Source organism: Paraburkholderia sp. XV (assembly GCF_020177535.1).
GTDB classification, from domain to species: domain Bacteria; phylum Pseudomonadota; class Gammaproteobacteria; order Burkholderiales; family Burkholderiaceae; genus Paraburkholderia; species Paraburkholderia caribensis.
Window position 1 is genome coordinate 1 of record NZ_JAGUUD010000044.1, and the last position, 57,085, is coordinate 57,085.

The following is a 57,085-nucleotide window of genomic DNA, read 5'->3' on the forward strand; positions in this document are numbered from 1 at the left end:
CAAAGAAAAGTAGGTGCCGCCCCGCACAGGGGCGACGCGTGAAGCGAGCTAACGTCACGCGGATGCCAGCGCAAACCTTAAAACACCGAACAGCAACGCTTGAAGCGGGCAAAACAAAATCGCGGAACGCAGCGCAAACTCAAGCCAACCAAACCTGCCGCGGCCACGAAGCGATAACCCCAACCCACGGATGCCCGCGCAAACAAAACACCCACACCGAAACCCAAAAAACAAAAAGCCGCCCAAAGGCGGCCCTCCCGTGCGGACGCACGCAAAAAACCTTTACTGCACTTTAGCCTTGGACCGAAGGTCCTCCTCAAACGCCTGCAGTTTCTCCTGCTGCATCTGCTGCGCAATTTGAGCCTTCACCTGCTCGAACGGCGGCGGCGGCGTCTGCCGCACATCATCGACGCGAATGATATGCCAGCCAAACTGCGTATGCACCGGCGCATCCGTCATCTGTCCTTTCTGCAGCTTCTCCGCAGCAGCGGCAAACTCAGGCACATAAGCCTTAGGATCCGACCAGTCCAGGTCACCACCATTCTTGCCCGATCCCGGGTCCTTCGAGAACTGCTTCGCAAGATCTTCGAAGCTCGCGCCAGCCTTGATCTTCGCGATCAGATCCTTCGCCTGCTGCTCGTTGTCGACGAGGATGTGATGCAGGTGATACTCCTTGCCGCCAATCTGCTTGACCAGTTCGTCGTACTTCGCCTTCACTTCGGCATCCGTCGGCTGGTTCTGCTTCACGAAGTTTTCGATCAACGCACGCAACACCACCGTCTGCTGCGCAACCGCCACCTGCGCCTTGACGTCGGGCTTCGACGGAATGCCTTCGCGGATCGCTTCCTGCATCAGGATCTCCCGGTTCACCAGTTCTTCACGAACGGCCTGTTGCAGCTTCGGCGAATCCTGTTGACCCTGCTGCACGAGTTGCGCGACCAGCGCATCGGCGCGCGACTTCGGAATCGGCGTGCCGTTCACCACGGCGATGTTCTGTGCAAATGCAGGAGCGGCCGCACATGCAGCCAGCAAGACCCAGTAGCGGGTGTTTTTCAAGGTCATCGGAAGTTTCCTAACGGGACAGCAAATTGAATTCTTCTGGCGTATAAGCCGTGATGGCGAGAGCGTGAATGCCGCGCTGCATGGCATCGGCCAGCGCATCATACACCATGCGGTGCCGCGCCACGCGAGCCTTGCCGGCAAAGGCGGCAGCCACGATCGTCACCGCATAGTGACCGCCCGCCGACGCGCCCGCATGACCCGCATGCAGCGCACTGTCGTCGCGCACGGTGATCGAGTCGACAGGCGCGAGCGCCGATGTAATGCGCGCTTCGATCAGCGCGATGCGCTCGGCAGGACTGGCCTGCAGGAAAACGTCGTCGCTCATGTCACTCTTCCTTCATATACTTCGACAGCCACAAACTCTGCCCGACGATAAACACGACGAGGCACCCCGTCGCGCCGAACAGCTTGAAGTTGACCCACGCATCGGTCGAAAAATTGAACGCGACGAACAGATTCAGAATGCCGAGCAGCACGAAAAAGATCGCCCACACGTAGTTCAACTGGCCCCAGATGCGATGCGGCAACTGGATCTGCTTGCCCATCATCGCTTCGATCAGATTCTTGTTGAACGCCAGCGCGGACACCACCAGCGCCACCGAAAATGCCCAGTACAGCACGGTCGGCTTCCATTTGATGAAGGTGTCGTTGTGCAGCACGAGCGTCGCGCCGCCGAACACGGTGACGACGCCGAGGCTCACCCACAGCATCGGGTCGACCTTGCGGTGCCGGAACGCGACCCACGCAATCTGCACCAGCGTGGCGGCGATCGCGACAGCCGTCGCCGTGAAAATGCCCCACACCTTGTACGCGACGAAGAACAGGATGATCGGGAACAGATCGAACAGGAATTTCATTGTCGGGTTGGGAATCCGGAGAGTGTTGGGCGCATCGTGCGCGCCGTCTGCGATGGTTCGGATGAGATCGGCGCAATGGCGGCGAGAGCCAGTCGGAACCGTCCGAAAAGCGCTGGCCACGCCGACATGACGATCAGACCGCACGCGACGCTATCTGGGCTCGAATTGTAGCGCAGCCGGCTTGGTGCGGTCGTGGAAGCCCGTCGGCGCGGACACGCGCGCAGGGCCGCCGGCTCACGACGAACAGCTCACTTCCAGCGACGACGCCCAGTCGGGCGGCAGTCCCGCATAGGCTTCATGGTCGGGTTGCTCGTCGAACGGACGGCGCAGCACGGTGGCGAGGCGCTCGACCTCGGAGAAATCCTTTTCTTTCGCCTTGCGGATCGCGGCCTCGGCCAGGTGATTGCGCAGCACGTATTTCGGATTCACGCGGTTCATCGCTTCGGCGCGCGCGGCGTCGTCGCGGGTTTCGTGCGACAGCCGCGCGCGATAGCCGGTCGCCCAGGCGTCGAACGCGGCGCGATCGAGAAACAGGTCGCGCACGCTCGTATCGCCGCTCGCGTCGTGCTTCGACAGTTTCGACAGATTGCGGAACGTCAGCGTAAAGTCCGCGCGATTCGCGTGCATGATCTCGAACAGCTGGTTCGCGAGCGCGTCGTCGCCTTCGCGTTGCGTTTCGAGGCCCAGTTTGGCGCGCATGCGCGCTTCGAGCGCGGGCGCAAAGCGCGGCTTGAAGCCTTCGAGCACGCGCTGCGCATCCTGCACCGCGCGCTCGCTGCGCTGCGCATCGTCGTAACGTTCGCCGAACAGGGGCAGCAAACCTTGCGCGAGACAGAACAGGTTCCAGTACGCGATCTGCGGCTGCATCCGGTACGCGTAACGCCCTTGCGAGTCCGAGTGATTGCAGATGTGGTTCGCGTCGAAGCCATCCATGAAGCCGAATGGACCGTAGTCGATCGTCAGGCCGAGAATCGACATGTTGTCCGTGTTCATCACGCCGTGACAAAAACCGACCGCCTGCCATTGCGCGATCAGATCGGCCGTCGACAGCACGGCTTCGTTCAGCAAGGCGAGGTAGGGGTCATCGGCGCCGCGGCATGCCGGGTAAAAGCGGTCGATCACATGATCGGCCAGCGCGCGCAGCGCATCGACACGATCGTTCGCGTAGAAATGCTCGAAGTGCCCGAAGCGCACGAAGCTTGGCGACACGCGCGTGACGACGGCGGCCGTTTCCATTTCTTCGCGGCGCACGGGCTGATCGGAGCCCGTCACGCAGAGCGCGCGCGTGGTCGGAATGCCGAGGTGATGCATCGCCTCCGAGCACAGATATTCGCGGATCGACGAGCGCAGCACCGCGCGTCCGTCGCCCATGCGCGAATAAGGTGTGCGCCCGGCGCCTTTCAGCTGAAGCTCGAAGCGTTTGCCGCCGTGCTCGACTTCGCCGAGCGTCAGCGCGCGTCCGTCACCCAGTTGGCCCGCCCACACGCCGAACTGATGTCCTGAATAGACCGACGCATACGGCAACGAGGCCGCCGGCCAGTCACGCGTGGTATTGCCCGAAAAAAACTCGGCGAAACCCGGCGCGCTCGCCAGCGACGCATCGAAGCCGAGCATCGCCGCGACATCGGGCGCGAAGCCGACGACATGCGGCGCCGGCAACGGCGCCGCTGGCAGACGTGTCAGAAAGACGTTCCCGAGCGCGGCGAAGCTGCCTTCGCGCTGGTTGTCGATGGCGCCTGCGGCCGTCGACATGGAACCCGATAACCCTGCATTGCATGGGGAAAACGACATATTGAGCGCCTCTTTATTAACCGATATTGTAATTCCGCGCCTGCCGCGCTGCAGCGCGCGCATCCGAAGCGCATGGCAAAGCGTGATCGATGTCGAATAACAACGCGAGACAACACAACATCACACCTCTGGGAGACACCCGCGTATGACGACGCCGCTCTATGGACAGATGATGGACGTGCCGCTGACGGTTTCCTCGTTGCTGGCCCATGCGTCACGCCACTTCGGCACGACGGAGATCGTATCGAAGCGCATCGAAGGCGACGTGCATCGCTACACGTACCGCGATTGCGAGCGGCGCGCGAAGCAGCTCGCGCAGGCGCTGATGGCGCTCGGCGTCGAAGCGGGCGACCGGATCGGCACGCTCGCCTGGAACGGCTACCGGCATCTGGAAACCTACTACGGCACGACGGGCTTCGGTGCCGTGTGCCACACGATCAATCCGCGCCTCTTTCCCGATCAGATCGCCTATATCGTCAATCACGCCGACGACCGCTACGTGCTGTTCGACATCACGTTCGCCGCGCTCGTCGATGTGCTTGCGCCGCAGTGTCCAAACGTGCGCGGCTGGATCGCGATGACGGACGAAGCGCACATGCCGCGCATGTCGACGGCCGCGTCGAGCTATGAAGCGCTACTCGCGCAGCACGACGGCGCATTCGACTGGCCGGAACTCGACGAACGTTGCGCATCCAACCTTTGCTACACATCGGGGACGACGGGTAATCCGAAGGGCGCGCTGTACTCGCATCGCTCGACCGTGCTGCATGCGTTCGGCGCGTCGCTGCCCGATGCGATGGGCCTGTCCGCACGAGATTCCGTGCTGCCCGTCGTGCCGATGTTCCATGTGAACGCATGGGGCATTCCGCACGCCGCGCCGCTGACGGGTGCGAAGCTGGTGTTTCCGGGCAAGGATCTCGACGGCAAGTCGCTGTATGAGCTGATGGAGGCGGAGCGCGTCACGTATTCGGCGGGCGTGCCGACCGTGTGGCTCGGCTTGCTGAACCACTTGCGCGAAGCCGGCGTGAAGTTTTCGACGCTACAGCGTACGGTGATCGGCGGTTCCGCATGTCCGCCTGCGATGCTCAAGATGTTCCAGGAAGTCTATGGCGTCGAGGTGATTCACGCGTGGGGCATGACGGAGATGTCGCCGCTCGGCACGCTCGCGAAGCTCACATGGGAGCAGTCGCAGCGCTCGCCCGACGAGCAGCGCAAGCTGCGCGAAAAGCAGGGCCACGTGATGTACGGCGTCGACATGAAGATCGTCGGCGACGACGGGCGCGACCTGCCGTGGGACGGCGTCGCGTTCGGCGATCTGCACGTGCGGGGGCCGTGGGTGATTGACCGGTACTTCCGCAGCGATGCGTCGCCGCTCGTCGACGGCTGGTTTCCGACGGGCGACGTGGCGACGATCGACAAGGACAGCTTCCTGAACATCACCGACCGCAGCAAGGACGTGATCAAGTCGGGCGGCGAGTGGATCAGTTCGATCGACGTCGAGAACGTCGCGATTGCGCATCCCGCCGTCGCGGAAGCGGCGTGCATCGCGTGCTCGCATCCTAAGTGGACAGAGCGGCCGCTGCTGGTCGTCGTGAAACGTCCGGACGCCGACCTGACGCGCGACGACATGCTGGCGTTCTACGAAGGCAAAGTCGCGAAATGGTGGATTCCCGACGACGTCGTATTCGTCGACGAACTGCCGCATACGGCAACGGGCAAACTGCAAAAACTCAAGTTGCGCGAGCGCTTCCGCGACCACGTGCTGCCGTCGGCGCTCGACATCGAGAACTGCCCGTTCGACGAGAAAGAAGGGCACGCCCTACGGCACGTGAAAACCGATCTGTCGTAGACCTCGGGTTTACGCCATCGCCGCACGCATCATTTGAATTTGAACGATCGTGCTTTTTTGTGTATTCTGCCTGCTATCGCAAACGAACGGCGAAACAGCGGACAATGGTTCGGGTGTTCCCATCCGGACTGCGCCTGTCAGGCGCGTCCGCATCGCATGGAGGCAGGCAGATGGCAGTGGACTACACGACACACGACGGCGTCGCCGTCATCACGCTGAATAATCCCCCCGTCAACGGCCTCGGCCTGTCGACGCGCACGGGCATCATCGAAGGCGTCGAGCGCGCGCAGGCCGATCCCGCCATCAAGGCGATCGTGCTGACGGGCGCGGGCAAGGCCTTCTCGGGCGGCGCCGACATCACCGAATTCAACACGCCGAAAGCGCTCCAGGAACCGACGCTAATGACAGTCATCAAGGCTGTCGAAGGCAGCGCGAAGCCCGTCGTCGCGGCGATCCACAGCGTCGCGATGGGCGGCGGACTGGAACTCGCGCTCGGCGCGCACTATCGCGTGGCGGCGCCCGGCGCGCAGATCGCGCTGCCCGAAGTGAAGCTCGGCATCCTGCCCGGCGCGGGCGGCACGCAGCGTCTGCCGCGCGCGCTCGGACTGGAAGCCGCGCTCAACATGATCGTGTCGGGCACGCCCGTGATGTCCGAGAAGCTCGCGGGCACGCCGATTTTCGATGCGCTGATCGAAGGCGATCTGATGGAAGGCGCGCTGGCGTTCGCGCGCAAGGTCGGCGCGCAAAGCGGTCCGCATCCGAAGATTCGCGAGCGCAAGATCGAGCATCCGAACGCCGCGGGCTTCATCCAGTTAGCGCGCAACAGCGTCGCGGCCGTCGCGAAGCAGTATCCGGCGCCGCACAAGTGCATCGACGCCGTCGAAGCGGGCGTGCTCAAGGGCTTCGAGCAAGGCATGAAGGTGGAGCGCGAGTGCTTCCTCGCGCTCGTACAGACGCCCGAAAGCCGTGCGCTGCGCCATGCCTTCTTCGGCGAGCGCGCGGCGAGCAAGATTCCCGATGTGCCGTCCGACACGCCCGTACGCGACATCAAGAAGGTGGCGGTGATCGGCGCGGGCACGATGGGCGGCGGCATCGCGATGAACTTCATCAACGCGGGCTTGCCCGTCATGCTGCTCGAAACGAAGCAGGACGCGCTCGATCGTGGTCTGGCTACGATCCGCAAGAACTACGAGGCGACCGTCAAGAAAGGCAAGCTGACGTTAGACGCGCTCGAGCAGCGCATCGCGCTGATCACGCCGACGCTCTCGTACGACGACCTCAAGGACGCCGATCTCATCATCGAAGCCGTGTTTGAAGAACTCGGCGTGAAGGAGCAGGTATTCAAGCGCCTCGACGAAGTCGCGAAGCCGGGTGCGATCCTCGCGTCGAACACGTCGACGCTCGACCTGAACAGGATCGCCGCTTTCACGAAGCGCCCGCAAGATGTGGTCGGCATGCACTTCTTCAGTCCGGCCAACGTGATGAAGCTGCTCGAAGTGGTGCGCGGCAAGGACACGGCGAAAGACGTGCTCGCCACCGTGATGAAGCTCGCGAAAAAGATCAAGAAGACGGCCGTGGTGTCGGGCGTCTGCGATGGCTTCATCGGCAACCGGATGATCGAGCAGTACATCCGCCAGGCGCTCTTCATGCTCGAAGAAGGCGCGCTGCCCGCGCAGGTCGACAAGGCCATCGAAAAATTCGGCTTCGCGATGGGCCCGTTCCGCATGAGCGATCTCGCGGGTAACGATATCGGCTGGGCAATCCGCAAGCGGCGTTATCAGGAGCACCCGGACATGCATTACTCGAAGATCGCCGATCGCCTGTGCGAGACGGGGCGCTTCGGGCAAAAAACGGGCGGCGGCTGGTACGACTACAAGGCGGGCGACCGCAATGCGTATCCGTCGAAGCAGATCGACGAGATGATCGTCGCGTATTCGAAGGAACTCGGCGTCGAACGGCGCAAGCTCTCCGACGACGAGATCGTCGAGCGTCTGGTGTTCGCGCTCGTCAACGAGGGCGCGAAGATTCTCGACGAGGGCATCGCGTCGAAGCCGTCGGATATCGACATGGTCTATCTGACGGGCTACGGCTTTCCGCTCTGGCGCGGCGGCCCGATGCTGTATGCGGATACCCTCGGCCTCTACAACGTCGAGCGCGCGATCCGCCGTTATGCGGCCCAACCGAACGGCGACGCCTGGCAGATTGCTGCGGGCATCGTCGAGCGGGCGGCGCAGGGGCGCGGCTTCAATAGCTGAACGCGCACGCACCGCCGTCGCGAGACAACAGGAACAGTGATGAAAGATGCCCGTGACGTTCTGCTCGTCGTCGATGTGCAGAACGACTTCATGCCGGCCGGCGCGCTCGCCGTCGCGCGCGGCGACGAAATCGTGCCGCTCGTGAACCAGATCGCGCGGCGCTTCAGCCACGTTGTACTGACGCAGGACTGGCATCCGCCGTCGCATGTTTCGTTTGCCGCGAATCACGCAGGCCGCCAGCCGTTCGAGAGGATGACCCTGCCGTACGGCGAGCAGGTGCTGTGGCCGACGCACTGTGTGCAGAACACGCCAGGCGCCATGCTGCACGCGGCGCTCGATATTCCGCATGCGCGCGCCGTGATTCGCAAGGGGCATCACGCGGGTGTCGACAGCTATTCGGCGTTTCTCGAAGCCGATCGCACGACGCCGACGGGACTTGCCGGCTATCTGCGCGATACGGGCGTGACGCGCGTGTGGTGCTGCGGGCTCGCGACCGACTATTGCGTCGCGTGGTCGGCGCTCGACGCGCGCGCGGCGGGCTTCGAGGTCGTCGTCATCGAAGACGCGACCCGCGCAATCGATCTGAACGGTTCGCTCGACAAGGCTTGGCGCGAGATGCGCGCCGCCGGCGTCGAACGCGTGCAATCGGCGGACTTGCTTGTCTGAGCCGGCGCCACGCAAGGCGAACCACACACACTCTTTGAAAATTTGCAGGAGACATGCATGACTGACGCCGTAATCGTATCGACTGCCCGGACGGGTCTCGCCAAATCGTGGCGCGGCGCGTTCAACATGACGCACGGCGCGACGCTCGGCGGCCACGTGACGCAGGCTGCCGTCGAACGCGCGAAGATCGACCCGGCGCGCGTCGAGGACGTGATCATGGGCTGCGCGAATCCCGAAGGCGCGACGGGCTCGAATATCGCGCGACAGATCGCGCTGCGCGGCGGGCTGCCCGTGACCGTGCCGGGCATGACGGTGAACCGTTTCTGCTCGTCGGGCCTGCAGACGATTGCACTTGCCGCGCAACGCGTGATGGTCGGCGAGGGCGATGTGTTCGTCGCGGGCGGTGTCGAGTCGATCTCGTGTGTGCAGAACGAAATGAACATGCACATGCTGCGCGAAGGCTGGTTGACGGAACACAAGCCGGAAATCTACTGGCCGATGCTGCAAACGGCCGAGACCGTCGCGAAACGCTATTCGATTTCGAAGGAGCGTCAGGACGAATACGGCGTACAGTCGCAGCAGCGCGCGGCGGCGGCGCAGGAAGCGGGGCGCTTCAACGACGAAATCGTGCCGATGACGGTGCTCGCCGGAATCGCGGATAAAGCAAGCGGGCGCCTCTTCACGAAGGAAGTGACGATCGCGGCCGACGAAGGCATCCGCGCCGACACGACGCTCGAAGGCGTGTCGAAGATCCGCACGGCGCTGCCGGGCGGCGTGATCACGGCGGGCAACGCGAGCCAGTTTTCGGATGGCGCGTCGGCGTGCGTCGTGATGAACGCGAAGGTCGCGGAGCGCGAAGGCCTGCAGCCGCTCGGAATTTTTCGCGGCTTTGCGGTGGCGGGCTGCGAGCCCGACGAAATGGGCATCGGCCCGGTGTTCGCCGTGCCGAAGCTGTTGAAACAGGCAGGTCTCAAGGTCGACGATATCGATCTGTGGGAACTGAACGAGGCCTTCGCCGTGCAGGTGCTGTATTGCCGCGACAAGCTCGGGATTCCGAACGAACGCCTGAACGTCAACGGCGGGGCGATTGCGGTGGGTCATCCGTATGGCGTGTCGGGTGCGCGTCTGACGGGCCATGCGCTGATCGAAGGCAAACGGCGCGGCGCGAAATTCGTCGTGGTGACGATGTGCATCGGCGGCGGGCAGGGCGCGGCGGGCTTGTTCGAAGTCGTCTGAGCGCGCTTTCGCGTAGCGACTCTGCGCGGATATGTCAGCCCGCGTGCGAAAGCGCGCGGGCTTTCTGCTTTCTTTACTTGCTACATTCTGGCTTTGCCTTACCAGGCTTTGCCGTGCGTCACCGCTGCTTCGTTTTGTGCAAAGCTTCCGCGCGATGGACAGCACGTTTGCCGCTTTTTTCGCTTTCGACTTCGTAGTGCACGTCGTCCTTCGATGCGGCCACCGTATGACCATCCAGTTCCGAGTGCGTGGTGATCGCGCGGACGATCTTGCCCCTTGTCATGCCCTGTGGCGTGTTCCAGTCGACGCGATCGCCCGGTTTCAGATCATGCTTCATGCCGTTCTCCCGACAGGTTGAATGATGGCGAATACTGCATCCGTTGTTCCCGTTTCCGCCTCATTTCCGTGACAGCGCGTGAATGACGAATGCCTGTCAGGCACACAATTCGCTGCTTCGTCCACCCACACATCCGCCAGACGATAAGGAGAACAATCATGCGAATGCGGGTTGCTTGCGTTGCTGTGATGGGGGCAACGGCGTTGTCGATCGCATCGGGAGCGGCGTCGGCGCAATCGCAGGCCTACACCAATCAGCCTGTCTACCTGTACGCGGGACCGGCGCAGGATTACCCGGTCGTCGCGCAATTGCCTTCCGGACAACCCGTGGCCGTCTATGGCTGCGTGAGCGGCTACACGTGGTGCGACGTGGCGATCGCGCAGGCGCGCGGGTGGGTTTACGGCGGTTACCTGACCTATCCGTATCAGGGCAGCGATGTCCCCATCATGGACTACGGGACGGTGATCGGCCTGCCGCTGATTACCTTTTCGATCGGCTCTTACTGGGACCATTACTATCGCGGGCGCCCGTGGTACGGCGACCGTGGACGCTGGGCAAACCATCCGCCGCCGCCGCACCGTCCGCCACCGCCGCCGCCCGGTGGGAACCGGCCGCCGTCCGCGTCGCCCGCGCCGCCGCCTCCGCCCGGGCCATCCGCCGCCGGGCATGGACATCGGCCCGGCCCGCCGCAGCAGGGCGAGCGTCCGCCGCAAGGGCAGCCACCGCAACAAGGCGGCCGTCCGCCGGTCCAGGGCGGCAATCCTTCGGGACCGCCGCCTGCTCACGGCGGGGAGCATCCACCCGGGCCGCCGCCCGCGCAAGGCGGCGGACATCCGTCCGGGGGGCCTCCCGGCGGCGGAGGCAACGCCCGGCCGCCAGCGCCTTCGGGGCACGGCAACGAAGGCCCGAATCACTGATTGCGATGCCGTCCGCAGCCGTTCGCTGCACTACAGGCCGCTGAGGTTGCCCGTCGGCAGCGATAGCGTGCCCTGGTCGATGAAGCGCGTGCCGCCCGTGACGCCGCCAGCGAGCCGGCCCCGCAGCACATACGGAAGTTGCCCCGACTGCGCGCTGTCGGCGAAGGCGAATGCCTGGCGGACGACAGTGAAGGCGGGCACCGTCAAGGGCACGCCGATCACGGTTTCGCCGAAGCGCGGCACAGTGCCGCTCTGATCGCTGACGCCGCTCGCGAATGGCTTGCCGTTCAGATCGAGTTCGACGGAAACGCCGTTGAAGTCGACGGGCGCTTCGTTCGGATTCTGTACACGCAGCTTCAGAATGAAGCGCATCTCCATTCCCTGGCCCTCGAGCGGCTCGATCCCTGCGACGTTCACACGCAGCGGATTGCTGCCGAACATGCCCGCGCAGCCGCCAAGCGCCAGCAGCGCAGCGAACAACATCAGCACACGGGCGAAGCGCGCAGCGCGGTCGGCGATCATGGTCGTGCTCCTCTCGAAAGGGACGCGCGAATAGGCGCGCGTCGTATGCACTATAGCGGCGCAGGGCGCTGAAGCGGGCGCAATCGCGCGCCGGTGCGGCACGCTTTGCCCGCCGCCACGGCGATGAGACAATCGCGGCGCCCTCGGCGCGCAGCCGGTTCGCGCCGAACCAGGACGGTCCCCGCGCGTGCGTGCGCGCCGTTTCGTTGTACCGTTCGGCTCGTCCCGGGGCAAGACAGACGCACGACAAACCGTATGAAACCGAAAATCGAAACAATCGTTCTTGGCGCCGATCTCGCCGGCACGTTCATCTTCGCGATCGAGGGCGCGGTGGCAGCGATGCACAGCGGCCTCGACCTGCTCGGCGTGATGGTGATCGCGTTCGTCGCGGCGCTCGGCGGGGGCGTGACGCGCGACCTGCTGATCGGCGCAACGCCGCCCAACGCCATCCGCGACTGGCGCTATCCCGCGTTGACGTTCGCAGCGGGCCTGCTCACGTTCCTCTTCCACGCCAACGCGCAAGGCTTCCCCGAGTTCTGGCTGATGGTGCTCGATGCGGCGGGCCTGTCGCTGTTCGCTGTGGCGGGCGTCGAAAAGGCGATGCTGTACCGCATCCGCCCGTTCGTCGCGGCGCTGATGGGCACGGTGACGGGTGTTGGCGGCGGCGTCATCAAGGATGTGCTGCTCGCGCGCATTCCGTCCGTGCTCGTCACCGATATCTACGCGACGGCGGCATTCGTCGGCGCAATCGTGGTGCTGAGCGCGCGCCGCTTCGGCCTGTCGCCGGCGCTGGCGGGCGTGGCGGGCGGCGTCGCGTGCTTCGTGCTGCGCGTGGCCGCGGCGACGCATGGATGGCATCTGCCGCGCGCGCAGCCCTGAACGCGGCGCACAAGCGCACCCGCGAGCAACCCGCGCGGGACGCCAGGCTACTTCAATCCGCCGACGATCTTTTCCATCTCCGTTTCGCTGAACGCGCGCATCGTCGCCGTGCGCACGTTGCCTTGCGCGGCGAGCGCGAGGCCGAGACGGGTCGTGGTCTCGTCGTCGGGCGACTCGAACGAGATCACGAGGTCGTACGCGCCGAGCGTCCAGTTCACCGTGCCGACCGTCACGCCCATCGCCTTGCTGGCTTCGCGAAACGCGCGTGCCCGGTTGACGGTATCTTTCGCGGTGCGCACACCCTGATCGGTCCAGTTGACCAGCATGAGGTAAGTGGCCATGTTGTCCTCGTGAAGTGAATGCAGATGATCCGCGCACGATGCGGCGGCGCCCGGCGAGAAAGGCGAGCGTGCCCACGGCGCGGGCCGTTTTCCATGCGTGCATAAGGCGGCAAAGAGGAAGGAAGACAAGGCGGCCGGGGGGCGGCGAGCCCGCGCGCTGGAGAAGGAATGGCCGCAGGTTGAAGGCGCCCGGTTTCGCGTTGCGCGTGAGCGCTGCCTGCGCACGGCCGGGCTGATTGCCTGAAAAGTATAGGCGACACAACGCGCCGTGACGCGGCCGATCGCACGGGTAGTGTGTGCGTTTTTCCTATGCCATGCAGCTTGATTCATCGCCTCGCGCAGTGCAGGTATCATCTGGCGAAGCGTGTTTCATCCGTGTCCAGCATGGGTTCCGTGCGGGCCGCGGCGCCATGTCAACAGCAAAGGTGAACGTCTTGATTCGTCATATCGTGATGTGGAAGTTGCAAGCGGGGGAAGGCCGGACGCGCGAGCAAAACGCGTTGGTGCTGAAAGAAAAACTGGAAGCCTGTCGCGATGCCGTGCCGGGCATCGTGCACCTCGAAGTCGGTATCGCGACACCCGGCCTCGACTCGACGTATGACGTCGTGCTCGTCTCCGATTTCACCAACAAGGCGGCGCTGGACGGGTATCAGGTGCACCCCGTGCATCAGGACGTGAAGGCATTTCTCGCGCCGATCCGCGAGGCGCGTCAGGCCGTCGACTACGAACTCTGAACGCATATGACCGACTCTTCCAGCAACACGCTGGTGATCGAAAGCCCGTTTATCGATCACCTCGGCGTGCAACTCGTTTCGGCCGGCGACGGCGCCAGTGAAGTCGTGCTGCCGCTGCGTCCCGAGCATCTGAACACGTGGGCCGTGTCGCACGGCGGCATCACGATGACACTTTGCGACGTCGCGCTCGCCATGGCCGCGCGCAGCCTCGCGGCCGACGGCGTCGGCGTCGTCACGGTCGAAATGAAGGTGAACTTCATGCAGCCCGGCAGCGGCGAGTTGCGCGCGACGGGCCGCGTGCTGCATCGCTCCACCACGATGGCCTATTGCGAAGGCGAGATCCGCGACAGCGAAGGCCATTTCGTCGCGAAGGCGCTCGGCACGTTCAAGTACATGCGGCGACTCGCCGTTGGCCGCGAAGTGCGGCAGCAGCGGCTGCGCAGCGATCCGTCGGCGAAGCCGGGGCCGAGCGACGGCTGAACGCCGCGCCGCGCCTTCGCCCCGTACTTCATACCCGACATTCTCCGGAGACAAACTCATCATGAGCCAGCTCAATCGCCAGATTCTGCTCGTGTCGCGTCCGCAGGGCGCGGCATCCGCTGACAACTTCAAGCTCGTCGAAACGCCGCTCGCGCCGCTCGCCGATGGCGAGGTCCGCGTGCGCAATCACTATCTGTCGCTCGATCCATACATGCGCGGCCGCATGAGCGACGCGAAGTCCTACGCGGCGCCGCAGCCGCTGAACGAGGTGATGATCGGCGGCACGACGGGCGAAGTGGTCGAGTCGAAGAACGCGGCTTTCAAGCCCGGCGACAAGGTGGTCGGCATGTTCGGCTGGCAGGAATTCGGTACGTCGGACGGCAAGAACCTGCGCAAGATCGACGACACCCATGTGCCGCTCTCCGCGTATCTCGGCCCCGTCGGCATGCCGGGCGTGACGGCGTGGTACGGCCTGAACCGGATCATCGCGCCGAAGGCGGGCGAGACGGTGGTCGTCAGCGCGGCGAGCGGAGCGGTCGGCAGCGTCGTCGGACAACTGGCGAAGCAGGCGGGCGTGCGCGCCGTCGGCATCGCGGGTGGTCCAGACAAGTGCCGCTATGTGGTCGAGACGCTGGGGTTCGACGCATGCGTCGACTACAAGGCGGGCAATCTTTATCAGGACCTCAAGGCGGCGACGCCGGACGGCGTGGACGGTTGCTTCGAGAATGTCGGCGGCGAAGTGCTCGACGCGACGCTCGCGCGGATGAACGCGCATGGCCGCATTGCGTTGTGCGGCTTCATCGCGGGTTACGACGGTGCGCCTTTGCCGCTCAGGCATCCGGCTTTGCTTCTCACACAGCGTCTGCTGGTTCAGGGCTTCATCGTCAGCGAGCATCTGGACGAGTGGCCCGCCGCGCTGAAGGAACTCGGCACGCTCGTCGCCCAGAAGAAGCTGCAGTATCGCGAGACCGTCGCGCAAGGCCTGGAAAACGCACCCGAAGCGTTTCTCGGCATGCTCAAGGGGCGCAACTTCGGCAAGCAGCTCGTCAAGCTGATCTGAGACGGCGCAAACGGGAACGCGCCACGCGCATTTGCTCATCGAGGGAAACGGCATGTTCGAGTTCGACGGCAAAGTCGCCGTGATTACAGGCGCGGCGAGCGGCTTCGGCCGCGCGTTCGCGGAAAAGGGCGCGTCGCTCGGCATGAAGCTCGTGCTGGCGGATATCGACGCGAACGCGCTCGCACAAACTGTCGATGCGCTGCGCGCATCGGGCGCCCAAGCCATCGGCGTGCAAACTGATGTGTCCGACGGCGCACAGGTTCAGTCGCTCGCGGATGCCGCGCTCGCAGCCTTCGGCAAGGTGCATCTGCTGTTCAACAATGCCGGCGTCGGCTCCGGCGGCTTTCTGTGGGAAAGCTCGGCGAACGATTGGGCATGGGTGTTCGGCGTCAACGTGATGGGCGTCGCCCACGGCGTGCGTATCTTCACGCCCATCATGCTGAAGCAGAAGGAGCCGGCGCATATCGTCAATACGGCATCGGTTGCGGGGCTGTTGTCGCCGCCGTCGATGGGCATCTACAACGCGTCGAAGCACGCAGTCGTGTCGCTGACGGAGACGCTGTATCACGATCTGCAAAACGCGGGCGGCGAGGTCGGTTGCTCGCTGCTGTGTCCCGCGTTCGTGCCGACGGGCATCGCGGATGCCGAGCGTGCGCGTCCCGAGTCGCTGCGCAACAGCGCCGAGCCCACGCGCTCGCAGCTCGCCGCCGACAAGCAACTGCAGCGCGCGGTGCGATCCGGCAAGCTGGGCGCGGCGGACGTCGCGGCGCTGACGTTCGACGCGATCGCCGGGCGGCGCTTCTACATCCTCACGCATCCCGCCATTCTCGCGACGGTGCGGCTGCGGCACGAGGACATCGAGCAGCAGCGCAATCCGACTGATCCGCTGTCGCTCAAACCCGAGGTCAAGGAAGCGCGCTAGCGCGCCCGGTCGAGCGTTTCAACGCGTGTTCGTGGCATCATGGCGCGCTCATTCAACCGTGCGGCGCGTGCGCGCCGTCGTCCAACCATGCCGTTGAATCCGAAGATCGAGCAGGTGCTCGACATGATCGCGCGGGCAAAGCGCCCCGCTTATCACGATCTGACGCCGCAAGCGGCGCGCGCGTCGTACGAGAAGAGCGCGCCGATACTCGAAGTGCCCGCGGCGCCGATGTTTTCCGTCGACGACATCGACGTGCCGATGCGCGACGGCGCGTCCATTCGCGTGCGTCTCTATCATCCCGCCGAGCCGCAATGGGCCAATCCCGTGCCCGCGCTCGTCTACTATCACGGCGGCGGCTTCACGGTCGGCAGCGTAAACACGCACGACGCGCTCTGCCGGATGTTCGCGCGCGACGCGCAATGCGCGGTGATGTCGGTCGACTACCGGCTCGCGCCGGAGCACAAATTTCCCACCGCTGTCGACGACGCGTTCGACGCCCTCGAGTGGCTGCACGACAACGCTGCGCTCTACGGCATCGACGCGAGCCGGATGGCAGTCGGCGGCGACAGCGCGGGCGGCACGCTTGCCACCGTATGCGCCGTGCTCGCCCGCGACGCAGGCATTCCGCTCGTGCTGCAACTGCTGATCTATCCGGGGACGACGGGTCATCAACAGACCGACTCGCACGCACGCCTCGCGGATGGTTATCTGCTGTCCGGCGACACGATCCAATGGTTTTTCGAGCAATACCTGCGCGATGCCGACGACCGCCACGACTGGCGTTTCGCGCCGCTCGACGGCACGCGCGGCGCGCCTGCATTGCACGGCGTGGCGCCCGCATGGATCGCAACGGCCGAATACGATCCGTTGAGCGATGAAGGCGACGCCTATGCGCACAAGCTGCGCGAGTCGGGCAATGCCGTCGCGTTCACGTGTTACGCGGGCATGATTCACGAGTTCTTCAAGATGGGCGGCTACGTGCCCGACGTCGCCATCGCGCATGCGGACGCGGCGGCCGCATTGCGCGCCGCGTTCGACATCGACTGAAAATGAGCGGCTGTTTCGCCTTCAGGCGATATCGAACGTGAAACTGCGCTCGTAATCCCCGGGGCGCACGACGCGATGCGAGCCGTTGTCGTCGCTGCGTTCCAGCGCCGCGACGCTCAGCCGTCCGTTCTGCGCCAACACCTGCACGGCCGTCGTGCCGCGCGTGCCGTAATCGGGCGTATCGATAAAGGCCGCCGACAACGCGCGTTCGCGTTCGAGCGAAATGCCCGTCGCGGGCAATTCGTCGTCGCGGGCGACGTGCGGGTCGCGCATCAGACCGATCAGCGTCGCGAGCGGCGGACGGGCTTCGCCGGCGAGCGCCTGGGCAAGCTCGGCGCGCTTGCGCACGAGTTTCGGCCAGGGCGTGTCGAGCACCGCGTTCGAAATGCCATGTGTGCCCGGTGCGAGCAACATTGGCGCGGCGGGCGAGCGGTTGCAGTACCAGGCGAGTTCGCGCCGCGTCCAATCGCCGACGAGCAGATTGAAGCCGTTGTACATGTCGCCGTCCCGTGCGACGCGCAACAGATAGTCGAGCGGTGCGCCGCTTTCGATACCGTGATCGCCCGACAGCCAGTTGCTCACCAGCGTGCCGCGCGTCGGCGCATCGGCGCGCATTTCGCTGGGCGCGCGATAGTTGGTGAGCGCAGCAAAGCGTCCGTCGCGCGTCATGCCGAGCCACGTGCCGCCGCCGATCAGGTCTCGACCCGCCAGCAGATTCGGCGCGTCGGCCCACCAATGCATCGGTTCGGCCGTGCGCTTGAGGAATTCGTCGCGATTTGCCGCGAGCGTGAACAGCGGACCGTCAGACGCTTCGGGGCGCCAGTCGAACACGATCAGACACATCGGCAGAAGTCTTGGTAACGAGAAGGCGTGAATACGGCGGGAACACGCCGCGCCTAATATCCGGCAAGGAAGGCGCGGCGCCGTGCGGATGTTGCTGGGCGCGTCAGACTTCCGTCGGCAGCGCGTAAGGCAGGGGCAGGAAGGTCAGCGCGGGGCCATCCGCGGCACCCAGATGGACGCTGCCGTTTTCGAGCGCGGCCAGCTTGATTTCGACGAGTGCATCGACGCCGCCGTCCGGCGCGGCCGCCGTGTTGACGAGCATGCCGCACGGCTGGCCCGGATCGTCCGAATGAAACAGTTCCGCGCCCGGCACGACGCTTTCCGTTTCACCCGCTACATTCGCGAGCGACATGCGCCGCTTGATCGTGCCGCGATACTGGCTGCGCGCCACCACTTCCTGGCCGGGATAGCAGCCTTTACGGAAATTGACGCCGCCGAGCACGTCGAAGTTGATCATCTGCGGCACGAACTGTTCGGCCACGCGCTGCGTGATACGCGGCTCGCCCGCGCGGATGTCGAGCCAGTCCCACACGGCGGGGGACACGCGCCGCAGTTTGGCCTCCAGCGCAGGCAGGCGGGCTTCGACTTCGGCTTTCGGTCCAACCCACACGTACCGCAGGCGGCCCGCCGCATCGGGCACGCGCACCAGCGACCCGGCTGGCCCGTCCACCTTGACGTGCACGCCGTCGGGAATCGCGTCGAACACGCCCGAGAGCGCGCCTCGCACGTCACCGGCAAGGCCGATGGCGAGTGTAGTCTCCGAAGCGTCGCCCAGCTTCGCCTTGGCGCGCAGCACGAACATCGACAGACGCTTTTGCACGGCGGCCTGCACGTCCTTCGACACCAGCATGCGGATCGACTCGCCGCTGCACCATACCAGGAACGACGCCAGCAAGCGGCCTTTCGGCGAGCAGTAGCCGGCGAGGCGCGCCGTCGCGGCATCGAGATGCTGGGTGTCCGCCGTGAGCTGCGAGTGCAGGAAGGCAGCGGCGTCGTCGCCCGTCGCGTCGATCACGCCGAACTGCGGCAGCGGCATGAACGCGCCGCCCGACAGGACGGCGTCGAACTCGTCGCGCGCGGGGCGCGCAAACGCAGGAAGCGAAACGGCAACGTGAGCAGGAGCGGGGGCAGCAGTGCCGGGAGCAGAAGCAAGCGGTGCGTTCATGGATTCGGGGAACAGTCAATTCTGACTTTGGCGGAGGCAAGCAAGTATTATATTGGCTTCACCCGAACCACGTTTCCATGTCCCTCCTGAAGAAATGCCTCATCGCCTGCGTCGTGCTCGCGATGCTGCTCGCCGCCGCGACGTACGGCGCATACCACTGGGCCACCACGCCCGTCCCGCTCGCCGCCCCGCAACTCGATGTCACGATCAAACCGCACAGCAGCTTGCGCAGCGTCACGGCGCAACTCAACCGTGGCGGCGTCCCCGTCGAGCCCGAACTGTTCGTGATGATGACGCGCGTGCTCGGGCTGCAGTCGGCGCTCAAGTCGGGCAACTACGAATTCAAGCAGGGCATCACGCCGTACGACGTGCTGCAGAAGATCGCGCGCGGCGACGTCAACGAGTACGTGGCGACGATCATCGAAGGCTGGACCTTCCGGCACATGCGCGCCGAACTGGATGCGAATCCGGCGCTCAAACACGATACGGCGGGCATGTCCGACGCGGATCTCCTGAAGGCGATCGGCGCGCCCGAAACGCCCACGGGCACGGGCGAAGGGCTGTTCTTCCCGGATACCTACCTGTTCGACAAGGACACCAGCGACCTCGACGTCTACCGCCGCGCATACCGGCTGATGAAGCTGCGCATCGACGAAGCGTGGGCGGCGCGCGCGCCGGGCCTGCCGTACAAGACGCCGTACGATGCGCTGATCATGGCGTCGATCGTCGAGAAGGAAACGGGCAAGGCATCCGACCGCCCGATGGTCGCGGGGGTGTTCGCGAACCGTCTGCGCGTCGGCATGCCGCTGCAGACCGATCCGACCGTGATCTACGGAATGGGCGAGAGCTACACGGGCCATTTGCGCAAGAAGGACCTGCAGACGGACACTCCTTACAATACCTATACGCGGATGGGCCTGCCGCCTTCGCCCATCGCGCTGCCGGGCGTTGCGTCGCTGCAGGCCGCGCTCAATCCGGCGCAGACCAGCGCGCTGTATTTCGTGTCGCGCGGCGACGGCAGCAGCATCTTTTCTGACACGCTCGGCGATCACAACAAGGCCGTCGACAAATACATTCGAGGTCAATGATGGCTCGGGGAAAATTCATCACGTTCGAGGGCATCGACGGCGCGGGCAAGACCACGCATCTCAGCTGGTTCCGTGACCGGCTGGAGCAGAAGCTCGCGCCCGTCGGCCGTTCCGTTGTCATGACGCGCGAGCCGGGCGGCACGAAGCTCGGCGAGTCGCTGCGCGACATCCTGCTGCATCAGGCTATGGACCTCGAAACCGAGGCGCTGCTGATGTTCGCCGCGCGCCGCGAGCATCTCGCGCAGGTGATCGAGCCGGCGCTCGCGCGCGGCGACTGGGTGCTGTCCGACCGTTTCACCGACGCGACCTTTGCTTATCAGGGCGGTGGGCGCGGCCTGCCGCGCGACAAGCTCGAAGCGCTCGAGCGCTGGGTGCAGGGCGGCTTCCAGCCGGATATGACCTTGCTGTTCGACGTGCCGCCTGAAACAGCCAGCGAGCGCCGCAGCGCGGCGCGTGCGCCGGACCGGTTCGAGAGTGAATCGGACGCGTTTTTCACCCGCACCCGCACCGAGTATCTGCGCCGTGCCGAAGAAGCGCCTTACCGGTTCGATATCATCGACTCGACGCGCAGCATTGCTGAAATTCAGAAGCATCTTGAAGATTTGATCGTATCTCTTTGAATTTACGCCGATATGAGCTCATTGAATATCAGTGAGCAATGCTCGGCCGATACATCAAAAACACTCTTCAACCTATTGAACTAAAAGACAAAAGATGATTTATCCGTGGCAAACCGACGACTGGAACCGCCTGCAGCAACTGCGCGCCCACTGGCCGCATGCGCTGCTGCTTCACGGGCAGGCCGGCATCGGCAAGCTGCGCTTTGCCCAGCATCTGGCGCAGGGGCTGCTGTGCGAATCGGCGCTGCCCGATGGCCAGCCGTGCGGCACCTGTGCGGCGTGCACCTGGTTCAAACAGGGCAATCACCCGGACTACCGGATCGTGCTACCGGAGGCGCTCGCCGCGGAAGCGGGCTTCACCAGCGCCGCGGCCGATGAAAAGGCCGAGAAAGCGGGCGCCGACGCCGACGAAGGCGGCAAGAAGACACGCACGCCCAGCAAGGAAATCAAGATCGAACAGGTGCGGGCGCTGCTGGACTTCTGCGGCGTCGGCTCGCATCGCGGCGGCGTGCGCGTCGTCGTGCTGTACCCCGCCGAGGCGCTGAACGTCGCCGCCGCCAACGCGCTGTTGAAAACGCTGGAAGAGCCGCCCGCGGGCGTCGTGTTCCTGATGGTGTCGGCGCGCATCGACCGGCTGCTGCCGACCATCATCAGCCGTTGCCGCCAGTGGCCGATGACCACGCCATCGTCGCAGGCCGCCACTGCGTGGCTCGCGCAACAGGGTGTCGACGACGCGCCGGGCCTGCTGGCCGAAGCCGGCGGGGCGCCGCTCGCCGCGCTGGCGCTCGCCAGCGACGAAAACCGCCCGTTGCGCGACTGGACGCTCAAGCAACTGGCGGCCGGCCCCAATTGCGATGCGTTCGCGTGCGGCGAGACCTTGCAGAAGCTGCCCGTGCCGCTCGTGCTCGGCTGGCTGCAGCGCTGGATGTACGATCTGCTCGCCCAGTCCACGGTGGGCGCATCGGGCACGCCGCGTTATTTCCCGGCCGCATCGGCGGCGCTCTCGCGTTGCGCGGCGCAGGCCGACGCGAACGGTTTCGCGCGCTTCATGCGGACGGTCACGCGGCAACGCGCGGTCGAAAACCATCCGCTCAACGCGCGGCTCGTGTTCGAAGAACTGTTTCTCGGTTATCGCGACCTGTTCGTCCAGTAGCCAGATCCATTCGCAGCGCGTGAAGCACCACCGTTTTCAGCCCATTCCATCATCGACATCGACATGACTCTTCAATACCGCGATGCCACGCTCGACGATCTGCCCGCCATCGTCGCCATCTACAACTCGACCGTGCCGTCGCGGCAAGTCACGGCCGATCTCGAACCCGTCAGCATCGACAGCCGCCGGGCGTGGTTCGAGGCGCACGGTCCTGAGAAGCGTCCGCTGTGGGTCGTCGAAGATGCGGGACGGGTGATTGCATGGCTGAGTTTTTCCGACTTCTACGGACGGCCCGCCTATCAGCGTACGTCCGAAGTCAGCATTTATCTGGACGAAGCCGCGCGCGGCAAGGGGCTGGGCAAGAAACTGCTGGCAGCCGCGCTGGAAGCCGCGCCGAAACTGGGTATCGATACGGTGCTCGGCTTTGTATTCGGCCACAATGAGCCTAGCGTGCGACTGTTCCAGGCGTTCGGCTTTGCAGCATGGGGCACGCTGCCGCGCGTCGCCGTGCTGGATGGCGTCGAGCGCGATCTTGTCATCCTCGGCAAGCGTCTGGACGGCGCGCAATAGGCCTGTCGCGGTACGGCTCGCCTCAAACCTCACCGGATTTTTCGCAGGACTTCACCATGTTCGTCGACTCCCACTGCCATATCAACTTCGAAGGACTCGGCGACCGTCTGCCGCAAGTGCTGGACAACATGCGCTCGCATTCGGTCACGCACGCGCTGTGCGTGTCCGTCGACTTCGAAACGCTGCCGTCCGTGCTGGACATCGCGCGTTCGTACGACAACGTCTATGCGTCGGTAGGCGTGCACCCGGACCACGAGGATGCACGGGAGCCGACAGTCGCCGAGCTGGTCGAGCTGGCGCAGCATCCGAAGGTGGTCGCGATCGGCGAGACGGGGCTTGATTATTACCGCCTCGAAGGCCGCTCGATCGACGACATGGAGTGGCAACGCGAGCGCTTTCGCGTGCATATCCGCGCCGCGCACCAGACGGGCAAGCCGCTGATCGTGCATACGCGCGCGTCGTCGGCGGACACGCTGCGGATCATGGCCGAGGAACGCGCCAGCGTGCCGGGCGGCGTGATGCACTGCTTCACGGAGCCCTGGGCCGTCGCTGAACAGGCGCTGGCGCAGAATTTCTACATTTCGCTGTCGGGCATCGTCACCTTCAAGAGCGCGACGGACGTGCAGGACGTCGCGCGCCGGGTGCCGCTCGAGCGTCTGCTGATCGAAACCGACTCGCCGTACCTCGCGCCCGTGCCGTATCGCGGCAAGCCGAATGAACCTGCGTACGTCAGTTATGTCGGAAGGTTCATCGCGCAGCAGCGCGAGATGCCGGACGAAGCGCTCGCGGCAGCGACCAGCGAGAACTTTTTCCGTCTGTTCAAGATTCCAGCGCCGGCCGGCGTTTGAAGTGAAAAGTACGTAGTATCAAAAGGATAGGAAATTTTCCTAAAGCAACACATGAAAAAATATCTGACCGAGGGCCATCACGGCGCAGCTGCCATCCGCTCAGCCGGCCTGCGCCACACGGTGGCGAAACTGACGCTGGCAGCGGGTGTCGCGCTCGCGACGCTCGGCGCGCTGCCAGCGTACGCCGCACCCGCCGACACGATGATCAAGGCCGTCAAGTTCGACGACGTGAAGGAAGTGAAGAAGCAGCTGGCGAACGGCATGGACCCGAACATGACCGACAACCAGGGCATTCCGCTACTCGTGATCGCCGCGCGCGAAAAGTCGGACAAGGTGGTCGCCGCCCTCATCGACAATCCGAAGACCAACATCGAGATTCTCGACAAGGCAGGCGAAAACGCGATGATGATGGCCGCGCTGAACGGCGACATCGACATCGTGAAGCAGCTGATCGCCAAAGATGCCGAAGTCAACAAGAAGGGCTGGGCGCCGTTGCACTACGCGGCGGCAAACGGCAACGACGACATCGTCAAGCTGCTGCTCGATCATGACGCGTACATCGACGCCGGTTCGCCGAACGGGACCACGCCGTTGATGATGGCGTCGCGCGGCGGCCATGTGTCGACCGTGAAGCTGCTGCTCGACAGCGGCGCCGACCTCAACGTGAAAAACCAGCTCGGCCTGACCGCGCTCGATTTCGCCAAACAGTACAAGGAGCCCGATGTCGTCGAAGGGCTGACGGCGCGGCTTCAGCAGATGCAGAAACAGGCCCCGCAGGCGCCCCAGTAACGCTGCAAAACAGTGCAAAATAGCAGCTTGGGCGCGGGTCACCACGCGCCTGAATTGCAGCCGGGACGGGTGGCCAAAACCGCGCGGCGAAGACCGCCGGACACCGTCTGGTTCCGGGCTCACACCAGGAAGGAAAAAACATGCTGCGGGTTTTGATTTGCTTCGGCGCGCTCGCTGTGCCGTTGACGGCTGCCGCGTTTACGGGGGGCGATCTCAACAAGCTGTGCACGAAGACCGACGTGGCGTCGCGTAGCGCGTGTGCGGCCTATATCGAAGGCGCTGCCGACGGTGTGTTCAACACGATCGACGCGATCGGCGGGACGACAGGCCCGCGCGTCGGCCAGTATTTCTGCCTGCCGCCCGAAGCGCGCTCGCAACAACTGACGGACGCAGTGCGCAAGTACATCGCCGACAACCCGAACGTGGCGGGCTACAACGCCAGCACGGCCGTCTCGCTGGGGCTCGGCAAGGCATTCCCCTGCAAGTCGGGCAACTGAGCGGCGGCCGCTTTTCGTTTTCGTCGCCAGGTCTGGTTCGTCGCGATTCATCCCGACGCGCGCCGTGCTCGCTGCACCGCGCGCGTTTTCTGCTTTTTTCTCGGCAGTCGACGCGTTGTAGGCACCGTTCCAAACCGGTCTTTTGGCCTATGCCGTCCGGCTTCGCACAAATGTGCAACTGATCGGGCGCAACCGCGGTCTTACCAGCACTGAACAATGCGCGCCGGCCACGGCAGACCGGCCGCGCCAACCAGAGCGGAGGGACAGCAACATGGGCCGACTGATCGTCGTGTCGAATCGCGTGGCAACGCCAACGGAGACCAAAGGCTCCGCGGGGGGGCTCGCGGTCGGCGTTTTCGGCGCACTGAAGGACGCGGGCGGCGTGTGGTTCGGGTGGAGCGGAGACGTCGTCAGCGAAACAGTCGCCAACGCCGGGCCGACGCTCGACGTCGACGGCTCCGTGACCTTCGCGACCACCGGCCTCACGCGCAAGGACTACGACCAGTACTACCGCGGCTTTTCGAACGCGACGCTGTGGCCCGTGTTCCACTATCGCAACGACCTCGCGCGCTACGAGCGGGAGGAATACGCGGGCTATCGCCGCGTCAACGCGTGGCTGGCGCACAAGCTCATCAAACTGCTGGAACCGGACGACATCATCTGGGTGCATGACTATCACCTGATCCCGTTCGCCGAGGCGCTGCGATCCGAGGGCGTCAGGAACCGCATCGGTTTCTTCCTGCACATTCCGTTTCCGGCGCCGCAGATTCTGCTGAACATCCCGCCGCACGAAGAACTGGTGAAGTCGCTATGCTGCTATGACCTGCTCGGTTTTCAGACCGACAACGACGAGCTCGCTTTTCACGACTATCTGCGCCGGCACGCGCGCGGCACGGTGTCGAGCGATGGCCGCGCCGAAGCGTTTGGCCGGCAATTGCGTACGGGTGTCTATCGGATCGGCGTGTTTCCCGACGAGATCGCCGAACAGGCGAAGCGCTACGAAAGCCGTCAGCATGTACTCGACCTGAAGCAGAGCCTCGAAGGGCGCAAGCTGATCATGAGCGTCGACCGGCTCGATTATTCGAAAGGGCTGGTCGAGCGCTTCCGGGCCTTCGAAGCGTTGCTGGAGCGCTCGCCCGAGTGGCGCGGCAACGTCACGCTCGTGCAGATCGCGCCGCCCACGCGCTCCGATGTCACCACCTACCAGGACATCCGTCAGCAACTGGAGTACGAAGCAGGGCGCATCAACGGAAAGTACTCGGGTCTCGATTACACCCCGATCCGCTATCTGAACCAGCAGTACGACCGCTGGAAACTGATGTCGCTGTTCCGCGAATCGCAGGTCGGGTTCGTCACGCCTCTGCACGACGGGATGAACCTCGTCGCGAAGGAATATGTCGCGGCCCAGAATCCGGACGATCCCGGCGTGCTGGTGCTGTCCATGTTCGCGGGCGCGGCGGCCGAGCTTGAAGGCGCATTGATCGTGAATCCTCATGATTCGCTCGGCATGTGCGACGCATTGCAGCGCGCGCTCTCGATGCCGCTCGACGAGCGCAAGCGGCGCCATGATCTGGATATGCAGGCACTGCGCAAAAACGATCTGGGCGTGTGGCGCGATTCGTTCCTGCGCGATCTGCGCAGCGTCCCCACACCAGCGCCGTTGCCCGATAGCGGCCGCGAAGGGCGGGCGCAGACAAAGAAGGCGGGACGCGGCTGATGCGGCGCAGGCATCCATTCGAAATCCAGAATAATCCTGTCTTGCCGGCGCCAGGCGTCGGCTCCGCGGAGCATGGATGCTGACGACGCTCGCCATCGCCAACTATCGCTCGCTGCGCGATCTGATCGTGCCGCTTGCGCGCCTGAACGTGATTACAGGCGCGAACGGCAGCGGCAAATCGAGCGTGTATCGGGCGTTGCGGCTGCTGGCCGTGACGGCGCGCGGCGGTGTGATTCCGTCGCTGGCGCGCGAGGGCGGGCTGCAGTCCACGCTATGGGCGGGCCCCGAGCGCTTCTCCCGCGCGATGCTGGCGGGCGACACGCCCGTGCAGGGCACGCGCCGCACAGAGCCCGTCAATCTGCGGCTCGGTTTTGCAGGCGACGAATTCGGCTACGCAATCGATCTCGGTCTGCCCATTCCTGGAGAAACCCAGTTCGGGCTCGATCCCGTTATCAAGCGCGAATGCATCTGGAGCGGTCCCGTGTTGCGTCCGTCGGCGCTGCTGGTCGACCGGCATGGCGCGTCGATCCGCACACGTGACGACGACGGTGAATGGCAGACTATTCCGCATACCGTCGCCAGTTTCGACAGCATGATGACGGAGTTTTCTGACCCGCGTAGCGCGCCGGAGATGATCGCCGTGCGCGAGCAGATCCGTTCCTGGCGTTTCTACGATCATTTCAGGACGGATGTGGAGTCTCCCGTGCGCCTGCCGCAGATCGGCACGCACACGCCCGTGCTCGGCGACGACGGCGCCGATCTTGCCGCCGCGCTGCAGACGATCCGCGAAATCGGCGACGCGGCCGCGCTCGATGCCGCCATTCACGACGCCTTTCCCGGTTCGCGCGTCGTAATCACCAATATCGAGGGGCGCTTCGAGGTGACGATGCAGCAGCAGGGTTTGCTGCGCGCGCTGAAGGGCGCCGAATTGTCCGACGGTACGCTGCGCTACCTGTTGCTCGTCGCGGCGCTGCTCACGCCCAGGCCACCCGCGCTGCTCGTGCTGAACGAGCCGGAAACCAGCCTGCATCCCGATCTGCTGCCGGCGCTCGCGCGGCTGATCGCGCGGGCGTCGCTGCGTTCGCAGGTTATCGTCGTGTCGCATGCGGCGCGGCTCATCGCGGCGCTGGAACGCGAGGACGGCAGCGAATCCGTCGTGCTCGAAAAACAGTTGGGCGCGACCCGCATCGCCGATGCCGAGTCGCGCGATCTGCCTGCGTGGAAGTGGCCCGCCCGCTAGCGCGACGGGAGCGGCCGACAGGGCAAAGCGCTTCGCACAGCGCAGTAACTCGTGAGAAAGGGCAAGAAGGGATTGCCCGAAGCGAGTGTTTCCCGACTGTAACAGCGTAATGCAAATGAAATACCTGCGGCATTCCGGGCGGCACCGGGCAATAATCGTGGCATTGGACACGCGTGGCCCGACGGTAGGGCGCGCGTGTCTTTTTAGGGAAACCGGAAGCGTTGTTCGAACGTCTTTCGACGCCGCGTACGGATAAACCCGACATTGCGCCACAGCGCGCATGAAATCGCCAAACCGCGTTTGATCGGCTGCCTGCCTGCTGTCATACTCGTTCGCCACTGCTCGCTGCAGCCGCGTTCAAGCGGCCCCTGGAGACACAGATGAGAATTGCGCAGATCGCTCCCTTGACCGAATCCGTGCCGCCGAAGCTCTATGGCGGCACTGAGCGCGTCGTGTCGTACATCACCGAGGCGCTCGTCGACCTGGGCCATGACGTGACGCTCTTCGCCAGCGGGGATTCCGTTACGCGCGCGAAGCTCGAACCCGTATGGCCGCGCGCGCTGCGGCTCGATCCCGGCATTCGCGACCGCATCGCGCCGCACATGCTGCTGATGGAGCTGGTCCGCCGTCAGGCCGAAGACTTCGACGTGCTCCATTTCCACATGGACTACTACTCGTTTTCGGTGTTCAAGCGGCAGGACACGCCGTTCGTCACGACCTTGCACGGGCGCCTCGACTTGCCCGAGCAGCAGCCGGTGTTCGACACGTTCAACACCGCGCCCGTCATCTCGATCTCGAACTCACAGCGTCATCCGCTGCCGCAGGCGCGCTGGCTCAGCACGGTTTATCACGGCTTGCCGGAAACGCTCTACACGCCACAGCCCGTCGAGCAGAAGTACCTCGCGTTTCTCGGCCGCATTTCGCCCGAAAAGCGCGTCGATACGGCGATCCGCATCGCGGGCCGCTGTGGCATTCCGATCCGCATCGCCGCCAAGGTCGATGCCGCCGACGCCGAGTACTTCGAGCGCGAGATCAAGCCGTTGCTGGATCTGCCGTATGTCGAGTACATCGGCGAGATCGCCGATCATCAGAAGGCCGAGTTTCTGTCCGGCGCGCATGCGCTGCTGTTTCCGATCGACTGGCCGGAGCCGTTCGGCCTGGTGATGATCGAAGCGATGGCGTGCGGCACGCCCGTCATCGCCTTCAATCGCGGCTCGGTGCCCGAGGTGATCGACGACGGCGTGTCCGGCTTCATCGTCGAGGACGAGATCGGCGCGGTGGCTGCCGTCAACCGTCTGCACAAGCTGCCGCGCGCGGGCGTGCGCCAACGCTTCGAAGAGCGCTTCACATCGCACCGGATGGCGCAGCAATACGTGGACGCGTACCAGTCGGTGATCCGCGCGCAGAAGCGTTCGCGCTTCAAGGTGATCGACGGCACCTGAGGCGGGACGGCAGCGCCAGATAAAGAAAGGGCGACGCAATCCGAGAATTGCGTCGCCCTTGGTCATTCACGGCAGTCATTCACCGTGTTCGTCACATCCGTCGCCAATGGAGCAGGGCGGCGTTGCCGCGCGCTCCCATCGACGACGTGCCGGAACCGCCAGGCGGACTCCCGTCCGCGTCCCGTAGCGCTGCATCGACGCCGCCGTGCCGTCAGATCTTGAGCTTCGACACCTTCGTGCCTGCCAGCGACACATCGGCCATCAGGCCGGCGTTTGTCAGGATGAACACTTCGACGGGCGCGGTGGCCGTGGTCGTATCGACGGCGCCGTTCGCGCCCATCTTGACGAGCGCGACGGACGCATCGGCGCCGACCGACCAGCCGTCCGAACTGCGGAATTTGTCGAGCGAGTCCTGCGTCATGAACAGGAAGATGATCGCCTTCGACTGCGCGCCGGCTTGCAAGCCGAACGAGCCGGAGATCGTGCTGTAGTAGCCGACCGTGCTGCCGCCTACGCGCAGCGAGCCTTCGCCGTACTGGCCGCCGACCACGAAGCCGACCTGCAGCACGGACGGGAAAACAAGAATGCCGCGCGCCTTCGAAACCAGCTCGCGCGAGCCGTTGACCGTCGTGTAGAGGCGGGACATGGTGCCGTCGACACTGGCGTCGATCGACTGCCGTTTCGACATGTCCGTAGCGGCAGACTCCCCGCTGCTCTTGGTGGTGGTGCAGCCGGCCAGTGCAAGGGTTCCGAAAGCGAGCGCGGCGGTGCTCTTCAGCATGAAGTTTCGTCTTTGCATCGTTTTTCTCCATCGTGGTTCCGGGGTGCAGCCTCAGTTCACGCGGGTTGCCTGTTTAGTTATATCACACCAACCAGCAATGCAAGGGTTCTGGGGACACCGCGCAAACCCTTGTCTGACGGGCACTCTGCCGATAGTCGGCGATATGTTGGGTAATTCTGGCCGGTCGGTCGCGCGGGCGGGAAGCCTGTCCGGCTGCTGTCCGGCGCACCCGCGCGAAGACGGCAATGTGCGTCGCCAGTCCCGATTCGAGCTGCTGGCGCTTCGACCGGAAGCAGTCGTATTTACCGTTTCTGCGCTGCCGCGCCTCTCGCTGTAAGCGAACGGAAAGTGTTGCGGGAAAGCAGCAGCGGGCCATCGGACGGGCGCCGCCTGGCGCCTGCCGCCGGCAAACTTTCGGGCCACGCTGTACTGCGCGAGAAGGTAGCTGGAGCGCTAATGATTCGCTGGACTTTTATTGACGGGCGGCCGCCTCAGCGCGCGGCGCACCATGCCGATGATGAAGCCGATCGCGAAGATGGTCGCGGCGGGCACGACCCAATAGCCGACGAACGCATGCCACAGATAACCTGCCAGCGTGCTTTTGCGGACCGCGTACTCGTTGAGCGCATCTTGCTGGCGCGGCGCGTTCGCGCTCAGCACGTCGGCGGGGCAACCGGACGCGCGCGCCATGTCGGGCGTGCCGTGGCAGCGCGCGGCGGCGCCTGCGGCGCGTTGCGCGTCGGTCAGCTGCCAGGTCGTGAGCGCGTTGTTCAGGTCGACCCGGTTATAGGCCATTTCCTCCTGAATCTCGCGCACGGCGACGATCGCCACGGGCACCGCCCAAAAGACGATCACCACCAGCCAGCGACGCAACCAGCGATTCTTGTGTCTCCCAACCATCCTTGCCTCCGTGCGATGCGCTTGCGGCATCAACGACAAGCTGGCGGCCCGTGGGACTTTGTTTTGTGTGGGGCAGGGCCGTCTGTGCCGCCATCATAGAAGAAAACGGCCAGACAAGTGCAGGCGTGATGACGCGAATGCACCGCTTGTGTGCGCCATCTGGCAGGGGCGCATGCGCAACGCTTCAGGTTCGACGCGACTGCGCTGCCGCGCGCCCGCGAAGCCCAAAAGAAAAGCGGCGTCCGCAATGGACGCCGCCCGTCGATACCGCCTCTCGCATCCCGCGCCGCGCGAACCCACACACACGACGCGAGGTGAAGCGCAAACGAGGATCTCAGCCCTTGTTGCTCAGGCAGGTGCTCATGAACGCCTTGCGCTCGTCGCCTTTCTTGTCGGCCGCCTGCTTGTTGCACATCTTCATCTTGTCCTGCTGCGTCATCGGTCCCGACGCGGCCGCCGCCGGCTTCGCCGACAGGCAGGTCTGCATGAACGCCTTGCGTTCGTCTCCCTTCTTGTCGCCTGCCTGCTTGTTGCAGTCGGTCATCTTCGATTGCTGGCTGTTCGCGGCGAAAGCGGGCGACGCGAGCAGACCCGTCAGGGCGAGGGCAGCGAGAGCGGCTTGGATCTTCATGGGACACTCCATCACGGGTTGTGAATGTTGTTGGTTATCGTGCGACGGGCATCGAGCCAGGGCGGACAGCCGCGGGCCGATAGCTTTCGCTGTGATCGCCGTCACCATGGCGATGCATGGTGCTGTCAGAACGAGCGGACAGTGCAAACGGTTGACGCATGCCGGACTCAGACTGCACAGGTCTTTCCCTAAGATCGCTTACCCTGAACGCGTGAACCGTTATGCTCGAGTCATTGTCGTCATCGCCATTTAGGAGCTTTCGCTATGCACTATCTGCTGATCTACGATGTGTCGTCGGATTATCTTGAGCGTCGCGCGGAGTTTCGCGGCGCGCATCTGAAGCTCGCATGGGCAGCCGCCGAACGGGGCGAACTGCATCTCGCCGGCGCGCTCGCCGATCCCGTCGATATGGCCGTGCTGCTCTTCGAAGGCGATTCGCCTGCCGTCGCCGAATCGTTCGCGCAAGCCGATCCGTACGTGCTCAACGGTCTGGTCACGAAATGGCGCGTGCGGCCGTGGACCACGGTGGTCGGCGAGCGCGCAGCGACGCCTGTTCGCTGAGCCGTCGATCGACGCGCCCCATCAACGCCATCCCACGTCTTGTTCGTTTCATGCAGCGGCCACTATGCATCACAAATAAATAACGCCGCTGCACACGCGCACCTTATGCGTCGCACATCAATGCGAATGTAACTGCGTCAATTCTGTTGTGCGCAATCCACGCGCGCATTCGTTTGTCATGACGGCGGCGCGAGCATGGACACGCTGCATCGCGCTGTTCGCGCATCGTACAAAACGTTGCAACCGGCGGCATTTCTGTGACAGCCAGGAACTAAACGACGCAGCAAAAAGGACAAGATTGTTTCTATCCGTAACACTTGTCTCAGTCATATTCAGACAAACCCTAGGAATGGTATGCTTCGTGCACAAATTCTCCCATGCACGAGTGAGACCACGTTTTGTGCGTCGTCCCGGTGAATCAGCGCACTATCGATGTGCTTTTTTCCATCCCGGCGCACGAACGTATAAGCATATTGTGCAACCGCGGACCCGACACGAACCGCCAAAATGAAGTTCGTGCGAGCCCAACGCCGCAGCCAGGCCAGGCTGCGTGGAGAACTCCATGTTTTTCGATGAGCTAAGCAATGACGAATGGGCGCAAATATCCGCGCTTGTTTCCGACGAGCCAGCCGTCCGCCTGAACCGACGCGGACGGCCCCGCGCCGAACCCCGAATCGTGGCCAATGCCGTTCTGTGGATCCTGACGACGGGTGAGCCGTGGTCGAAGCTTCCTGGCCGCTATCCGTCAGGCCCTACGTGCCGGCGCCGCTTCGAGGAGTGGCAAGCCGACGGCACGCTGGCAGAGGTGATCCGTCTGTTGACGCTGAATGGACGCACGTTCGCGTACATTCCCGAGCCGACGCCGCCCGCTGCGCCGAAGCCCGCGCCTGTGGTCGAAGCGCAGAAGCCGCGCGACGAACTCGCGCGCGGCGTGTTCTGGAAAAGTCCGGAGACGTGGCAAGCGTCGTCTGCTGAGTCGGGCGTGCCGGGCGGCGCGCCGTCCGGCTGGCATGCGCTCGCGCCGATGGCCGACATCACGCGCCAGCTCGTGGGCTCGGCGGCCGTCGAAACGGGCTTCGTCGAGGCACCGCGCGCCAATGTCGTTAGCGCGGCGAGTGCGCTCGAAGCCGGCGTCGTCTTCGGCGACGCGCAGCGCATCGATGTGCAAGCACCGATGCAGGCGCACGCTGCCAATGCCGACTCGCCTGTCACGCCGGTGCAAGCCGGCGCGCACGGCGACGACGCGTCCACCGCGAGCGCTTCGGCGGATACCGCGGCGGACAGCCAGCACACGCCGCTGTGGATGAGCCTCACGGCGCCGCGCGGCCTGGAAGTCGCCGACCGCCAGGGCTACACGATTTACGTCGAGGCGGAGCAGGTGACCAACGATGCATTCCGCGCATGGGCCGAGATCATGAAGGACGGCAAACGCGTCGAGCGTTCCGGCCTGATCGGCCCGCGTTTCGCCGATGTCGACGCAGCGCATCGTTTTGCGCTCGACTGGGCGCGGCAATGGATCGACCGCGAATGCCGTACGCGCGAGGCAGCGCCGGGACTGCACGCGCATCCGTCGAACGTGGGTATGCACACGCCGAAGGCCGCGGTGCGGCCGGTCACGCGCGCCATGCCCGAGCTCACGCCGACGCCGGCACTCGCCGCGGGGAACGTTGCCGCTGCAACGGGCAATCCGCATTTGCCGCAGCATCTGAATCCGCGTCTGATGCCGTTGCGCCGCTATCCGTCCGATGTCGCCAAGGACAAAACGGGCGAACGCTACCCGTTGCCGTCGAATCTGCTTTCGCACGCAGGATGATGACGATGGCGTAGTCGCGCCATCGTTTTCTCAAGAACTGGAACCGGTCACCTGGGCAGACGCGCAGCGGTCAGGCGCGTCGTTGGCGTCTCGTCGTTCATTGCCGTGACTCGATGCGGTGCTTCACGCATCGCGCGCTTCACCCTGGCCGTTTCTATCTGAGGTACAGCAGCATGTAGCAGCAGAGAAGGGCGCATTCATGCTGCGTCCGTCTCTGCTGCGTTGGTTCGGGACGTGCGTTTAACGGCGGCCGTATGTGTCGTCGAAGCGCACGATGTCGTCTTCGCCGAGATACGATCCCGATTGCACCTCGATGATCTCGAGCGGCATCTTGCCCGGATTCTCGAGACGATGCGTGACGCCGAGCGGGATGTACGCCGATTCGTTCTCCGACACGATGAAGCGCTCTTCGCCACGCGTGACGAGCGCCGTGCCGCGCACGACGATCCAGTGTTCGGCGCGATGATGATGCATCTGCAGCGACAGTTGCGCGCCCGGCTTCACGACGATGCGCTTGACCTGGAAGCGCTCGCCCGTGTCGACGGAATCGTAGTGGCCCCACGGCCGATGCACCTTGCGATGGTTCACGGCTTGCGCGCCATGGGCTTCGCGGATGCGGGCCACCACCTTCTTCACGTCCTGCACGCGGCGCTTGTCGGCGACGAGAATCGCGTCGTCGGTTTCGACGACGACGAGATCCTGCGTTCCGACGCAGGCGATCAGGCGGCCTTCGGAATGCGCGAAGGTCGAGCCGGCGCCTTCGAACATCACGTTGCCGCGGCCGACGTTGTCGTCGCCGTCTTTCGGCAGGATGTCCCAGATCGCGTCCCACGAGCCGACATCGGACCAGCCGGCGTCGAGCGGCACGACGACGCCCGTGCACACCGACGTGTCGCCGCCGAGACGTTCCATCACGGCGTAGTCGATCGAATTGGACGGGCACGCCCCGAATGCGTCGCGCTGCACGCGGAAGAAATCGCCGTCGGTGGTGCCTTGCGCATGCGCAGCTTCGCAGGCTTCGTAAATGGCAGGCTGGAAGTGCCGCACGGCCTTGATCCACGTCGACGCGCGCAGAATGAAGATGCCGCTGTTCCACCAATACTCTTTCGAGTCGACATAGCGCTGCGCGAGTTCGACATGCGGCTTTTCGACGAAGCGGTCGAGCTGATGGGCGTCGATCACGCGCTCGCTCGCCGTTTCGACGGCGGGCAGTGAAGCACCGATACGAATGTAGCCGTAGCCCGTTTCGGCGCGCGACGGCACGATGCCCATCGTCACGATCTGGCCGTTCGACGCGTGCTGCACGCCCGCCGCGACGGCGGCGTGAAAGCCTTCCGTATCCGTCACGGCGTGGTCGGCGGGCATTACGACCATGATGCCGTCCTGATCCTGCGCGAGCACCGAAAGCGCCGCGATGGTCAATGCCGGTGCCGTGTCGCGCGCGCAGGGCTCGAGAATCAGGCGGCTCTGTTTGCCGCTCACGCGCAATTGCTCGGCCGTCGTGAAGCGATGTTCTTCGTTGCAGACAACAACCAGTTGCTCGGCAACGGGATAACCGGCATCGAGTCCGTCGAGCCGTTGCGTCGTCGATTGCAGCAGCGAGTCTGCGCCCAGCAGACCGATCAGCTGTTTCGGATGCTGTTCGCGCGACATTGGCCACAGCCGTGTTCCCGAACCGCCAGCCAGTATCACGGGATGAACCTTGAGCTTGACGTTGAGCCGGGTTTGATTCGCCTGTCGATTGTCGACGTCTGACGCCGTAGCAGTCATGGTGATAACTCCTCGAAGCGGGATGAATGCCTGAGTTTTTATCACGTCGTAATGCGTCAATAAATCGGCATTGAATTTCTGCCGAATAATTCCAATGCAAAATGGCAGTCATGCATTAACGAATAATTTCGCAATGCCGGAAAAATAGAAAATAAATCAGGTAAAAATTGACACGACACAATTCGCAGGCCCGGAACGCGCGTGCTGATCGACCCGCGGGCAGCATGGTCTGACACCACAGCGGAAAAAAAGCCCAGCAAAAACGGGACAAACGGCGCGAAGTGTGGTGCGAATCCGCATAATTCGGCAACAATTACCGAATAAAAGCGAAAAAAATATCGTAAATCGTGCCGATACATTTTGAGATTTTTTGCCGCCTTGCGGCCGGAATTTTAATGCCGCTTTATCTAGGCTTGTACAAGGGTATTCACTCACCGGCGCAATTCATCCGTATTCCCGTCGCGATGCAAACCGCAATGCGATCCAATGCGAGGTGATTTGCTTTTCTGCGTTGCTTTCCATTGGCAAGGCGCAAAGCCGGTTGACGAACCACCCGGTAATCCGCCGCGCGAATCACGCAGCGCACTTTTCAACGGACCGTGGATAGAACTTGATCGAACTGACAGACAAGGCGAGGGGCAGCAGATGCTGAGCGTTCTATCGAGAATCATCGACATCGGCATGGTCGCGCTTGGCGCGCTGATCGCGGCCGCGCTGCACGCGGGGCATTTCGTGTGGCTCGACGACATGCAAAGCGTGTCGCTGGCGTTCGACTGCCTGCTGGTGATCCTGTTCTTTCCGGCCCTCGGCATTTATCAGTCGTGGCGCGGCAAGCCGCTGTACGACCTGCTGTGGCGCGTGTCGATGGGCTGGCTGATGGTCGAGGTGACGGGCATCCTGATGAGCTTCAGCCTGCACCGCTCGGACATGCTGTCGCGCCTGTGGCTGGCATACTGGGCCGGCGCCAGCGTGGTGCTGCTGATCGTCACGAAGGCGCTCGTGCACGCCGTGCTGCGCGGACTGCGGCGCGAGGGCTTCAACCAGAAGAAGGTGGCCATCGTGGGCGGTGCGCCGTACGGCAAGTTTCTGATCGAGCAGATGCGCAGCCGTCCCGAAGCGGGCTTCAGCCCCGTGCTCGTCTATGACGAGGACGACAACCGCAGCCACTACGAAGACATCGACGAACCGGAAACGATCGAAGGTGTGCCCGTGCGGCGCGACTACGCGGCGATGATCGACGAGATGCGCCGCCGTTCGGTGCGCGAGTTGTGGATGGCGCTGCCGATGTCGAAAGAGAAGGTCATCCATCGCTTCGTGATGGAGTTTCGCAACGACTTCGTGAACATCCGCTTCATCCCGGATGTGCGCAGCCTGACGCTCCTCAACCAGCCGATGGTCGATCTGCTCGGCGTGCCCGCGATCAATCTCGCCGCGTCGCCGATCACCGACCTGCGCGTGCTGCCCAAGCGGATTTTCGACCGGCTGTTCGCGCTCGCCGCGCTGACGGCGCTCGCGCCGCTGCTGCTCGCGATCGCCGTGGCCGTGAAGCTGTCGTCGCCGGGGCCGGTGTTTTTCCGGCAGCGGCGCAAGGGCATCGACGGCCGCGAGTTCGAGATCTTCAAGTTCCGCTCGATGAAACTCCACAAGGAGGAGGCGGGCAAGATCACCCAGGCCACGCGCCGCGATCCGCGCATCACGCCTGTCGGTGCGTTCCTGCGCCGCACGAGCCTCGACGAACTGCCGCAGTTCATCAACGTGCTGCGCGGGGAAATGTCGGTGGTCGGCCCGCGTCCGCATGCACTCGAACACGACGACATCTACAAGGATCTGGTGAAGGGCTACATGCACCGCTACCGGATCAAGCCCGGCATCACCGGCTGGGCGCAGATCAACGGCTATCGCGGCGAAACCGACCGCATCGAAAAGATGATGGGCCGCGTGAAGCTCGATCTGTACTACATGCAGCACTGGAGCTTCTGGCTCGACATCAAGATCGTGGGCCTGACCTTCTGGAAAGGCTTCGTGGGCAGCAACGCGTACTGACGCGCGTGGGGTCCATCGGATAGAACGCCGCGCGTTCTCCATTCACTGAACCATTCAATCTCCGAGGTGTAATTCATGAACCTGACGATCGTTGGAACCGGATACGTTGGCCTCGTCACGGGTGCCTGTCTGGCAGACATCGGGCACGACGTATTCTGCCTCGACGTCGATCAGCGCAAGATCGACGTGCTGAACAACGGCGGCGTGCCGATCCATGAGCCGGGTCTGCTGGAGATCATCGCGCGCAACCGCAAGGCGGGGCGCCTGACGTTTTCGACGGATATCGAAGCGGCCGTCGCGCATGGCGACATCCAGTTCATCGCCGTCGGCACGCCGCCCGACGAAGACGGTTCGGCCGACCTGCAATACGTGCTGGCGGCAGCGCGCAATATCGGCCGCCATATGAAGGGCTTCAAGGTGATCGTCGACAAGTCGACGGTGCCCGTCGGCACCGCGCGCCGCGTTGCGCAGGCCGTGCAGGACGAACTGAACCAGCGCGGCCTGAAGCAGATGTTCTCGGTCGTATCGAACCCGGAGTTCCTGAAAGAAGGGGCCGCCGTCGACGACTTCACGCGCCCGGACCGGATCATTCTCGGTTGCGACGAGGACGTGCCCGGCGAAAAGGCGCGCGAACTGATGAAGCGTCTGTATGCGCCGTTCAACCGCAATCACGAACGCACGCTGTATATGGACGTGCGTTCCGCCGAATTCACGAAATACGCAGCCAACGCGATGCTCGCGACACGCATCTCGTTCATGAACGACCTCGCCAATCTCGCCGACCGCGTGGGCGCCGATATCGAAGCGGTGCGTCGCGGCATGGGTTCCGACCCGCGCATCGGTTACGACTTCCTGTACGCGGGCTGCGGCTATGGCGGCTCGTGCTTCCCGAAGGACGTGCAGGCGCTGATCCGCACGGGCAGCGAGATGGGCCACAACCTGCGCATTCTCGAAGCCGTCGAAGCCGTCAACGAAACGCAGAAGAAGATCCTCGCGCACAAGATCGTCGCACGTTTGGGCGAGGACCTGTCGGACCGCACGTTCGCCGTCTGGGGTCTTGCGTTCAAGCCGAATACCGACGACATGCGCGAAGCGCCGAGCCGCGCGCTGATCGCCGAACTGCTGGCGCGCGGCGCGAAGGTCGTGGCCTATGACCCCGTTGCCATCGACGAATCGAAGCGCGTGTTCGCGCTCGACCTGAAAGACAAGCCGCAACAGCTCGCCCGCCTCGCGTTCGCGGATGAAGAAATGCAGGCGGCTCAGCAGGCCGACGCGCTGGTGATCCTCACCGAATGGAAGGTCTTCAAGAGCCCGGATTTCGACAGCCTCAAGACGCTGTTGAAAACGCCGTTGATTTTCGACGGACGCAATCTGTACGAACCGGACACGATGCGCGAGCTGGGCATCGAGTACCACGCGATCGGCCGTCAGCCTGCGCAATCCGAAGCCGCTGTCGCTTCGCTTGCCACGGCTTCCACGGCTGCTGTGCTGTAACCCCTGGCGTCATCGACTGCAAAGAGGCCGCCCCATGTTCGCGAACGTCCTGATCGTCTGCCACGCCAACGTGTGCCGCTCGCCCGCCGCCGAGCGACTGTTCAAGTCGCGTCAGGACACGCGCGGCGCACAGCCCATCGCGTTTCGTTCGGCGGGCCTGCGTGCGATCGACGGCTACGGCATGGACCCCGTCATGCGGCGTCTGCTCGAAGAACGCGGCGTGGAAAGTGGCGCGCATCGCGCGCGGCGGCTCGACGGCAAGCTCGTGCGCGATGCCGACCTGATCCTCGTCACCGAACAGCGGCAAGTGAAGGACGTGGAGGCGCTCGATCCCACGTCGCGCGGCAAGGTCTATGCGCTCGGCAAGTGGGACAAGTGGGGAAGCGCCGACGTCGTCGATCCGCATGGACGCGACGAAGGCGCGTATCGCGACAGCCTCGCGCACATGGAACACCTCGTCATGGGATGGCTGGACAAAATATGCTGAAACGAAACATCACGTTATCTATTGTGCTGACGACTTTTCTGTCGGCGTGCGCGACCGCGCCGGGGAATTACCTCGACACGTCGCGTCTGAAGGAAGACTCGCAGAACAAGCCGGCCGAAACGTACCCGGTCACGCTGATCGACGCCCAGGTGATCCAGAAACAGCAGGCGCAGACGGCGGACGCCATTGCGAAGCAGGTGCTGCCGCCGCCCGGTCCGTTCGCCGATCCGACGCAGTATGTCTATCGCGTCGCGCCGCAGGACATTCTCGGCATCACCGTCTGGGACCACCCGGAACTGACCACGCCGAACGGCAGCACGCTCTCTTCGGGCGGCAACACCACGCAGTCGATCGGCGGCGCGTTGCAGCAGCCATACACGCAGGCGTTGCCGGGCCAGGCCGATCCGTACGGGCAGACGGTCGCGCCCGACGGCACGATCTATTTCCCGTTCGTCGGGCGCATCCGCGCGTCGGGCCGCACCACGGCGCAGATCCGCGACGAACTCGCCAGGAAGCTCGTGCCGTACATCCGCGATCCGCAGGTCGACGTGCGCGTGCTGTCGTACCGGAGCCAGAAGGTCCAGGTGACGGGCGACGTCAAGACGCCGGGGCCGCTTGCGCTGTCCGACGTGCCGCTCACGCTGGTCGACGCGATCACCCGCTCGGGCGGTTCGACCGACAGCGCCGATCTGCAGCGCGTGCGCCTCACGCGCAAGGGCAAGCTCTATGTGCTCGACGCGAACCGCATGCTCGACAAGGGCGATACCACGCAGAACGTGATGCTCGAACCCGGCGATATCGTCAACGTGCCGGACCGCAGCGACACGCGCATCTTCGTGATGGGCGAAGTGAAGACGCCGATTCCCGTGCCGATGAACAAGGGCGAACTGACGATCGCCGATGCGCTCACGCAGGCGGGCGGCATTCTCGACACCGACGCGAACCCGCGCCAGATCTTCGTGATGCGCGGCATGAAGGACAAGCCGACCACGCCCGACGTGTATCGCCTCGACATGACGCAGCCCGACGCGATCATGCTGTCGTCGCAATTCCAGTTGCAGCCGATGGACGTGGTGTACGTGGGCACGGCCGCCTCGACGACCTTCAACCGCGTGTTGCAGCAGGTCCTGCCGACGGTGCAGACGCTGTTCTACCTGAAGCAGCTGACGCGCTGATGTCCTGACGTCTCATTGCTTTGCAATGCCTGAACCGCTGCCGGCATCCCGGCGCTTCGCATCCGGAACACGAACGGATGCAACGCACCGGATGCCGCCGGCGACCCGACCCGGGTCAACCCTGAGCACTCAAGCGAGTATCCAAGTGAGCACTCAAGCCAATCCCCATCTGGCCATTCAGGCCAGAACCGAAGAAGAGGACGTGGTCCTCGGCCAACTGCTGCAGGTGATCATCGACGACATCTGGTGGCTGATCGGCATCGCCGCGACCATCGTTGCGATTGCCGGCTTCTACTGCTATGTCGCGAAGCCCGTGTATTCGGCCGATGCGCACGTGCGCGTGGAAACGTCGGACAACACCTCGCAGGCGCTCACGCAGACGCAAACGGGTGCGACCATCTCGACGGGCCAGTCGACGATTCCCACCGACGCCGAGATCGAAATGATCAAAAGCCGCGGCGTGGTTGCGCCCGTGGTTCACGACATGAAGCTGAACTTCTCGATCGCGCCGAAGACCATCCCCGTGCTCGGCAGCCTCGCTGCGCGTCTTGCGACGCCGGGCCAGCCCGCGAAGCCGTGGCTCGGCCTCGGCTCGTACGCGTGGGGCGGCGAAGTGGCCGACGTCGATTCGCTCGACGTCGCCCCCGCGCTCGAAGGTCAGAAGCTGATCCTCACCGCGCTCGACAACCAGCGCTACACGCTGATGACGCCCGACGGCCAGTTGCTGTTGCGCGGCCAGGCGGGCCAGCCCGCTCAGGGCGGCGGCGTCACGATGCTAGTCAACAAACTCGTCGCGCGGCCCGGCACGCAGTTCACGGTGATGCGCGCGAACGACCTCGACGCGATCGCCGCGTTCCAGTCGGCCATCAACGTGCAGGAGCAGGGCAAGCAGACGGGCGTGATCTCGATCTCGCTCGAAGACCAGAACCCTGAGCACGCGGCCGCCGTCGCCAATGCGCTCGCGCAGTCGTATCTGCTGGAGCACATCCGCACCAAGCAGGCCGACGCGAGCCGGATGCTCGACTTCCTGAAAAGCGAAGAGCCGCGCCTGAAGTCCGATCTCGAACGCGCGGAAGCGGCGTTGACGGCGTATCAGAGCAAGAGCGGCTCGATCAACGCGAGCGACGAAGCGAAGGTCTATCTGGAAGGCAGCGTGCAGTACGAGCAGCAGATCTCGGCCTTGCGCCTGCAGATTTCGCAGCTCGAACAGCGCTACGGCGACGATCACCCGATGATCAAGGCCGCGCAGCAGCAGATGGCCGAACTCCAGGCGCAGCGCACCAAATACGCGGACCGTTTCCGCGATCTGCCCGCCACCGAAGTCAAGGCCGTGCAGCTGCAGCGCGACGCGAAGGTCGCGGAAGACATCTACGTGCTGCTGCTCAACCGCGTGCAGGAGCTGTCCGTGCAGAAAGCGGGTACGGGCGGCAACGTGCATATCGTCGACGCCGCGCTGCGCCCTGGTTCGCCCATCAAGCCGAAGAAGGCGCTGATCCTGTCGGCGGCAACGATACTCGGGCTGATCGTCGGCACGGGTTTCGTGTTCCTGCGCCGCAATATGTTCAAGGGCATCGACGACCCCGAAACGGTCGAGCGCACCTTCCATCTGCCCGTCTACGGCCTCGTGCCGCTGTCGGCCGAACAGGCGCTGCTGGAGAGCGCCGCGGTGCGCGGCGGCACGCGCCAGCGCGCGGTGCTCGCCAACGCGAAGCCGAAGGACGTGTGTATCGAAAGCCTGCGCAGTCTGCGCACGTCGATGCAGTTCACGCTGCAGGACGCGCGCAACCACATCGTGATGTTCACGGGGCCGCTGCCGGGCGTCGGCAAGAGTTTCCTGACGATCAACCTCGCCGTGCTGCTCGCGCATTCGGGCAAGCGGGTGCTGATGATCGACGGCGACATGCGGCGCGGCGCGCTCGAAAAGCATCTGGGCGGCTCGCAGGACAACGGCCTGTCGGAACTGCTGAGCGGCCAGATTTCGCTGGACGATGCGCTGCGTGCAACGGAAATCGACAACCTGTCGTTCATCTCGTGCGGACGCCGTCCGCCGAACCCGTCCGAACTGTTGATGTCGCCGCGCCTGCCGCAATACCTCGAAGGGCTGGCCAAGCGCTACGACGTGATCCTGATCGACACGCCGCCCGTGCTGGCCGTGACCGACGCGTCGATCATCGGCGGCTATGCGGGCTCGACGTTCTTCGTGGTGCGCTCGGGCATGCACAGCGAAGGCGAGATCGCCGACGCCTTGAAGCGCCTGCATTCGGCGGGCGTGCACGTGCAGGGCGCGATTTTCAACGCGATGCCGCCGCGTGCGCGCGGCAACTACGACCGCAGCTACGCGGCCGTGCAGGAATACCTGAGCACCTGATGCGCGCGCCGGCCTTGCCCGCGCGGCGAGGCCACGCGCCATCGACCAAGCCACGGAGAGTACAGGATGAAGATAACGGTACTGGTGCCGACCTTTCGCCGCCCGCAAGATCTCGCGCGCTGTCTCGCGGCCTTGCAGAAGCAGGAGCGCGTGCCCGACGAAGTCGTGGTGGTCGCGCGTCCCGATGATGAAGCGACCCACGCATGCCTCGCCGATCCCCTCGTGGTCGGCGCGTTGCCGCTGAACGTCGCGGCCGTCGAAGTGCCGGGCCAGGTGGCCGCGCTCAATCGCGGCCTGGATGCCGCGACAGGCGACGTGATCGCGATCACCGACGACGACGCCGCGCCGCACGCCGACTGGGTGCGCCGCATCGGCGCCGCGTTCGAGAGCGATCCGCGTCTGGGCGCGCTCGGCGGCCGCGACTGGGTGCATCAGAAGGGCGGCGTGCTCGACGGCTCGCGCTTTCTGGTCGGCAAGATGATGAAGTCGGGCAAGATCATCGGCAATCATCACCTCGGCGTCGGCGAAGCGCGCGAGGTCGATCTGCTCAAGGGCGCTAACATGAGCTACCGGCGCGACGCGGTGCGCTCGATCCGCTTCGACGGCCGTTTGCGCGGCGCGGGCGCGCAGGTGCACAACGACATGGCCTTCAGCATGAGCGTGAAGAACGCGGGCTGGAAGCTGGTCTACGACCCGCGCGTCGCCGTCGATCATTACCCCGCCGAACGCTTCGACGAGGACCGCCGCGATGCGCAGTCGCTGACGGCGGTGCGCAATGCCGCTTATAACCTGCATCTGATCTTGCGCGAGCAGTTGCCCGCCGGGCAGCGCGAAATTGCGTGGTGGTGGTATGCCCTCGTGGGCACGCGCGTCTATCCGGGCGCGGTGCATGCGATGCTCGCGTTGACGTCGAAAGGCGCGCGCACCAAGCTCGCGCGCTGGCGCGCCGTGCGCACGGGCGCTCGCGAAGCGCGTCGCGCGTTCGCGCAGCAGCGTGGCACGGGCACGGGGGTGCACGCATGACGACGAAGGTCCACGTACACCTGTTTTACGGCGCTGATCCGCGCTTCTATCGCCCGGGCGAGAACATCGGCTGCCTGTATGGCTATCACCATGCCGAGTCCGACGAATTCCAGTTGAGCTATTCGCAGGACGCGAAGGAAAGCAAGCCGGTGCGCCTCGTGCGGCGTGCGCTGAAGACGCTGCTCGGTTTCGACCTGATTCACACGCTGCGTAATCGCGATGAGATGCTGCGCTCGGACGTCATCTGGACGCATACGGAGCAGGAATGGCTGTCGGCCGCGCTGATGCTGCTGATGAACGGCAAGCGCCAAACGCAACCGCTGTTGCTCGCGCAAAGCGTGTGGCTGATCGACAAGTGGCCGAACTATGGGCTGCTGCGCCGCTGGTTCTATCGGAAGCTGATTGCGCGTGCCGATCTCCTGACGACGCTCGCGCGCGACAACGCCGAACTGTGCCGCGAGTATTTCGGCCGCGACGCGACGCAGCTTTTCTACGGGCTGAACACGCGCGATTTCCCCGTGCAGCAGCCGAAGGCATGGCAACCGGATACGCCGCTGCGCATCGCGGCCATCGGCAACGATCGCGACCGCGACTGGGAGACGCTGATCAAGGCCGTCGGCAACGATCCGCGCTTCGCGGTGCGGCTCGCGACGCGCCGGCGCATCCCGCGTGCGCTGCGCTCGCTGAACGTGCAGGTCGCGCCCGCCGCGGGCCTGAAAAAACAGCGTGAACTGTACGACTGGGCCGACGTGGTCGTCGTGCCGCTGCGACCGAATACGCATGCCTCCGGGATCACGGTGATGCTGGAAGCCGCCGCCGTCGGCAAGCCGATGGTGGTGACGAACGTTGGCGGCTTGCAGGATTATTTTTCGGCCCGCGCGGCGGCGTATGTGCCGCCGTTCGACGCCGACGCGCTGCGCGAGGCGCTGCTCGGCCTCATCGCGTCGCCGGACAAAGCGCTGCAACAGGCGCAGGCAGCATCGATGCAGCTCGTGTCGCGCGATCACACGACCCAGCACTATGCGCAGCAGCACGTGAAGCTCACGCGCGATCTGCTGCGCCGGCAAGCGCAGCACGCGCATCCCGCGCAGCAGACGAACGCCGGTGGAAACACGCGCGTGCCGTCGCAGAGCCGGGGAGGGATGTAAGCGATGTCCTCCATTGCACGAGCCGGGATGGACAGCGCCGCGCGCGCCGTCAAGAGCATGAAGGGCGAAAGGCGCCAGAAGAGCGAGTGGCTGCCGCCCGCATTGCTGTGGCTCGTCACGGTCATGTTGATCGTCGCGCATCAGGGCACGGTGCTGACGCTCGCGTTCCCGGTGCTGTCGATCGCCGTGGGTTTCTGGCTGTACTTCAAGGCGCCCGCGAAGTACGTCGGCTACATGTGGTGGCTGTGGTTCCTGAGTCCGGAAGTGCGGCGTCTCGCCGACTGGTCCAAAGGCGCGTTCACGCCGACCAGCCTGATCCAGGTCGCGCCCCTCGCCGTGACGATGATCAGCGGGCTGTCGCTGATCCGCTTCTACCCCGTGCTCGCGCAACGGCGCGGTCTGCCCGTCCTGCTGGCGCTGGCAGGGCTTGCGTATGCCTTCATGATCGGCGTCGTCTCCAGCGGCCCGCTGGCGGCCCTGTACGACCTCGCGAACTGGGTCTATCCGATCCTGATCGGCTTTCACATCATGGCGCACTCGCGCCAGTACCCGGAGTTCCGCGAGACCATCATCAATACTTTCATCTGGGGCATGCTGCTGATGGGCGGCTACGGCCTCGTGCAATTCTTCGTCATGCCGCAGTGGGACGCGCTGTGGATGCTCGGCTCGCAGATGAACTCGCAGGGCGACCCGGTGCCGTTCGGCGTGCGCGTATTCAGCACGATGAATTCATCGGGTCCGTTCGCGCTCGCGATGATGGGCGCGATGGTCTACGTGATGGCCGCGAACCATCGCGTGCGCTGGGTGGCGGGCGCGCTCGGCTTCCTGTCGTTTTGTCTCTCACTGGTGCGCTCGACGTGGGGCGGCTGGGTCATCGCGATGCTGATCCAGCTCGCCAAGTCGAACAACAAGGTGCGTATCCGGATCGTCGCGAGCGCGGTGCTGCTGGTTGGCCTGTGCGTGCCGCTGCTCGCCATCGGCCCGGTCGCCGAGCGGATGCAGGCGCGCCTCGACACGATCGTCAATCTGCACGACGACCAGAGCTACGCCGCGCGTAACGAGTTCTACGCGACCTTCGCGAAAACCGCGTTCACCGACGTGACGGGCGAAGGGCTGGGCGCGACGGGCACCTCGACCAAGCTGTCGAACGACGGCGGCCAGCTCGGCCAGTACGGCAACTTCGACAGCGGCGTGATGAACATTCCGTTCGTGCTCGGCTGGCCGGGCACGCTGCTGTACATGTCGGGCGTGATCTGGCTGCTGCTGCGCGCGCTGCGCGCCTCGTTCAAGCTGCGCGACGACAAGTTCGCCTCGGCTTCGCTGTCGCTCGCGCTGGCGATCTTCGCGATGCTCGTCTTCACCAATTCGCTCGTCGGCACGGGCGGCCTGCTGCTCTTCATGGGCGTGTTTTCGATTATTTCCGCGGCGCACTGGCAGAAGCTGAACCGGCGCCGCCAATCATTCTTTCCTGGAGGCCACTGATTGAGAGTCGCCATCGTCACGCACGTAGTGCGTCATAACGACGGGCAGGGCCGCGTCAATCACGAGATCGCGCGCGCGGCGCTCGACGAGAACATCGAGGTCACGCTGGTCGCCTCGCATGTCGCGCCCGAACTGCTCGAACATCCGCTGGTGCGCTGGGCGCCCGTGAAAATCGGCCGCTTCTGGCCGACCAATCTGCTGCGCCAGCAGGTGTTCGCGTTGAAGAGCGCGTGGTGGCTGCGCAAGCACCGCGCCGAATACGACGTGCTGCACGTCAACGGCTTCATCACGTGGATGCCTGCCGACGTAAACACCGCGCACTTCGTCCATAGCGGCTGGTTCAACAGCAAGTACTACCCGTTCGGTTTGAGCAAGGGGCTGTGGTCCGCGTACCAGTTCGTCTATACGCGCGTGAATGCCGTGCTGGAAGGCTGGGCATACCGGCGCTCGCGCGTGATCACGGCCGTGTCGCAGAAGGTCGCGACCGAGATTGCCGCGATCGGTCTCACGCCGCGCAACCGGCTCGACGTGATCTACAACGGCGTCGATACACAGGGCTTCGCCGCCGCGCACGGCGACCGCACGCGCTTCAAGTTGCCCGAGGACAAATTCCTGCTGCTGTTCGTCGGCGATCTGCGCACGCCGCGCAAGAATCTCGGCACGGTGCTCAAGGCGTTGACGCATCTGCCCGAACGCGTCCATATCGCGGTGGCGGGTTATCTGCCGGGCAGTCCGTATCCGGACGAAGCGAAAGCGCTCGGCATCGCGGATCGCGTGCATTTTCTCGGTCTCGTCAAGGAGATGCCCGTGCTGATGCATTCCGTCGATGCGTACGTGTTTCCGTCGCGCTACGAGGCGATGAGCCTGTCGCTGCTCGAAGCGATGGCGGCGGGCCTGCCGGTGGTGACGGCACACACGGCTGGCGGGGCGGAGATCATCACGCCCGAATGCGGCATCGTGCTCGACGATCCCGACGATCCGCAGGCGCTCGCGCAAGCCGTGGGACGTCTCGCATCGGATGACGCGCAACGGCTCGCGATGGGCCGCGCGGCCAACGAACTCGCAACGGGCTTCGGCTGGGCGCGCATGGCGCAGCAGTACATCGCGCTGTACCGGCAGATTGCGGGGCAGCGCGAAGACCGCCGCCGCACCAGGAACCCCAATGACAACGACGCCGAAGCGCTGGCGCCGAATGTGCTCGCGGGCCCGCAACGCGCGGATCGCGCGTGACGCGCACCGCTCGATGCGCACATCGACAACGACAAGGAAAGCACACACCATGACCACTCGTTCCATCAAATCGCTGCAGATCGGCATGCACTGGTTTCCCGAGCGCGCGGGCGGTCTCGACCGCATGTATTACTCGCTGATCGGCGCGTTGCCCGGCGCGGGCGTCGAAGTGCGCGGCGTCGTGGCGGGCTCGGCGCGCGTCGCGCAGGACACCAACGGCGCGATCCAGGGCTTCGGCTCAGCGGCGCAATCGCTGCCGCTGCGCCTGATGGCCGCGCGCCGCGCGCTGCGCCGCGAGATTCGCGAGCAGCGTCCCGACGTGATCTCGTCGCACTTCGCGCTGTACACCTTTCCGGGTCTCGACGCGATGCGCGGCATTCCGCAGGTGTCCCACTTCCAGGGACCGTGGGCCGACGAAAGTCATGTCGAAGGCGCGGACTCGCTCGGTCAGCGCGCCAAGCGCTATCTCGAGCAGACCGTGTATGCGCGTTCGTCGCGGCTGATCGTGCTGTCCGATGCGTTCGGCCGCATTCTGACGTCGCGCTACGGCATTCCCGCCGACCGCGTGCGCGTCGTGCCGGGCTGCGTGAACGTCGACCAGTTCAATCTGCCGTTGACGCAAAACGAAGCGCGGCTGCGCCTGCAGTTGCCGCTTGGCCGGCCCATCGTGCTGGCCGTGCGGCGGCTCGTGCGGCGCATGGGTCTCGAAGATCTGATCGATGCCGTGAAGGTCGTCAAGCGCCGCAATCCGGACGTGCTGCTGCTGATCGCAGGGAAGGGGCGCTTGCAGCAGGAGTTGCAGCAGCGCATCGACGATGCCGGTCTCGGCGACAACGTGAAGCTGCTCGGCTTCGTGCCGGACGAGCATCTGGCCGCGCTGTATCGCGCGGCCAATATCAGCGTCGTGCCGACCGTGGCGCTCGAAGGGTTCGGGCTGATCACCGTCGAATCGCTGGCGTCGGGAACGCCCGTGCTGGTGACCCCCGTGGGGGGGCTGCCGGAAGCGGTAGCGGGGCTGTCGCAGGATCTCGTGCTGCCCTCGACGGGCGCGGATGCGATCGCCGAGGGCCTGGGCAAGGCGCTGGATGGAACGATCAGATTGCCGGACCCGGATGCGTGCCGGGCGTATGCGCGGGCCAACTTCGACAATCCGGTGATCGCGAAGCGGGTTGCGGCCGTGTACAACGAGGCGATCCAGGCAGCGGCGTAGGGCGGATAGAGAGCGATCAGGGGAGGGACGGCCGCGAGCCGTCCCTTTCTTTTTACGGCGCGCCCGGCGGCGAGGCAGGTCTCGCTCATCGGGTTGCTATAATTCCGATATTTAAGGAATTATTGACGTTTCTTGTCTGTCGCGAGTCTTAATTCCTGAAAAATCAGAACTATTGACAGTTCACACGCTCTTTCCTCATAATTCCGATATTCTCGTAATTATTCGTCTCGCGGCGTTCGCTGAACAGTTTATTCCTGGAATTCCGGAACTATGGCTCGCACCTTGCCTCGACCTACGGCCGTCAATCCACTGGCTCACGACATGGCAGCCTTGGGCCGGCTCGTGCGCAACCGGCGTGCGCAAAGCGAGCTTCGCATCGACGACGCCGCCGACATGCTCGGCATCTCCAAAGACGTGCTATCGCGTCTGGAAAACGGCCGGTCGGTCAGTCTCGACAAGGTGTTCAAGGTGTTGAACGGTCTCGGCCTCAACATGCTGGTTTTTACGAACCAGCAAACCAGCGCCGTGCTCGATGCCGTCCAACCGTTCAACCCGAACACGGCCTCAGATACGCCGCCGGAGGCGTCCTGATGCCTCATGCCCTTCACGTAACGGCTCACGAAGGCGCAGTCGGCCGCCTCGACTTCGACGCGCAACAAAGCCTCTACCGCTTCGCGTACGACACACAATGGCCCGCGCGCAGGCATGCGTTTCCGCTGTCTCCACACATCCCGCTGTCAGGCGACGAGCCGCCGGCGGGCGCCGTGCATCGATTCATCGCCAATCTGTTGCCGGAAGGGCGGGCACTCGATGTCGCGTCGGTCGTGTATCAGGTGTCGAAAGACAACACCTATGGGCTGATCCGGATGCTCGGCAAGGAGCCCGTCGGCGCATTGAGCTTTCTCGCCGCGGACGATGACGGCAACCCCGTTCCCCCGCAAGAACGGCCGCCCGCGCGCCGGGAAATTTCACCCGACGAACTGAGCCAGCGCATCCGCGAGCGCGACGTGATTCCGTTCCCTGTGTGGGACGGCAAGGTTCGTCTGTCGGTAGCGGGCTATCAGGACAAGCTGCAAGTACTGGTGGAAGGCGAGCGCATCGCGCTTGCCGACGGACCGCTCAGTTCGACGCACATCCTGAAACCGGAATCGCGCAGCCCCGTGACACCCTGCATGGTCGCCAACGAGCACTACTGCATGACGCTGGCGTCCCGCATGGGACTGCCGACCGCGCCCGTTTCGATCCGTCGCATTCCCGAGCCGATCCTGCTGATCGGGCGGTTCGACCGGACGGTCGAGCGGGACCCGTCGGATGGCGAGTCCGTACAGGCGGTGCGCCGCCGCCATGTGATCGACGGCTGCCAGGCACTCGATCTACCCGTCACGTTCAAATACGAGCGGAATTTCGGCAACACGCCGGACGTGCGCAACATACGCGAAGGTGTGAGCTTCGAAAAACTGTTCGCGCTTCAGCGGCATCTCGACAATCCCGCTGCCGCGCGCACTTTCATGATCCGGTGGGCGCTGTTTCAACTGCTGATCGGCAACAGCGACGCACACGGAAAAAACCTGTCCTTTTTCATGCACGGCGGCGGCCTCGAACCTGCGCCGCTGTATGACCTGGTGTCCGTCAATGCTTATGGCGAGCGCGTCGAGCAGGACATGGCGATGGGCTACGGCGACGTATTCCGGCTCGATGAAATTACGCCGTTCGCACTGGCGGATTTCGCGCGGCGAACGGGCACGCTGCCGCGCTTTCTCGGCCGCGAAATGACGCGCATGGCGCAGGCCGCGAAGGCGCTCGCGCCCGAACTGGCGCGCTCGGACGCCTACGTCGGCGACGAACGCGCGCTGGTGCATACCATCTCGGACTTCATCGGCGTGCAGGCCGAGCGCCTGTTGCAGTTCGCCCCGATGGTCCCGCAGGTCGATCGCAAGCTGCTTTAGAAAAGCAAAAGGGCGCTTCACGCGCCCTTTTTCTGTCAGCGGCGGGAAGGCACTATCAGCACGACACGCCGTTCTGGTTCCGCGCAACATCCGCCTCGACCATCATCTTGCACAGATGTTCGAGCGTGGTCTCCGGCTTCCAGCCGAGCTTGTCGCGCGCCTTGTCCGCGCAGCCGATCAGCAGATCGACTTCGGCAGGGCGGTAGAACTTCGGGTTCACACGAATCAGCGTCTTGCCCGTGCGCACGTCGATACCCTTTTCGTTCTCGTTGCGGCCCGACCATTCGAGCTGGTATCCGGCAGCGGCGAACGCCATCTTCACGAAGTCTCGCACCGTCTCCGTGCGGTTCGTCGCGAGCACGTAGGTGTCGGGTTCATCCGCCTGCAGCATGCGCCACATGCCTTCCACGTACTCGAGCGCGAAGCCCCAGTCGCGCTTCGCATCGAGATTGCCGAGTTCGAGCACATCGGCCTTGCCGAGCTTGATCTTCGCGACCGTGTCGGTGATCTTGCGTGTGACGAACTCCCGGCCGCGCAGCGGCGATTCGTGATTGAACAGGATGCCGCTCGTCGCGAACATGCCATACGACTCGCGATAGTTGATGGTCGACCAGTGCGCGAACAGCTTGGCGACGCCATACGGGCTGCGCGGATAGAACGGCGTCTCCTCGCGTTGCGGCACGGCCTGCACCTTGCCGAACATTTCCGACGTCGACGCCTGGTAGAAACGCATCTTCGGATTCACCGTGCGGATGCCTTCGAGCAGGTTGAGCACGCCCACGCCCGTGACCTGCGCCGTCGTCGAAGGCTGGTCGAACGACACTCCGACGAAGCTCTGCGCCGCGAGGTTATACAGTTCGTCGGCCTGCACGGTGTCGAGCAGACGCAGCGTCGAGCCCGCGTCGGTCAGATCGTGCTCGACGAGTTGCAGATTCGGATTGTCCATCACGCCGAGTTCTTCCATCCGCCAGAAATTGACGGAGCTGGTGCGGCGATACGTGCCTGTAACCTGATAGCCCTTGCCGAGCAACAGTTTCGTCAGATAGGCGCCGTCCTGGCCGGATACGCCCGTGATAATAGCCTTGCGTTGTGTGGTCATGAGTTGCCTCTCGTCGGGTTGTCGGAAGTGGAGTGAAGAGGGGATGCGGTGCGCGGCGGCTCGCGCGTCGAGTCGGCTGCGACGGCGGACACGCGCCGCACGAGGGGATCGATTACCTGAAAATCCTGCTGCGCCTTCACGCGATACAGCTCGGGCTTCGGATGCGCGCCGTCGGACATATGGGTCTTCCAGTCGGCCATCGCGGAGATTTGCGCGTAGTGGTCGACGAGCGGGACCTGCTGTTCGGCCGCGACGCGCCGCGTCATGGCGGCCATTGCTGCGAGCCGTGCATTCAGACGCCCATCGGGCATCGGGTTCGCGGTCTGCAGCACGGGCAGCTTGCCGAGCGCCTGCGCGGTCTTCACGAGGTCGGTTTCGGCCTGATAGAACTGCTCGGGCGTCTGGTTGTGCATCACTTCGTTGATGCCGTAGTTGATCGTGACGATCTGCGCATTCGACGCCGCCAGGCGGTCTTTCCACGGGCCGTTGCGGCCCGGGCCCGTGCCGTCGCGCAATTGCGTCGCCATCGTGCCGCCGACGCCGTCATTCACGACCGATACGCGCGCGCCGTATTTCGCGCGCAATGCGTCCTGCAGATACGTCACCGCGTTCTCGGCGCGTGGCCCGCAGCGGCCGTCGCTGCACGAAATGCCGAGCGTGGTCGAGTCGCCGTAGGCTTCGATCAGCACCTGGGGCTGCGCGCGCTCTTGCGCATGCGCGAGCGTCAGCGCGCACAGGAGCACGTACGGCGCGGCACGCAGCAGCAGCGCGCGCGTCATGCGCTAGTCCTCGATGCTTCGCGTGCCGCGTGCAACACGGCGTCTGGCTGCTGGCCACGTGTCGCGCTGCCATGAATCAGGCGGCGCTCGAAGCCGAACCACGATGCGCTTGCATAAGCCAGCGTGATCGCGAGCGCCAGCGTGGCCGTCACATAGCGGTTGAAATGCAGCGGCCAGAGCGCGTAGAGAACACTCAGATGGATCAGGTAGATCGTGTAGCTGATCGTGCCGATATAGACGAGCACGGGATTGCACAGCACGCGCTTGACGATGCCCTTGCTCTGCAGCGCGATCACGACGACCGACGTGCACAGCAACAGCGACACGCTATACAGCCCCGCATTCGACAGCGGCGTATTGGCCGCGCGAAAACGCGGATAGTGCAGATGCAGCCACGCGAGCACGGCCAGCGCGACGCACACGCCGAGCACGGCCAGCAGCCTGAAGGGCGCAAGCGCGTTCGCATCGCGCCGCACGGCAACGGCGAGCAGCGCGCCCGCCGCGAGCAGATCCATGCGGAACGGCGTCAGGTAATAGATCGGCCAGAACGAATCGAACCACGGCGTCGCGACGGCGCGCAGCACGGGAACCAGCACGATCAGCGCGCCCGCGACATAGCCAAGCGCGCGCTCGGGCACGAGCAGGATCACGAACGGCCAGACAATGTAGAACTGCTCTTCGACGGCGAGCGACCACAGCACGTTCAGGCTGTCATGGCCGCTCTGGTTGAGCGCATCGCCGATATTCGTCGCGAAGAACGCATACCACTCCCAGTGCTGCGCCCAGCCGAAGCCGAACAGCAGCGACGACACCGCCATCAGCAGCAGATACGGCGGCAGGATGCGGCGCGCGCGGCGTGCGTAGAAGTAGCTGAAATACGATTGATGGCGCGCCTTGCGGTCCAGCAGAATGCCCGTGATCAGAAAGCCGCTCAGCACGAAGAACAGATCGACGCCCATCCACAGCGGCGCCTTCAGCGCATGCTGCGCGAACACCGCAAGCACGGCGATCGCGCGCAAGCCGTCGAGCTGGACGATGCGTCGCTGGTAAGAGGGCGGGGCGGGCAGGGTGCTGGCTGTCATGAGCGTCCGTGTATGCGCCTGATGCGGCAGTCAATGGGCCATGCACGGTGTCGCGAGGCGATCACCATGAAGACGATAAAAGCGGGTTTGATTCTAGGTAAATAAAAACCCTAAAAAACACGAATGAAATAAACGAATTGATTTGAATAGCGGAAAGCCGATTTTCATATCTGCATACGGCCGGTTACACCTCGATACATAGTCGCGGCGCGAGCCGGTAAGAAGTCCGGTTCCGATCGTCGGATCGGTAAATCGCAGCTGATTTCAAGCAAAAAATTCCCGAAAAAAATGCGGAGCAAATTTTTTTCCGATTTCTTTTCGTGCGATTCAACCGACGAATAATTTTGAATTATTTGCGATTTTCGTCCTTCATTCTTTGCACTTACCGTTAAGCGCTGATTGGATCAATGCGCATTAACGCCACTGCGCGCATTGCGCTGCCATTCGAATTTCCACATTGCATCCGGCGATAGCGCACCGTCATCGCCCGCCTTCGTTTCGCCTCGACTGGAGAACTCGCGTTGTCCCGACTCACGCTTGCCCGCGCGATGTGCGCGTTTGCCCTTCTCGCGACACTGCATGCGTTCGCCGAACCCGCGCTGAACGTGCAGACGTCATGGATCGGCAATACCTTCGGCTTTGGCGACGGTGCGTGGACGCAGATCAACATCACGGCGCTCGCGGTCTCGCCCGACGGCAAGGTCTACACGAACGCGCCGTGGGACGAGAGCGGCGCGGAGGCGAGCGTCTATCAGAATGGCAAGATGCTCGGCTTCGCGGGCGGCACGCATGGCTGGGGCAACAGCGGCGGCAACGCGATCGCGATCAACCAGCGTTATGCGTACGTGGCTGTCGGCGTCGGCAACGAGAAGGGGCATCTCACCGGCCAGGGTGTCTGGCCGGACAAGGGCCGCCAGTGGTACGGCATCTCGCGGCGCGAGATCGGCGATACGAAGCGCGTCGCCGCGTTCCAGCCCGCCGTGAGCAGCCTCGATCCGCATGCGAAGGCGGCCGCCGCGTTCGCAATGGTCAACGACGTGCCGACGGGCACGCGTGGCGACATCAACGGGCTCGCGGCAAGCGATACGACGCTCTATGCGTCGAACACGTCGCAGAACCGCATCGAGGTGTACGACGCCGAATCGATGCAGCGCAAGGCGCAATGGAGCGTGCCTGAACCGGGGCGCATCGCGCGCGCAGGCGACGGCACGCTATGGGTGCTGACCAGCACGCTCGGCGACAAGCCGAAAGTCGCGCACCTGGATGCCAACGGCCAGCGCCTGAAAGACGAGTTGCCACTGCCCGCCGACACGGTCGCCGTCGACATCGCCACCGATCCGCAAGGCCGCGTGCTGATCGCCGATAACGGTCCGCGTCAGCAGGTGCTGTTCTTCGGCAAGCGCGACGGCGGCTATGCGCTGACAGCGACGCTCGGCGAGCGCGGCGGCATTTTCTCGGGCGTCGCAGGCAAGCCGGGACCGCAGCGCTTCAACGGACTCACGGGCGTCGGCGTCGACGCGCGCGGCAACGTCTACGTCTCGACCAACGGCATCGGTCCGCGCTTCGAGCCGACGGGCGCGGGCCTCGGCGCGACGCTCGAAAGCTATGCGCCCGACGGCAGGCGCGTGTGGCAGGTCGAAGGGCTGTTGTTCGTCGATGGCGCGTGGATGGACCCGTCGCGGCCCGACAGCGTCTACACGGGCAACAAGCGCTTCACGCTCGATCTGTCGAAGCCGGCGGGCCAGCAATGGACCTACGCGGGCTTCCTGACGAACCGTTTCAGGTATCCCGACGATCCCGTCTTCAACACCGACCAGTGGCCGGGCCTGCCCATCGCCCGCAAGCTGAAGGGCCGCACGTTCCTGTTCCTCACGGACATGTACGCGGACCATCTGAAGATCTATCGCTTCGACGGCGGCCGCGACGGCGAGACGGCGACGCCCTCGGGCTTTATCGCGGGCCGCGAGCGCGCCGTGCTGAAGGTGCCGAATGCGCCGAAGGGCGGCGACTGGATCTGGCGCGACAGCAACGGCAACGGCCGCTTCGACGCCGACGAGTTCACGCCGAACACGACGGGCACGCACCTCGCGGGCGGTTGGGGCTGGTGGGTCGACACCAACGGCGACATCTGGCGCGCGCGCGATTCGAAGGGCATCAACCGCTTCCGCTTCGGCGGTCTCGATGCGAAGGGCAACCCCGTCTATTCGTACACGGACATGACCTCATACCCGGTGCCGCAACCGTTCAGCGAAATCAAGCGCGCAATCTACGACCCGCAAACCGATTCGATGTACGTGACGGGCTACACAACTGAAGCACCGTTCGACCGCGGCTTCTGGAAGGAAGTGGGCCGCGTGATGGTGCGCTACGACAAGTGGTCGAGCGGCAACCCCGTTGCGCGCTACACGTTGCCGCTGCCGTGGGACACGAAAGCGAAGCCCGTCTCGACGCTGATTGGCCTCACCGTCGAAGGCAAATACGTATTCGCCGTCGAGCCCGTCGGCACCGTCCATGTCTACGACAAGGAGACGGGCACGCCTGTCGGCACGATGCAGCCGGGGCCAGAAGTGGGCCACGCATCGGGCTGGGTCGACGTGCCCAACGGCATCAGCGCGTCGCGCCGCGACGACGGCGAGTACCTCGTGTTCGTCGAGGAAGACGCGCGCGGCAAGGTGCTGATGTACCGCTGGAAACCCGCATCGAAGACATAAACACGACGCTTCTCCACCCACACGCTACCCAAACCTATGACTGACCAGAAAGGCATCCGATGGATAAAGGCATCCTCAGAAACGTAGTGATCAACCTGATCGGGCTGGTGCTGCCGACGTTTGTATCGCTCGTCACGGTGCCGTCGTACATCAGGCTGCTGGGCGTCGAACGCTACGGCGTGATCGCCCTCGTCTGGACGCTGATCGGCTACTTCAGCATTCTCGACCTCGGCATGAGCATGGCCGCGCAGAACCACATCTCGAAGGCGCGCGCGTCCAACGATGAACAGGCCTGCGAGCAGGTGTTCTGGAGCGCGACATGGCTGAACCTGGCGACGGGTATCGTCGGCGGGCTCGTCATCTATTTCGGCGCGGCGCTCTATACCGCGTATTTCTCGAAGGTGTCGCCCGAGTTGCAGCATGAA

General features: G+C 64.4%; 54 protein-coding genes (1 of these 54 cut by a window edge). 38 read left to right on the forward strand and 16 right to left on the reverse strand.

Annotated features, from left to right (window positions below):
- A partial coding sequence (locus KFO72_RS20845) for a hypothetical protein (RefSeq protein ID WP_225032912.1) occupies nt 1-296 on the forward strand: 296 nt, incomplete at its 5' end.
- Here KFO72_RS20845 and KFO72_RS20850 read toward each other — a convergent pair.
- The 4 genes from KFO72_RS20850 to KFO72_RS20865 form a co-directional block, all read right to left on the reverse strand.
- Nucleotides 283-1,062, reverse strand: coding sequence for a peptidylprolyl isomerase (locus tag KFO72_RS20850; RefSeq protein WP_054930466.1), 780 nt, complete (start codon nt 1,060-1,062; stop codon nt 283-285). The two genes, KFO72_RS20845 and KFO72_RS20850, sit on opposite strands and share 14 nt — an antisense overlap.
- Nucleotides 1,063-1,072: 10 nt before the next feature.
- Nucleotides 1,073-1,387, reverse strand: coding sequence for a BolA family protein (locus tag KFO72_RS20855; protein ID WP_060600826.1), 315 nt, complete (start codon nt 1,385-1,387; stop codon nt 1,073-1,075).
- 1 nt (nt 1,388) lies between these two features.
- Nucleotides 1,389-1,919, reverse strand: a complete 531-nt coding sequence (locus KFO72_RS20860) for a septation protein A (RefSeq protein WP_007585925.1) — start codon at nt 1,917-1,919, stop codon at nt 1,389-1,391.
- 234 nt (nt 1,920-2,153) lie between these two features.
- Nucleotides 2,154-3,710: a protein adenylyltransferase SelO gene (locus tag KFO72_RS20865; RefSeq protein ID WP_225032913.1), complete on the reverse strand. Its 1,557-nt coding sequence runs from the start codon at nt 3,708-3,710 to the stop codon at nt 2,154-2,156.
- Between the two features lie 145 nt (nt 3,711-3,855).
- Here KFO72_RS20865 and KFO72_RS20870 point away from each other — a divergent pair, with 145 nt between their 5' ends.
- The 4 genes from KFO72_RS20870 (at nt 3,856) to KFO72_RS20885 (ending at nt 9,716) form a co-directional block, all read left to right on the forward strand.
- Nucleotides 3,856-5,559, forward strand: a complete 1,704-nt coding sequence (locus KFO72_RS20870) for a 3-(methylthio)propionyl-CoA ligase (protein ID WP_060600828.1) — start codon at nt 3,856-3,858, stop codon at nt 5,557-5,559.
- Nucleotides 5,560-5,729: 170 nt separating this feature from the next.
- Nucleotides 5,730-7,814, forward strand: a complete 2,085-nt coding sequence (locus tag KFO72_RS20875; protein ID WP_225032914.1) for a 3-hydroxyacyl-CoA dehydrogenase NAD-binding domain-containing protein — start codon at nt 5,730-5,732, stop codon at nt 7,812-7,814.
- 39 nt (nt 7,815-7,853) lie between these two features.
- Nucleotides 7,854-8,480, forward strand: coding sequence for a bifunctional nicotinamidase/pyrazinamidase (gene pncA / locus KFO72_RS20880; protein ID WP_225032915.1), 627 nt, complete (start codon nt 7,854-7,856; stop codon nt 8,478-8,480).
- Nucleotides 8,481-8,537: 57 nt separating this feature from the next.
- The gene (locus KFO72_RS20885; protein ID WP_060600837.1) at nt 8,538-9,716 is read left to right on the forward strand and encodes an acetyl-CoA C-acyltransferase; all 1,179 of its coding nucleotides are present in this window, start codon (nt 8,538-8,540) and stop codon (nt 9,714-9,716) included.
- 118 nt (nt 9,717-9,834) lie between these two features.
- Here the strand turns inward: KFO72_RS20885 and KFO72_RS20890 are convergent, their stop codons facing one another.
- Nucleotides 9,835-10,053 (reverse strand): DUF2945 domain-containing protein, encoded by a 219-nt coding sequence (locus KFO72_RS20890; protein WP_224102567.1) that lies wholly within the window; start codon nt 10,051-10,053, stop codon nt 9,835-9,837.
- Between the two features lie 158 nt (nt 10,054-10,211).
- Here KFO72_RS20890 and KFO72_RS20895 point away from each other — a divergent pair, with 158 nt between their 5' ends.
- Nucleotides 10,212-10,970, forward strand: coding sequence for an SH3 domain-containing protein (locus KFO72_RS20895; protein WP_225032916.1), 759 nt, complete (start codon nt 10,212-10,214; stop codon nt 10,968-10,970).
- A 30-nt stretch (nt 10,971-11,000) separates the two neighbouring features.
- Here KFO72_RS20895 and KFO72_RS20900 read toward each other — a convergent pair whose 3' ends face one another.
- A complete protein-coding gene (locus KFO72_RS20900; RefSeq protein ID WP_060600845.1) occupies nt 11,001-11,492 on the reverse strand; it encodes an LEA type 2 family protein in 492 nt (163 codons plus the stop codon).
- 255 nt (nt 11,493-11,747) lie between these two features.
- Here KFO72_RS20900 and KFO72_RS20905 point away from each other — a divergent pair, with 255 nt between their 5' ends.
- Nucleotides 11,748-12,371, forward strand: a complete 624-nt coding sequence (locus KFO72_RS20905) for a trimeric intracellular cation channel family protein (RefSeq protein ID WP_060600847.1) — start codon at nt 11,748-11,750, stop codon at nt 12,369-12,371.
- A gap of 47 nt (nt 12,372-12,418) precedes the next feature.
- Here KFO72_RS20905 and KFO72_RS20910 read toward each other — a convergent pair whose 3' ends face one another.
- Nucleotides 12,419-12,712: a GYD domain-containing protein gene (locus KFO72_RS20910; protein ID WP_036005252.1), complete on the reverse strand. Its 294-nt coding sequence runs from the start codon at nt 12,710-12,712 to the stop codon at nt 12,419-12,421.
- 434 nt (nt 12,713-13,146) lie between these two features.
- Here KFO72_RS20910 and KFO72_RS20915 point away from each other — a divergent pair, with 434 nt between their 5' ends.
- From KFO72_RS20915 to KFO72_RS20935, 5 genes are all read left to right on the forward strand, one after another.
- A complete protein-coding gene (locus KFO72_RS20915; RefSeq protein WP_054930479.1) occupies nt 13,147-13,446 on the forward strand; it encodes a Dabb family protein in 300 nt (99 codons plus the stop codon).
- 6 nt (nt 13,447-13,452) lie between these two features.
- On the forward strand, nt 13,453-13,926 hold the full coding sequence (locus tag KFO72_RS20920; protein WP_054930476.1) for a PaaI family thioesterase: 474 nt from the start codon (nt 13,453-13,455) through the stop codon (nt 13,924-13,926).
- Between the two features lie 61 nt (nt 13,927-13,987).
- On the forward strand, nt 13,988-14,986 hold the full coding sequence (locus KFO72_RS20925; protein WP_060600853.1) for an NADP-dependent oxidoreductase: 999 nt from the start codon (nt 13,988-13,990) through the stop codon (nt 14,984-14,986).
- A gap of 52 nt (nt 14,987-15,038) precedes the next feature.
- Nucleotides 15,039-15,908, forward strand: coding sequence for an SDR family oxidoreductase (locus KFO72_RS20930; RefSeq protein ID WP_225032918.1), 870 nt, complete (start codon nt 15,039-15,041; stop codon nt 15,906-15,908).
- 87 nt (nt 15,909-15,995) lie between these two features.
- Nucleotides 15,996-16,955: an alpha/beta hydrolase gene (locus KFO72_RS20935; protein WP_225032929.1), complete on the forward strand. Its 960-nt coding sequence runs from the start codon at nt 15,996-15,998 to the stop codon at nt 16,953-16,955.
- Between the two features lie 21 nt (nt 16,956-16,976).
- Here the strand turns inward: KFO72_RS20935 and KFO72_RS20940 are convergent, their stop codons facing one another.
- Together KFO72_RS20940 and KFO72_RS20945 are read right to left on the reverse strand one after the other, a co-directional pair.
- Nucleotides 16,977-17,798, reverse strand: a complete 822-nt coding sequence (locus tag KFO72_RS20940; protein ID WP_225032919.1) for an NRDE family protein — start codon at nt 17,796-17,798, stop codon at nt 16,977-16,979.
- Between the two features lie 103 nt (nt 17,799-17,901).
- Entirely contained in the window at nt 17,902-18,963 is a 1,062-nt protein-coding gene (locus KFO72_RS20945; RefSeq protein WP_225032920.1) for a YgfZ/GcvT domain-containing protein, read from the reverse strand.
- A 77-nt stretch (nt 18,964-19,040) separates the two neighbouring features.
- Here KFO72_RS20945 and mltG point away from each other — a divergent pair, with 77 nt between their 5' ends.
- From mltG to KFO72_RS20995, 10 genes are all read left to right on the forward strand, one after another.
- Nucleotides 19,041-20,051 carry an endolytic transglycosylase MltG gene (gene mltG / locus KFO72_RS20950; protein ID WP_060600866.1) on the forward strand — a complete coding sequence of 337 codons (1,011 nt, stop codon included), beginning with the start codon at nt 19,041-19,043 and terminating at the stop codon, nt 20,049-20,051.
- Nucleotides 20,051-20,671 carry a dTMP kinase gene (gene tmk, locus KFO72_RS20955; protein WP_054930483.1) on the forward strand — a complete coding sequence of 207 codons (621 nt, stop codon included), beginning with the start codon at nt 20,051-20,053 and terminating at the stop codon, nt 20,669-20,671. The genes mltG and tmk overlap by 1 nt, the downstream gene beginning before the upstream one ends.
- Before the next feature lie 94 nt (nt 20,672-20,765).
- Entirely contained in the window at nt 20,766-21,824 is a 1,059-nt protein-coding gene (locus KFO72_RS20960; protein ID WP_054930484.1) for a DNA polymerase III subunit delta', read from the forward strand.
- A gap of 63 nt (nt 21,825-21,887) precedes the next feature.
- Nucleotides 21,888-22,394, forward strand: a complete 507-nt coding sequence (locus tag KFO72_RS20965) for a GNAT family N-acetyltransferase (RefSeq protein ID WP_062915360.1) — start codon at nt 21,888-21,890, stop codon at nt 22,392-22,394.
- Nucleotides 22,395-22,450: 56 nt separating this feature from the next.
- The gene (locus tag KFO72_RS20970; protein WP_054930486.1) at nt 22,451-23,242 is read left to right on the forward strand and encodes a TatD family hydrolase; all 792 of its coding nucleotides are present in this window, start codon (nt 22,451-22,453) and stop codon (nt 23,240-23,242) included.
- A gap of 51 nt (nt 23,243-23,293) precedes the next feature.
- Nucleotides 23,294-24,031, forward strand: a complete 738-nt coding sequence (locus KFO72_RS20975; protein ID WP_225032921.1) for an ankyrin repeat domain-containing protein — start codon at nt 23,294-23,296, stop codon at nt 24,029-24,031.
- A 140-nt stretch (nt 24,032-24,171) separates the two neighbouring features.
- Complete coding sequence (locus KFO72_RS20980; protein WP_036005290.1) at nt 24,172-24,528, forward strand: Rap1a/Tai family immunity protein; 357 nt, start codon at nt 24,172-24,174, stop codon at nt 24,526-24,528.
- 271 nt (nt 24,529-24,799) lie between these two features.
- Entirely contained in the window at nt 24,800-26,245 is a 1,446-nt protein-coding gene (gene otsA, locus KFO72_RS20985) for an alpha,alpha-trehalose-phosphate synthase (UDP-forming) (RefSeq protein ID WP_062915358.1), read from the forward strand.
- 76 nt (nt 26,246-26,321) lie between these two features.
- Nucleotides 26,322-27,485: an AAA family ATPase gene (locus KFO72_RS20990; RefSeq protein WP_054930489.1), complete on the forward strand. Its 1,164-nt coding sequence runs from the start codon at nt 26,322-26,324 to the stop codon at nt 27,483-27,485.
- Between the two features lie 380 nt (nt 27,486-27,865).
- Nucleotides 27,866-28,927: a glycosyltransferase family 4 protein gene (locus tag KFO72_RS20995; RefSeq protein WP_054930490.1), complete on the forward strand. Its 1,062-nt coding sequence runs from the start codon at nt 27,866-27,868 to the stop codon at nt 28,925-28,927.
- Between the two features lie 211 nt (nt 28,928-29,138).
- Here KFO72_RS20995 and KFO72_RS21000 read toward each other — a convergent pair whose 3' ends face one another.
- The 3 genes from KFO72_RS21000 to KFO72_RS21010 form a co-directional block, all read right to left on the reverse strand.
- On the reverse strand, nt 29,139-29,726 hold the full coding sequence (locus tag KFO72_RS21000; RefSeq protein ID WP_054930491.1) for a YSC84-related protein: 588 nt from the start codon (nt 29,724-29,726) through the stop codon (nt 29,139-29,141).
- A gap of 435 nt (nt 29,727-30,161) precedes the next feature.
- Nucleotides 30,162-30,608, reverse strand: coding sequence for a hypothetical protein (locus KFO72_RS21005; protein WP_054930492.1), 447 nt, complete (start codon nt 30,606-30,608; stop codon nt 30,162-30,164).
- A gap of 334 nt (nt 30,609-30,942) precedes the next feature.
- Nucleotides 30,943-31,239, reverse strand: a complete 297-nt coding sequence (locus KFO72_RS21010) for a PsiF family protein (RefSeq protein ID WP_054930493.1) — start codon at nt 31,237-31,239, stop codon at nt 30,943-30,945.
- A 264-nt stretch (nt 31,240-31,503) separates the two neighbouring features.
- On the opposite strand from KFO72_RS21010, the gene KFO72_RS21015 reads away from it, so the two are divergent.
- Together KFO72_RS21015 and KFO72_RS42575 are read left to right on the forward strand one after the other, a co-directional pair.
- The gene (locus KFO72_RS21015; protein WP_060600882.1) at nt 31,504-31,800 is read left to right on the forward strand and encodes a YciI-like protein; all 297 of its coding nucleotides are present in this window, start codon (nt 31,504-31,506) and stop codon (nt 31,798-31,800) included.
- Nucleotides 31,801-32,362: 562 nt separating this feature from the next.
- Entirely contained in the window at nt 32,363-33,613 is a 1,251-nt protein-coding gene (locus KFO72_RS42575) for a DUF6566 family protein (protein WP_412101791.1), read from the forward strand.
- 240 nt (nt 33,614-33,853) lie between these two features.
- On the opposite strand, the gene KFO72_RS21025 is transcribed toward KFO72_RS42575, so the two are convergent.
- A complete protein-coding gene (locus KFO72_RS21025) occupies nt 33,854-35,383 on the reverse strand; it encodes a mannose-1-phosphate guanylyltransferase/mannose-6-phosphate isomerase (protein WP_060600888.1) in 1,530 nt (509 codons plus the stop codon).
- Between the two features lie 645 nt (nt 35,384-36,028).
- Here KFO72_RS21025 and KFO72_RS21030 point away from each other — a divergent pair.
- The 12 genes from KFO72_RS21030 (at nt 36,029) to KFO72_RS21085 (ending at nt 50,989) form a co-directional block, all read left to right on the forward strand.
- Entirely contained in the window at nt 36,029-37,426 is a 1,398-nt protein-coding gene (locus KFO72_RS21030; RefSeq protein WP_054930497.1) for an undecaprenyl-phosphate glucose phosphotransferase, read from the forward strand.
- 75 nt (nt 37,427-37,501) lie between these two features.
- The gene (locus tag KFO72_RS21035) at nt 37,502-38,920 is read left to right on the forward strand and encodes a UDP-glucose dehydrogenase family protein (RefSeq protein ID WP_225032922.1); all 1,419 of its coding nucleotides are present in this window, start codon (nt 37,502-37,504) and stop codon (nt 38,918-38,920) included.
- A 34-nt stretch (nt 38,921-38,954) separates the two neighbouring features.
- Nucleotides 38,955-39,407, forward strand: a complete 453-nt coding sequence (locus KFO72_RS21040) for a low molecular weight protein-tyrosine-phosphatase (protein WP_054930499.1) — start codon at nt 38,955-38,957, stop codon at nt 39,405-39,407.
- Entirely contained in the window at nt 39,401-40,582 is a 1,182-nt protein-coding gene (locus KFO72_RS21045; protein ID WP_060600894.1) for a polysaccharide biosynthesis/export family protein, read from the forward strand. Before KFO72_RS21040 ends, KFO72_RS21045 begins: the two co-directional genes overlap by 7 nt.
- Before the next feature lie 91 nt (nt 40,583-40,673).
- A complete protein-coding gene (locus KFO72_RS21050; protein ID WP_374727110.1) occupies nt 40,674-42,950 on the forward strand; it encodes a polysaccharide biosynthesis tyrosine autokinase in 2,277 nt (758 codons plus the stop codon).
- Between the two features lie 66 nt (nt 42,951-43,016).
- On the forward strand, nt 43,017-43,973 hold the full coding sequence (locus tag KFO72_RS21055) for a glycosyltransferase family 2 protein (RefSeq protein WP_060600897.1): 957 nt from the start codon (nt 43,017-43,019) through the stop codon (nt 43,971-43,973).
- Entirely contained in the window at nt 43,970-45,121 is a 1,152-nt protein-coding gene (locus KFO72_RS21060; protein ID WP_054930502.1) for a glycosyltransferase family 4 protein, read from the forward strand. The genes KFO72_RS21055 and KFO72_RS21060 overlap by 4 nt, the downstream gene beginning before the upstream one ends.
- Nucleotides 45,122-45,148: 27 nt before the next feature.
- On the forward strand, nt 45,149-46,603 hold the full coding sequence (locus KFO72_RS21065; protein WP_374727113.1) for a glucose-6-phosphate isomerase: 1,455 nt from the start codon (nt 45,149-45,151) through the stop codon (nt 46,601-46,603).
- Nucleotides 46,604-47,833 (forward strand): glycosyltransferase family 4 protein, encoded by a 1,230-nt coding sequence (locus KFO72_RS21070; protein ID WP_225032923.1) that lies wholly within the window; start codon nt 46,604-46,606, stop codon nt 47,831-47,833.
- A gap of 49 nt (nt 47,834-47,882) precedes the next feature.
- Entirely contained in the window at nt 47,883-49,043 is a 1,161-nt protein-coding gene (locus KFO72_RS21075) for a glycosyltransferase family 4 protein (RefSeq protein ID WP_036005334.1), read from the forward strand.
- Between the two features lie 270 nt (nt 49,044-49,313).
- Nucleotides 49,314-49,634: a helix-turn-helix domain-containing protein gene (locus KFO72_RS21080; protein WP_225032924.1), complete on the forward strand. Its 321-nt coding sequence runs from the start codon at nt 49,314-49,316 to the stop codon at nt 49,632-49,634.
- Nucleotides 49,634-50,989 carry a HipA domain-containing protein gene (locus KFO72_RS21085; RefSeq protein WP_225032925.1) on the forward strand — a complete coding sequence of 452 codons (1,356 nt, stop codon included), beginning with the start codon at nt 49,634-49,636 and terminating at the stop codon, nt 50,987-50,989. The genes KFO72_RS21080 and KFO72_RS21085 overlap by 1 nt, the downstream gene beginning before the upstream one ends.
- 55 nt (nt 50,990-51,044) lie before the next feature.
- Here KFO72_RS21085 and gmd read toward each other — a convergent pair whose 3' ends face one another.
- Genes gmd through KFO72_RS21100 form a run of 3 tightly spaced genes read right to left on the reverse strand, consistent with a single transcriptional unit; the run spans nt 51,045 to nt 53,949 of the window.
- Entirely contained in the window at nt 51,045-52,088 is a 1,044-nt protein-coding gene (gene gmd, locus KFO72_RS21090) for a GDP-mannose 4,6-dehydratase (RefSeq protein WP_036005339.1), read from the reverse strand.
- Complete coding sequence (locus tag KFO72_RS21095; RefSeq protein ID WP_225032926.1) at nt 52,085-52,867, reverse strand: SGNH/GDSL hydrolase family protein; 783 nt, start codon at nt 52,865-52,867, stop codon at nt 52,085-52,087. The genes gmd and KFO72_RS21095 overlap by 4 nt, the downstream gene beginning before the upstream one ends.
- Nucleotides 52,864-53,949, reverse strand: a complete 1,086-nt coding sequence (locus KFO72_RS21100; protein ID WP_225032927.1) for an acyltransferase family protein — start codon at nt 53,947-53,949, stop codon at nt 52,864-52,866. The genes KFO72_RS21095 and KFO72_RS21100 overlap by 4 nt, the downstream gene beginning before the upstream one ends.
- Nucleotides 53,950-54,470: 521 nt before the next feature.
- Between KFO72_RS21100 and KFO72_RS21105 the strand changes: the two genes are divergently transcribed.
- Together KFO72_RS21105 and KFO72_RS21110 are read left to right on the forward strand one after the other, a co-directional pair.
- Nucleotides 54,471-56,660, forward strand: coding sequence for a hypothetical protein (locus tag KFO72_RS21105; RefSeq protein WP_412101792.1), 2,190 nt, complete (start codon nt 54,471-54,473; stop codon nt 56,658-56,660).
- A gap of 59 nt (nt 56,661-56,719) precedes the next feature.
- Nucleotides 56,720-57,085, forward strand: partial view of a flippase gene (locus KFO72_RS21110; protein ID WP_054930510.1) — the 5' end (the start) only. The gene runs 1,113 nt beyond the window's last position; 366 of the gene's 1,479 nt are visible here — the first part of the coding sequence; its start codon is at nt 56,720-56,722; the stop codon falls past the right edge of the window.

Bases quoted from the DNA above. Each gene is read 5' to 3' on its own strand.
- KFO72_RS20850 (WP_054930466.1), bottom strand. From the start codon at position 1,062: ATGACCTTGAAAAACACCCGCTACTGGGTCTTGCTGGCTGCATGTGCG.
- KFO72_RS20855 (WP_060600826.1), bottom strand. From the start codon at position 1,387: ATGAGCGACGACGTTTTCCTGCAGGCCAGTCCTGCCGAGCGCATCGCG.
- KFO72_RS20860 (WP_007585925.1), bottom strand. From the start codon at position 1,919: ATGAAATTCCTGTTCGATCTGTTCCCGATCATCCTGTTCTTCGTCGCG.
- KFO72_RS20865 (WP_225032913.1), bottom strand. From the start codon at position 3,710: ATGTCGTTTTCCCCATGCAATGCAGGGTTATCGGGTTCCATGTCGACG.
- KFO72_RS20870 (WP_060600828.1), top strand. From the start codon at position 3,856: ATGACGACGCCGCTCTATGGACAGATGATGGACGTGCCGCTGACGGTT.
- KFO72_RS20875 (WP_225032914.1), top strand. From the start codon at position 5,730: ATGGCAGTGGACTACACGACACACGACGGCGTCGCCGTCATCACGCTG.
- pncA (WP_225032915.1), top strand. From the start codon at position 7,854: ATGAAAGATGCCCGTGACGTTCTGCTCGTCGTCGATGTGCAGAACGAC.
- KFO72_RS20885 (WP_060600837.1), top strand. From the start codon at position 8,538: ATGACTGACGCCGTAATCGTATCGACTGCCCGGACGGGTCTCGCCAAA.
- KFO72_RS20890 (WP_224102567.1), bottom strand. From the start codon at position 10,053: ATGAAGCATGATCTGAAACCGGGCGATCGCGTCGACTGGAACACGCCA.
- KFO72_RS20895 (WP_225032916.1), top strand. From the start codon at position 10,212: ATGCGAATGCGGGTTGCTTGCGTTGCTGTGATGGGGGCAACGGCGTTG.
- KFO72_RS20900 (WP_060600845.1), bottom strand. From the start codon at position 11,492: ATGATCGCCGACCGCGCTGCGCGCTTCGCCCGTGTGCTGATGTTGTTC.
- KFO72_RS20905 (WP_060600847.1), top strand. From the start codon at position 11,748: ATGAAACCGAAAATCGAAACAATCGTTCTTGGCGCCGATCTCGCCGGC.
- KFO72_RS20910 (WP_036005252.1), bottom strand. From the start codon at position 12,712: ATGGCCACTTACCTCATGCTGGTCAACTGGACCGATCAGGGTGTGCGC.
- KFO72_RS20920 (WP_054930476.1), top strand. From the start codon at position 13,453: ATGACCGACTCTTCCAGCAACACGCTGGTGATCGAAAGCCCGTTTATC.
- KFO72_RS20925 (WP_060600853.1), top strand. From the start codon at position 13,988: ATGAGCCAGCTCAATCGCCAGATTCTGCTCGTGTCGCGTCCGCAGGGC.
- KFO72_RS20930 (WP_225032918.1), top strand. From the start codon at position 15,039: ATGTTCGAGTTCGACGGCAAAGTCGCCGTGATTACAGGCGCGGCGAGC.
- KFO72_RS20935 (WP_225032929.1), top strand. From the start codon at position 15,996: ATGCCGTTGAATCCGAAGATCGAGCAGGTGCTCGACATGATCGCGCGG.
- KFO72_RS20940 (WP_225032919.1), bottom strand. From the start codon at position 17,798: ATGTGTCTGATCGTGTTCGACTGGCGCCCCGAAGCGTCTGACGGTCCG.
- KFO72_RS20945 (WP_225032920.1), bottom strand. From the start codon at position 18,963: ATGAACGCACCGCTTGCTTCTGCTCCCGGCACTGCTGCCCCCGCTCCT.
- mltG (WP_060600866.1), top strand. From the start codon at position 19,041: ATGTCCCTCCTGAAGAAATGCCTCATCGCCTGCGTCGTGCTCGCGATG.
- tmk (WP_054930483.1), top strand. From the start codon at position 20,051: ATGGCTCGGGGAAAATTCATCACGTTCGAGGGCATCGACGGCGCGGGC.
- KFO72_RS20960 (WP_054930484.1), top strand. From the start codon at position 20,766: ATGATTTATCCGTGGCAAACCGACGACTGGAACCGCCTGCAGCAACTG.
- KFO72_RS20965 (WP_062915360.1), top strand. From the start codon at position 21,888: ATGACTCTTCAATACCGCGATGCCACGCTCGACGATCTGCCCGCCATC.
- KFO72_RS20970 (WP_054930486.1), top strand. From the start codon at position 22,451: ATGTTCGTCGACTCCCACTGCCATATCAACTTCGAAGGACTCGGCGAC.
- KFO72_RS20975 (WP_225032921.1), top strand. From the start codon at position 23,294: ATGAAAAAATATCTGACCGAGGGCCATCACGGCGCAGCTGCCATCCGC.
- KFO72_RS20980 (WP_036005290.1), top strand. From the start codon at position 24,172: ATGCTGCGGGTTTTGATTTGCTTCGGCGCGCTCGCTGTGCCGTTGACG.
- otsA (WP_062915358.1), top strand. From the start codon at position 24,800: ATGGGCCGACTGATCGTCGTGTCGAATCGCGTGGCAACGCCAACGGAG.
- KFO72_RS20990 (WP_054930489.1), top strand. From the start codon at position 26,322: ATGCTGACGACGCTCGCCATCGCCAACTATCGCTCGCTGCGCGATCTG.
- KFO72_RS20995 (WP_054930490.1), top strand. From the start codon at position 27,866: ATGAGAATTGCGCAGATCGCTCCCTTGACCGAATCCGTGCCGCCGAAG.
- KFO72_RS21000 (WP_054930491.1), bottom strand. From the start codon at position 29,726: ATGCAAAGACGAAACTTCATGCTGAAGAGCACCGCCGCGCTCGCTTTC.
- KFO72_RS21005 (WP_054930492.1), bottom strand. From the start codon at position 30,608: ATGGTTGGGAGACACAAGAATCGCTGGTTGCGTCGCTGGCTGGTGGTG.
- KFO72_RS21010 (WP_054930493.1), bottom strand. From the start codon at position 31,239: ATGAAGATCCAAGCCGCTCTCGCTGCCCTCGCCCTGACGGGTCTGCTC.
- KFO72_RS21015 (WP_060600882.1), top strand. From the start codon at position 31,504: ATGCACTATCTGCTGATCTACGATGTGTCGTCGGATTATCTTGAGCGT.
- KFO72_RS42575 (WP_412101791.1), top strand. From the start codon at position 32,363: ATGTTTTTCGATGAGCTAAGCAATGACGAATGGGCGCAAATATCCGCG.
- KFO72_RS21025 (WP_060600888.1), bottom strand. From the start codon at position 35,383: ATGACTGCTACGGCGTCAGACGTCGACAATCGACAGGCGAATCAAACC.
- KFO72_RS21030 (WP_054930497.1), top strand. From the start codon at position 36,029: ATGCTGAGCGTTCTATCGAGAATCATCGACATCGGCATGGTCGCGCTT.
- KFO72_RS21035 (WP_225032922.1), top strand. From the start codon at position 37,502: ATGAACCTGACGATCGTTGGAACCGGATACGTTGGCCTCGTCACGGGT.
- KFO72_RS21040 (WP_054930499.1), top strand. From the start codon at position 38,955: ATGTTCGCGAACGTCCTGATCGTCTGCCACGCCAACGTGTGCCGCTCG.
- KFO72_RS21045 (WP_060600894.1), top strand. From the start codon at position 39,401: ATGCTGAAACGAAACATCACGTTATCTATTGTGCTGACGACTTTTCTG.
- KFO72_RS21050 (WP_374727110.1), top strand. From the start codon at position 40,674: ATGCCGCCGGCGACCCGACCCGGGTCAACCCTGAGCACTCAAGCGAGT.
- KFO72_RS21055 (WP_060600897.1), top strand. From the start codon at position 43,017: ATGAAGATAACGGTACTGGTGCCGACCTTTCGCCGCCCGCAAGATCTC.
- KFO72_RS21060 (WP_054930502.1), top strand. From the start codon at position 43,970: ATGACGACGAAGGTCCACGTACACCTGTTTTACGGCGCTGATCCGCGC.
- KFO72_RS21065 (WP_374727113.1), top strand. From the start codon at position 45,149: ATGGACAGCGCCGCGCGCGCCGTCAAGAGCATGAAGGGCGAAAGGCGC.
- KFO72_RS21075 (WP_036005334.1), top strand. From the start codon at position 47,883: ATGACCACTCGTTCCATCAAATCGCTGCAGATCGGCATGCACTGGTTT.
- KFO72_RS21080 (WP_225032924.1), top strand. From the start codon at position 49,314: ATGGCTCGCACCTTGCCTCGACCTACGGCCGTCAATCCACTGGCTCAC.
- KFO72_RS21085 (WP_225032925.1), top strand. From the start codon at position 49,634: ATGCCTCATGCCCTTCACGTAACGGCTCACGAAGGCGCAGTCGGCCGC.
- gmd (WP_036005339.1), bottom strand. From the start codon at position 52,088: ATGACCACACAACGCAAGGCTATTATCACGGGCGTATCCGGCCAGGAC.
- KFO72_RS21095 (WP_225032926.1), bottom strand. From the start codon at position 52,867: ATGACGCGCGCGCTGCTGCTGCGTGCCGCGCCGTACGTGCTCCTGTGC.
- KFO72_RS21100 (WP_225032927.1), bottom strand. From the start codon at position 53,949: ATGACAGCCAGCACCCTGCCCGCCCCGCCCTCTTACCAGCGACGCATC.